The organism is Paraburkholderia fungorum (assembly GCF_003610895.1).
Taxonomy (GTDB): domain Bacteria; phylum Pseudomonadota; class Gammaproteobacteria; order Burkholderiales; family Burkholderiaceae; genus Paraburkholderia; species Paraburkholderia fungorum_B.
Window position 1 is genome coordinate 57,422 of sequence record NZ_MCAS01000026.1, and the last position, 41,467, is coordinate 98,888.

Consider the following 41,467-nt stretch of genomic DNA (forward strand, 5'->3'; position numbering starts at 1 on the left):
ATTCCTGGTTTGGCACCCGCCTGCGCCTCGTCAGCAGCGCAGCCGCTCTCACGCTGGCTGCGTTCGTCACCGTGCCGTCGACGGCCCATGCTGCGTCGATCACGCTGTACAACGCGCAGCACGAACAGGTTGTCAATCTGCTCGCCAAAGACTTCGAAAAGCAGTCCGGTATTTCGGTGAAGATCCGCAATGGCGAAGGCCCGGCGATGGCGGCGCAAATCGTCGCGGAAGGCGCAGCGACACCCGCCGACGTGTACTTCACGGAAAACTCGCCTGAACTGATGCTGCTCGAAGAGAAAGGCCTGCTGAACAAGGTGGATGGCCCGACGCTCGCGACCGTGCCGGCCCGCTTCAGTTCGCCGACCGGTGCCTGGGTGGGCGTGACCGCGCGCGAAAACGTGCTGGCCTACAACACGACCAAGCTGCAACCGTCGCAACTGCCGCAGTCGCTGTTCGATCTGGCCAAGCCGGAATGGAAAGGCAAGGTCGGCATTGCACCGAGCGACGGCGATTTCCTGCCGCTCGTGAGCGCCGTGCTCGCGCTGAAGGGTGAAGCGCAAACCGTGCAATGGCTGAAGGGCCTGAAAGCCAACGCGCAGATTTTCGACGACGACGAAGGCGTGGTGGCGGCCGTCAATCGCGGCGGCGTTGCAACCGGTCTGATCAACAACTACTACTGGGCGCGTCTGCACGCTGAAATCGGCGACGCCAAAACCCGCAGCGCGATCTATCACTTCGGCAACGGTGATGCCGGCGCGACGGTGAACGTGTCGGGCGCAGCGGTGCTGAAGTCGGCCCACAATGCGGACGGCGCGCAGAAGTTTCTTGCCTATCTGGTTAGCGAGCGCGCGCAACAGCTGATGGCGAACAGCCACGTCATGTTCGAGTATCCGCTGCGCGCAGGCGTGGCATCGGACCCGATCCTCAAGCCCTTCACTGAACTGAACCCGCCGGCGCTGACCATCCAGCAACTCGGCGACGACAGCCAGGCCGGCAAGCTGCTGCGTCAGGCAGGTTTGCTGTAAATGAGCGATGCAGTGTCAGCCGGCCCTCCGGCTGTAACCCATACCCCGGTGCGCGCCCGTTTGCGCGCGCCGCGCGGTTTGTTCGCGGCAGCAGCACTCAGCGCTTTGCTGGTGTTGCTGCCGATTGCGTTTACCTTCTGGCGCGCGGCGAGCTTCGGTCTCGGCGAGGCGGTCGATCTGATCTTCCGCCCGCTCGTCGGCGAACTGCTGATCAACACGCTGCTGATCACCGTATCGGCCACCCTCGTCTGCGTTGTCGTCGGCACGGCGGCCGCGTGGTTTGTCGAGCGTACGCATTTGCCGGGGCGCCGCGTCTGGGCTGTGCTCACCGCCGCGCCGCTCGCCATGCCGGCCTTCATCTCGAGCTACGCGTGGGTGTCGCTGAGTCAGGATCTGCAGGACTTCAACGGCGCGCTACTGGTGCTGAGCTCCGCGTATTTCCCGCTCGTTTATCTGCCCGTGGCCGCCGCGTTGCGCAGCATGGATCCCGCGCTCGAAGAAAGTGCGCGCGCACTCGGCTGCAACCGCTGGACCACGTTCCTGCGCGTCGTGCTGCCGCAACTGCGTCCGGCGCTGCTCGGCGGCATGCTGCTGGTCGCGTTGGGTGTACTGTCTGAATTCGGCGCGTTTACGCTGCTGCGCTTTCATACCTTCACCACGCAAATCTACGCGGAATTTCGCACCAGTTTCGACGGCGGCGGCGCCTCGCTGCTCGCGTGCCTGCTCATCGTGATCTGCCTGATCGTGCTGGCGTTCGAGTTTCGGGTACGCGGCGCGGCGCGTTATGAACGCGTCGATCGCGGCACACGTCGCGCGGTGTTGCGCTACGACCTCGGCGCATGGCGCTGGATTGTCGTGGCCGGCTTCGCTGCGCTCGCGATCACCACGCTCGGCGTGCCGCTCGGCATGATCGGCTACTGGCTCACGCAACCGGGCGCGGCTGCCGTCACACCGGCCGATGTGTCGCCCGAACTGCTGTTCAACGCGACGATCTCGTCGCTCGGTTTCGGGCTCGCCGCCGCGCTGCTGACCACGCTGCTGGTCGTGCCGCTCGCGTTCCTGCTGGTGCGCTATCCGACCCGTTTCGCGACGCTGTTCGAACGTACCGTGTTTCTGGCGCAAGGCATACCGGGGCTGGTGATCGCGCTGGCGATCGTGTCGCTCGCGGTGCATGCGCTGCAACCGCTTTATCAAAGCGCGACGTTGCTGGTGATCGCCTACGCGATGCTGTTCATGCCGGTGGCGCTGGTGAGTGTGCGCGCCGCCTTCATGCAGGCGCAGCCGCGCCTTGAAGAGACGGCTCGCGCGCTCGGCCTGAGCTGGTCGCAGACGCTGTTCCGGGTGGTGTTGCCGCTGGCGGGTCCGGGGCTCGGCGCGGCCGGGGCGATGGTGTTCATCTCGGTCGTCACCGAATTGAACGCCACCCTGCTGCTCTCCCCGATCGATACGCAAACACTCGCGACCCAGGTCTGGGCCGACACCTCGACAATGGCGTTTGCCGCCGCAGCGCCCTATGCAGCACTGCTTACCGGTATTTCGCTGTTCGCCTCCGGCCTCCTGTTCGCGTTGCTCGGCAAATCGGCATTACTCGGCGAGCGCAGCTGAACGCCACGTACTATCGCGCACAATCGCCCGCTTTTTCCATCGGATTTTCATGAGCGAACTTCGTATCCGCGGACTGCAAAAATCGTTCGACGGCCATCCGGTGCTGCACGGCATCGATCTCTCCGTCGAGCGCGGCACGCTGCTCGCGCTGCTCGGACCGTCCGGCAGCGGCAAGACCACCTTGCTGCGCCTCTTGTGCGGCTTCGAACGCGCGGATGGCGGCAGTGTCGAAATCGACGGCCGCCGCGTGGCCGGCGACAACCTGCACGTGCCTTCCGAGCAGCGCCGCATCGGCTATGTGCCGCAGGAAGGTGCGCTGTTCCCGCATCTTTCGGTGGCGGACAACATCGTGTTCGGCTTGCCGCGCACGCAGCGCCGCGCGCGTCATCGTGTGGCCGAATTGCTGGAACTGGTCGGCTTGCCGGCGAATTTCGCCGAGCGCGCGCCGCAGCAGCTGTCGGGCGGCCAGCAGCAGCGTGTCGCGCTCGCTCGCGCGCTCGCACCGTCGCCGACCCTGGTGATGCTCGATGAACCCTTCTCGTCGCTCGACGCGGCCTTGCGGCTCGAAACGCGCCAGGCGGTAGCCAGTGCTCTCGCCGCGGCTGGCGCGACCGCGGTGCTCGTCACGCACGATCAATCGGAAGCGCTGTCGCTCGGCCATGAGGTCGCGGTGCTATGGAACGGCCGGCTGATCCAGACCGCGACACCGGAGACGCTATACCGCAGGCCGGTCACGCGTGAGCTTGCATCGTTCGTCGGTGAAGCGGTGTTGTTGCCAGGCACGGTCAGGCAGGATCGCGTCGACTGCGAGCTCGGCGATTTACCGCTGTGCGCGCCGATGGGCAACGGCGCGGTCGACGTCATGGTGCGGCCCGAGCAGATCCGTCTGTTGCGCGCGGACGAAACCTTGCCGAATGGCGCTGCGTCTTATGACGCCATAGTGCAGGAAGTGGTCTTTCAGGGACAGGACGCGGGCGTCGCGCTGCAATTGCAGTCCGGCGCGCGCACGGTGGTGCGCGCGCGTGTGCCGGGGTATCTGTCGCCGCGGCCGGGCGAAAACGTGCGGCTTGCCGTGGATGGCGAAGTGACGGCCTATCCGCGGGCTTGAGCGCCGCGCGCGAGTCAGTCGCGCGGTTGAGCCACGCAGACAGTAAGTTGCACGCGTGGGTGCCCCGCGTAAACAACGCCCTTAAGTTGCGCGCCCCAGCGCCGCCGCTCGACAACGCCTTTTAACCTGCGTCCAGCGCAGCATCATCACGCATTCGCCGCGCCGCGCGTTGGCGGGCGCAGCGACAAATCCTGCACCATCTGCGCGGCGAGATAATCGCAGGTCGGCCGGTCCGATTTGGCGCTGCGCGCCACTACGATTTCCAGCGGCGCGATGTTCGGCAAGCCTTGCGCTTCACCGAGTATGGCGAGGCGCGGCGGCACGCTGCAACGCGTGAGCGCGATCACCGAAAGACCGGCATCCACGGTCGCTACCAACCCCATCAGACTTGCGCTGCTGAACGCCGCCCGATAGCGTATCCGCGCGCCATCCAGCGCCGCCAGCGTATGCTGGCGCGCAATACAACCCGGCTCATAGAGCCCGACCGGCAATGGCGACGCCGCCAGCACCGGCGTATCCACCGACGCCCCCACCCACACCATCGGCTCGCTGCGCACGAATTCGCCGCGCAGTTTGCGGTCGCGCGTGACGAAGGCGAGATCGATCTTGTTGTCGGCCAGCATCGGCGCGAGCGAGGTGCTCTGCGCGCAGACGATCTCGATCTCGACGTGCGGATACAGGTTCGAGAAGCGCCGCAGCACCGGCGAGAGCAGCGACGATACGTAATCGTCCGGTGCGCCCAGCACCACACGCCCGGTCACCTCGGGCCGCACGATCGCCGACCACGCTTCCTCGTGCAATGCCAGCACACGCCGCGCGTATTCGAGCAGCGTATTGCCGGGCCGCGTGAGTGAGAGGTTGCGCGTGTTGCGGGCGAACAGCGTGGTGCCGAGCATGGTTTCGAGCCGCTTGATCTGCATGCTGACCGCCGCCTGCGAGCGGTGCACGGTCGTCGAAGCCTTCGTGAAACTGCCCGTTTCCACCACCGCGACGAAGGTCCGCAGTAAATCGACGTCGAATTCGGGGTGCATGATTTATCAATCCAGCTTATGGAATTTCTCAATTTAATTCGTTTGTCGACATGTGACAAGCCACGCAATACTGCTGACTCCACCTGAGATGACCCACTTCCGGAGCGGCTTCGCATGTCCCTCACCCAACGTCAACAAGGCGCCATTACGCTGGCCAGCGGCGGGCTTCTGATGGGCACGCTCGGCATCTTCGTCGAGGAAGCGCGGCTCGGCGCACTGACGCTGGTGTTCTTTCGCTGCCTGTTCGGTTTCCTCTCGCTCGCCGCGTATTGCGCGTGGAAGGGCTTCTTTACGCGCGCGAATTTCACACGGCGCACAGTTGCGCTCGCGCTGATCTCCGGCGTTCTGATGGTCACGCAATGGGTCGGTTTCTTCGACGCGATTCATCGCACCAGCATTGCGGTTGCGACCGTGGTATTTCATGTGCAGCCGTTCTGGGTCGTGCTGATGGGCGCGGCGCTGTTCAACGAGCGCCTTGGCGTGGACCGGCTCGGCTGGATCGCAACCGCGTTCGTCGGGCTTGTTCTGGCCTCGGGCGTGGCGGCTACCGAGAATCTGCAGGGGCATACGAGCTATCTGATCGGCATCGGGGAGGCACTGGCGGGATCGGTGCTGTACGCAAGCGTCACGTTGATCGCCAAAGGGCTCGGCAATTTACGGCCGCATCTGCTGACGCTCGCACAGTGCGCGGTCGGCGTGGTGTGCCTGCCGTTCATTGCGCCGCTTACTGCCGTGCATATCGGACCGATGCAGTGGTTCTGGCTGATCGGTATGGGCGTGCTGCATACGGGGCTCTCGTATGTGCTGATCTACGGCGCACTGCCGAAGCTGACCACGCCCATCATCGCCGTGCTGCTGTTCGTCTATCCGCTCACGGCGATCGTGGTCGATGCCGTGGTGTACGGGAGGGCGCTCTCGCTGCCGCAACTCGCCGGCATGGCCCTGATCGTGATCGCCAGCCTCGGGGTGAATCTCGGCTGGCCGCTGCTGTCGATGTTGCGTCCCGGCGGACACGCGCGGCATCACGCTGACTGACGATTGGGCGGCCGGAGCCAGGTGACAGACACCTTCGGCCTCCGCTCGCTGCTCGCCGCCCCTTGGCGCACGTCACTGCACGGCGTCAGCTTTCATTTCATCGAAAATAACCCTGCAAAATCCCCGCATTTTCCATTCATTTCGCACAATCGAGAATAGTTCTCGTTTATAATTTCCGAATATTACAAGCCGGACATTGATCCGGCTTCTGCTGCACCTCCCGTTCCCACATCGACATGCCATTCCGAGGCAGCCGATGTCACGTCTGCGCATCCCGCGCACTGACGCACGGCGCCCCGGCCGTTTCAATTTCCGGATTCATTGGACAGCAACAGGGGAACTCATCACTTCGTCTCGCCTGACCGACCACACGACTTCTGTCACGTCGTGCGCACCAGCTTGCGCCTTCTTTGTGCCCGCCTGGCGCTTTTGCATGACCGCTTTTGCTGCACCCCAAAACCAATAACACCCATCGATCCACACTCAAAGAACGTTGCCATGAACGTCAAAAAGAATACTTACCGCGCCTTGCTGCTCGCTACTTCTCTCGCCAGCGCCAAACCTTTGCTGGCGCAGCAGGCTACGCCCGCCGCCGGCGCGGCCGACAACACGCTGCCCGCCATCGCGGTCCAGGCCGCGGCCGACCGCTCTTACGACTCCAGCACTTCGAACACCGCGACGAAGATGAACATGTCGCTGATGGACGTGCCGCAAACGGTCAATGTCGTGCCACGCGCGTTGCTGGAGGAACAGAACGCGAGCTCGCTGCAGGATGCATTGCGCAATGTGCCGGGCATCGGTTTTTCGGTCGGCGACGGTCAGCGCGACCAGATCACCTTGCGCGGCTTCAACAACATCACCGATCAGTACGTCGACGGCATTCGCGACGACGCGCTCTACTATCGCGATCTGTCGAACGTCGAACGGGTCGACGTCCTGAAGGGGCCTGCAGCCGTGCTCTATGGACGCGGCTCGGCCGGTGGCCTGATCAACCGCGTGCTGAAGAAGCCGACGGCGAATCCACAGCAGGCCGTGGGCGTGACGCTCGGCACCGAAGGCGAACGGCGCGGCGAATTCGATCTCGGCTGGAATGCGAACGACGCCGCGCGTTTTCGCATTACGGGCGCCGCCGAAAACTCGAACAGCTTTCGCGACCAGTTCCAGCTGAATCGCCAGGCCGTGGCGCCATCCGCGCAGTTCCGCATCGATAAGGACACCATCCTGAATATCGAAGCCGATTATCTGCACGACCGCCGCACCTCGGATCAGGGCCTGCCCGCCTATCTCGGCCGCCCGGTCAACGTGCCGATCAACACGTATTACGGTTCGGCCAACGCCGCGAGCACCTCCTATAACGACGTGGATGCGAAAAGCGCGACCGTGTCGCTCGATCACCGCTTCAACGATTCGCTGTCGTTGCACACGGCCGTACGCGCGTACGATTTCTCGCTCGAACGCAAAAACTACGTCACGTATGAGCCGATCAAGACAGCGCTGAACCCGGTCGTCACACTCGATCAAAGCACCCGCTTTCGCCAGGATCATGGCGTGGACGGTCTCTTCGAGTTGACGCAGAAGACCACGCTGTTCGGTATGAAGCACGAACTGCTGTACGGCGTCGAACTCTCGCAGCAGCAGAAATTCGACACCATCTACTCGACCAACAAGGTCGCCACCTACAACCTGTACGATCCGCAGCTCATCAATTTGCCGGGTGTGAAGCCGGGCACGGCGGCCAAAACGAATGCGTCGACCGTGCTGGGACTTGCCGGCGTCTACACGCAGGACCTGATCTCGCTCACCGAGCACTGGAAGATCCTGGCAGGCCTGCGCTTCGACTATCTGACGCAAACCCGCAACGACTACACCTCGGCGCACGTGAATCTGGATCGCACGGATCGCGCGTGGAGTCCGCGTGTCGGTCTGATTTACGAACCGCTCGACTGGGTGTCGCTGTACGCCTCATATAGCCAGTCGTTCTCGCCGCTCGCCGATACGCTGATCAGCAGCGGCGCGTTTGCGAACGGTTCGGCGCTGGCGCCGCAAAAGACCACGAGCTTCGAAGTCGGCTCGAAGTTCGACCTGGGCCGCGCAAGCGCGAGCATCGCGCTGTTCGACATGAAGCAGACCAACCAGCAGATCGCCGATCCGTCCAACCCGACTTATGCGCTGCCGATCGGCACGCAACACGTGCGCGGACTGGAACTGTCCACGACGGGTGAGATCGCGCCAAAGTGGTCGGTGTACGCGGGCTATGCTTATCTGAACGGGAACGTCGACGGCTCGCCGCAAGCGAGTTCAGCCGGGCTGGTGCTGCACAACAATACGCCGGGCCTGATGCCGCGTCATAGCGCAAGCGTGTGGATCAAGCGCGACCTGAAGTACGGCTTCTACGCGGCCGGCGGCGCGCAGTTCCAGTCGGCGCGCTATACATCGGCGAGCGATGCGGTGACGCTGCCCTCTTTCGTCACGTTCGATCTCGGCGCGGGGTATCACGGCAAGAACGTGGATGTGGCGTTGACGCTGGACAATCTGTTCGACCGCAAGTACTTCATCGCGGCGCACGGTAACGCGGATATGTACAACATGCCAGGCGCGCCGCGCACGCTAACGGTGTCGGCAAGGTGGCATATGTGATTGATATGGAGCGTGGCGCGCGTTGCATACTTTGATGCGCTAAACAAAAAAACCGGGCAACATGCCCGGTTTTTTGCTTTAGTCGTCGTAGTGGAAACGGCAAGCGATCACATAGATCTTTCCGTCTCTCGGCAGATAGACCAATCGATCGGTGTGAGTGATACGTCGTGACCAGAAACCGCTTAAGCTGCCCACCAGCGCCTCTGGTTTTCCGGTACCGCGATAGGGATCGCGCCGACACTCCTCCAGCAACACATTGATCTTGCGCAAGACCTTTCGATCGGCATCTTGCCAGTACAGATAATCGCCCCACGCCTCGTCCGTGAACATAAAAATGCTGTCAGCCTTTGCGGCCTCCTCGTTGCGGCTTTTCTGTTTGTTCATCGGTCAGCAGGTCGCGCGAAGTCGCCCCACCGGCATTCAACTGGGCGATGGACCTGGCAAGCCGCTGGGCGTTCTTCGATGAACTCAACAGATACAAGGTTTCTTGCATCGCATTGAAATCCTCGAGCGAAACCATGACCACATTTTCTCCGCTCTGCCGGGTTATCAGCATAGGCGTGTGATCGCGGCAGACGTCGTCCATCGCTTGCTTAAAGCCGGCGCGTGCCTCGCTGTAAGTAAGGACGTTCATTCGTTTTCTCGATCTGAGAGGTTTCCCTCCAGTCGCTCCTGTCAAAAAGTTAGAGACGCTTCCACCGCAAAACGGAATATTCGTATCCTGAGGGCCGCCCAATACGGTGGCGGTTCAGAGCAACAAAGCCAAACTGAACCACCACAATCATTGTACAGAGCGCTGTACATATCAGCAAACCGAAACTGCGTAGGAAAACGTCGTCTAACCAATAGGAAGCATGCCCGTCAGCACCCCTGCCCGCCACTCAGCCAATCGGCCAATCTCACTGCGGCAACACCTCGCCTTTCGTCTCCGGCGCAAACGGAATCACAAACAAGCCGGCAATAAACGCCAGCGCAGTGAGCGCCACCGGCACGCCGAGCGTATGCATATGCAGCACGGCCGCACCGAGCAGGAAGTTGACGCCCGCCCCGACAAACCGTCCGAATGACGTGCAGAACGCGAAAGCGGTGGCCCGTACGCGGGTCTCGAACTGTTCCGGCAGCCACAAGCTGAACAGCGCAAAATTGCCGCCGAAGAAACCCAGCACGAAGAGCCAGGCTATAAACGGCGCGAGCCCATTCGGCAGATAGAACGCCCAGCCGAAACTGCCGGCAATCGCCACGGCCATGCCGATGAAGTAAACCGCCAGGGTCTTCTTGCGCCCAATCCGCTCGGCCAGCGGCGGCAACGCGAGACAGCCGAGAATCGTCGCGATCGACAGCAGGCCGGTTGCCAGCGACGCCGTCCGGATCGCATCGTTCTTCGTCATGCCGGCTTTCGTCGCCAGTTGAATCACTGCCGATGGTTCGTACACCGCACCCGCCCACAACCCGACAATTGCAATGGTCAGCAGAATGCATGCAACCCATGTGCGGCGCCGATACGCTGGTCCGAGGATTTCGCGCAGCGGTTTGGCGCGCTCGGTGCGCTCCTCCGCCTTTTGCCACTTCTCCGACTCCTTCACGCGCAGCAGCACCAGAATCGCGACCACAACCGGCACCGCGCCGGTCAGGAACATCGCGCGCCAGCCGAAATGCACGCCGATCGTGTAGTTGAGCGCGGCCGCCAGAAAGAACCCGGCGTAGTAGCCCGTTTGCAGATACCCCGCGCCCATCTTGCGGCGATCTTCCGGCCATGCCTCAGCCACATACGTCCCCGCCAGCGCCCACTCGCCGCCAATGCCCACTCCGGCAATGAAACGATAGATGGCGAGTTCCCAGACGTTGTGCGAAGTCGCGGCCAGTCCGGTGAAAATGGCAAACGTGAAAATGGTGCCCGCCAGCACCTTGGTGCGGCCAAAGCGGTCCGCCAACGGCCCCCAGATGAACGACAGCCCCCAGCCGACCAGAAACAGCGCGAACAGAATCGAACCGGCGAGGCCGACATTCGCCGGCGTCGCGGCATACCCCGAGCGCGGCAACAGTTCGGTCAATGCCGGCGTCAGCACGAGCGCGTAGATGAACGAGTCCATCCCGTCGAGCGTCCAGCCGGCCCATGCTCCCCAAAACCCTGCGATCTGCGAACGATTGAGCGGCGTGCGGCGCCGCGCGACCGACGTACGGTCGGTTAGTGAACTCATCTTGCTCCTCCGGCCCTGCGGTTGACGTGCGTGTCTGAGATAAGGGGAACGACGGGTTGGCGCCTGTTAGTCACTCGATGCACTTCGTATAACGTTGAGAGATACAACGCCCGGCGGGCATCGCATGCCGCCGGTGGTCAAAAACTTTCCGGGTTTGCCCGTCTGTAAGTGGCGCATTTTCATATATAATATTTGATATCATGAACGACGCAATAGATGGTTTTCCCCTGGACGCCCCGGCGCGCAGCCCGCTTCTACCCGTGGCGGCACCACGCGAGAGCATGTCCCACGTGATCGCGGAGGCGCTGCGCGCGGCAATTGTCGACGGCACCCTGGCGCCTGGTGCGCCGCTGCGGCAGGATGCGATCGCCCGGCATTTCTCGGTGAGCGCAATTCCCGTGCGCGAGGCCTTGCGCCTGCTCGAAACCGAGGGCTGGGCGAGAGCAGCCGTGCACAAAGGCGCGACCGTGGCGCCCTTGTCGGCGGATGAAGCGCGTGAAATCTACGAGATCCGCTCCGCGCTGGAAAGCCTCGCCATCGGCCTCGCAATTCCCAATCACACCGCCGCCACGCTGCGCGAATCCGCCAGTCTGTGCCGCGCCGCCGAGCGCGAACCGGACCCGTCGCTGTACGTCGCGCGCAATGTGGCCTTCCATATGAGCCTGTACGCACCCGCCGCCCGGCCGCAACTCGAGGACATGATCGGCGCGCTGCACCGGCGCGGCGAACGGTATCTGCGCCTGAAGTTCGGCTTGCCGTCGTACAAGGGCGAGTCGGACAATGAACACGCTGCCTTGCTCGACGCGGTGCAACGCCGTGATATTCCTGCCGCGCAGTCTCTCGTTGTCGCGCATCTGCTCGGCACCGGCGACCTGCTCCACCGTTTCCTGACCGAACGCGCGCAGGCGGAAGCCGCGCTTGCGAACCAACCCAAGCCGCGCGTGAGACGCACGCGCACCACCACCGGGAGTTGAATCCGCCGATGAACCGCCCCGCCGAAGCCGCTGAAGCGTCCGCCACCGTGCATTCCTGGACCACCCGCCGCGACGAAAAGAACCGTCGCCTCGCGGCCATTGCACCGTGGCTGAAAGACGGCATCCTGCCGACCAACCGCATCATCGATGCACTCGAAACCCTGATTCAACCGGGCGACCGCGTCGCACTCGAAGGCGACAACCAGAAACAGGCCGACTTCCTGTCCCGTTCGCTGGCCAAGGTCGATCCGCAAAAGATCCACGACGTGCATCTGCTGATTTCGAGCATCAGTCGTCCTGAACATCTGACACTGTTCGAGCGCGGCATCGCGCACAAGGTCGATTTCTCGTTTGCCGGGCCGCAGAGTTTGCGGGTCGCGCAGTTGCTCGAAGACGGTCAGCTGGAAATCGGTGCGATCTACACGTACGTCGAGTTGTACGCACGGATGTTCGTCGATCTCACGCCGCATGTCGCGCTGCTGTGCGCGGACAAGGCGGACCGTCACGGCAATCTGTACACCGGCCCGAATACCGAAGACACGCCAACTATTGCCGAAGCTGCCGCATTCCGGCATGGCATCGTGATCGTGCAGGTCAATGAGATCGTCGATGAATTGCCGCGTGTCGACATCCCGGGTTCGTGGGTCGACGTGGTCGTTCAAGCCGATAGGCCCTTCGCCGTCGAGCCGCTGTTCACGCGCGATCCACGCCATATCGGCGATTTGCAGGTGCTCACCGCGATGATGGTGATTCGCGGCATCTACGAGCCGTACGGCGTGAGCTCGCTGAATCACGGCATCGGCTTCGACACCGCGGCGATCGAATTGCTGCTGCCCACCTATGGCGAATCGCTCGGTCTGAAAGGCAAAATCTGCCGCAACTGGACGCTTAATCCGCACCCCACCATGATCCCCGCTATCGAATCGGGCTGGGTCGACAGCATCCATTGCTTCGGCAGTGAAGTGGGCATGGAGGCGTATATCGAAGCACGCCCTGACGTATTTTTCACGGGCAACGACGGCAGCCTGCGCTCGAACCGTGTGCTGTGCCAACTGGCCGGTCAATACGGCGTCGATCTCTTTATCGGTTCGACCTTGCAGATCGACGCGGACGCGAATTCGTCGACGGTCACGCGCGGGCGTCTTGCCGGTTTCGGCGGAGCGCCGAACATGGGCCACGATCCGCGCGGCCGGCGTCATTCGAGCGAAGCCTGGCTCAAGCTGCTGAAGAACCAGGGGCCCGTCTCGCGTGGGCAAAAGCTGGTCGTGCAGATGGCCGAGACGTACAAGAAAGGCGGCGAGCCCACCTTCGTCGATGAACTTGACGCGGTCGCCGTCGGCGCGAAAAACGGCATGCCGGTTGCACCGGTCATGATCTATGGCGACGACGTAAGCCACGTCGTCACGGAAGAAGGCATCGCGCATCTGCACAAGGCCGAAGGAATCGACGAGCGGCGTGCGGCCTTGGCAGCGGTAGCCGGCGTGACGCCGATCGGACTGCGCGCGAGGCCGGAGAAAACAGCCGAGTTGCGCCGGCGCGGCATCGTCGCGTATCCCGAGGACCTCGGCATTCGTCGCGGCGAGGCAAAACGCTCGCTGCTGGCGGCACGCAGCATCGACGATCTGGTGACGTGGTCGGGCGGCCTGTACGCGCCGCCGGCCCGCTTCAGGAGCTGGTAACAATGGCGCCCGCTGCTTTGCTCGAACGCGAGGCCGACGCCATGCCCGCGGTGCAGGCCGAACTCATGCGCCGCACTGCCGTTTCGCCTGCGCGCGAGGCGAACACGCTCAGGGTATGCACTGCGCTATCCGATGCTCAACTTGCACACCATGCCGTCACCGCGCTGATCGAAGAAGCGCAACTGACGCCGAAACCCGCGCTGGTCGACCGGCGCGGCAGCGGCGCGCATCGCGACCTCGATCTCGCCACCATGCTGCGCTCGGCACGCACGCTCGAGCCGACCTTCGCGGCGCTGGCACGCGCAGCGCGCCACCGTCGTGAACCCTCCGCGCTTTTGCGCGCCGAACTCGCGCAAATCGGCCGCGCCGGCGAGCAGGACATGCTGCATGCCACTGGCGGCAGCAACGCGCATCGCGGCGCGATCTGGATCGTCGGCTTGCTGGTGGCCGGCGCTTCGATGACCGGCAACACCACGCGTTTGAACGCGGCGCACGTCTCTACGCTCGCCGCGCGGATTGCCTGCTTTCCGGATCGCTTCGCCGCGCCTTCCGATAGTCACGGCGAACGCGCCCGGCAACGCTATCAGGTGGGCGGCGCACGCCGTGAGGCACAAGACGGTTTCCCACACGTCGTCGATATCGGTTTGCCCGCGTTGCGCGCGGCGCGAACCAACGGCGTCGACGAAAACGCCGCGCGTATCGACGCCCTGCTCTCGATCATGGCTTCACTCGACGACACCTGTCTGCTGCATCGCGCGGGTTTGCCTGGTTTGCACGCAGCACAACACGGCGCGCGCCGTGTGCTAAAGGCGGGCGGGAGTTCAACGCCGGGCGGTCAAACCGCCCTCGCCGCACTCGAACACGCGCTGCTCTCGCTCAACGCATCGCCTGGCGGCGCAGCGGATCTGCTCGCCGCCACCCTCTTTCTCGACATGCTGGCGCATCATGACGCCGATGGGAGCTCAGCCTCATGGAACATCTGACCTTCGACTATCCGGCGCAACGCGCCGTCACGACTCGCGCGCATGTGGGCGTAGTCGGTTCGGGCGATCTGGAAGTACTGCTGTCGCCTGCTGAAACCAGCGCGGCCCTGAGCGCGCACGTGGTCGTGCGCACCAGCGTCGACGGTTACGGCCACATCTGGAAGAGCGTGCTCGATCGCTTTTTCAGCCGTTACGACGGCGCCGCGCAGATCGAAATCAACGACTTCGGCGCGACTCCCGGCGTCGTGGCGTTGCGGCTCGCGGAAGCCATCGAAGCAGCCGAACAGGGAGACGACGCATGAGCACGCTCGCCTCCACCCGTCCCGCGCCCATGCTGCGTGACAGCTTTATCGAACTGCCCGCGCGCGAACGCGCCCGCGCGCTGCTCGACGCGGGCACGTTCCGCGAACTGCTCGGACCGTTCGACAAGATCGAATCGCCGTGGCTGCCGCTGCAAGGTGTCGTCTGCCAGGCGGATGACGGCTGCGTGATCGCACGCGGCACTATCGACGGCGAACCGGCCGTGGTCGCCGCGATCGAGTCCGCGTTCCAGGGAGGCAGCATCGGCGAGGTCTCGGGCAGCAAGATCGCCGCCGCGCTCGACATGGCCTTACGCGACTGCGAACGCGGCAAGATCGTCCGGCCGGTCGTGCTGTTCGAAACCGGCGGCGTGCGGCTCCAGGAAGCCAACCTCGGCCTCGCGGTGATCGCCGAAATTCAGGCCGCGATCGTCGCATTGCGCCGGCATGTGCCGGTAGTCGGCGTGATTGCGGGCATGGTCGGCTGCTTTGGCGGCATGTCGCTGGCCGCGGCCTTGTGCTCTTACCTGATCGTGACGAAGCAGGGGCGGCTCGGCATGAACGGCCCTGAAGTGATCGAACAGGAAGCCGGTATCGAAGAACTCGACTCGAGCGACCGGCGCCGCGTGTGGCAATTGATCGGCGGCGAACAACGGGCGCAGACCGCGCTCGCCGACCAACTGGTCGACGACGATACGGATGCGGTGCACGCCGCCGTGCGTTCAGCATTCATTCAAGGACTGCCAACTGCACATCGCAGCGAACAGGTCGACACGTTCCTCACGCGCCTCGCGCAGATCGACCCGGCCAGCGTGACGCCTGAAACGATGCGTGATGTGTATAACCCACATGCGCAAAACAACGCGCGCAAGGAGCACGCATGAGCGATACCACCCTCAGCCGCGGCGCGCGCTGGTTCCATGCGCTAGCCGGCGAACTGTCCGGCGAGGCGCCCGTATGGAGCGGCGATGCGTCGCTCGGCGGCGAGACCGCGCGCTTCATTGCGGTGGTTCCCGATCCCGACAACCGCTTTCCCCGCGCGACCGACAACGTCGTCGGTCTCGAGCAAGGCTGGCAACTCGCGCGCGCGGTACGCGAGGCCATCACGCAGGACGAGGCGAGCGCCACGCGCCGCCCGATCGTCGCGATCGTCGACGTCAAAAGCCAGGCATATGGCTACCGCGAAGAGATGCTCGGCATTCACCTCGCCTGCGCAGCCGCCGTCGATGCTTATGCATCGGCGCGCGACGCCGGGCATCCGGTGATCGCGCTGATCGTCGGACCCGCCATGTCGGGCGCATTCCTCGCGCACGGCTATCAGGCCAACCGGATCGTCGCACTCGACGCGCCCGGCACGATGGTTCACGCCATGGGCAAGGAAGCAGCCGCCCGGGTCACGCGGCGTACCGTGGAAGCACTCGACGCGCTCGGCGAGACCATTGTGCCGATGTCGTACTCGATGACGTCGTTTGCCAAACTCGGCCTGCTCGATCAGTTGATCGGCGACGTCGACGCCGATGCGCCGGATGCCGAGCAAATCGAGCGCGTGCGTCAGGTGCTGATCGAACAGATTCGCAGCGCGCGCGCCGGCAGCCGCGATCTATCGCATCGTCTCGAATCGGCCGCGGCACAAAAGAATCGCGCAGCCTCGATTGAAGTACGGCGGCGTCTCGCCGAACAATGGGACGCCGTGTAATGCAGGTCTGCGCAACGCCGCCTTTCGCCAGCACTCATGCGTTGTCGTGCGATGAGCGTTGGCGGCCGCACGATCTGCTGCGCCTGAACCGTTTGCGGCAGTTTGACGGTGAACCGCCATGGGTTCGCGAATCTTTCGAGCGCGCGCCGTATGCGGTCGTACGACGCGCGCTGGCCGCTGACGGTTTCGTGGCGATCGGCTTACGCGGCGCGGAGCGGTCGCAGCGCTACGGCACGTGGGCGCATCTGGACGATATCGAAAGCGCCGTGCCGCCAGAAGCATTGGCGCTGCGCAGCCCTCGTGCGGGGCGCAATGCGTTGCCTGCTTTCATGGCCCTTGCCACGTTACAGCGCGACATGGCCTGCGCATTGACTGGATTCGTCTGGGGACCGACAGGCAGCGCAGGCTTCGAACTGGCCGCTCAGGCGCCCACCGTCACGCTCTCGAGCGATCTCGATCTGCTGATCCGCGTGCCGGAAAAACTCTCGCAGCATGCGGCCATTCAGCTGCTGAATCATTTGCAAGCCATCGCACAACACGCCTGCATTCGCGTGGACGCGCAACTGGAAACGCCCGCGGGCGGCATTGCGCTCGCCGAATGGGCGGCAAACAAAGCACGCGTGATGGCACGCCATGCGCGCGGTCCGCAACTCGTTACCGATCCGTGGGCGCCCGCTCGCGCCGATGCCTGATGCTCGCCCTTCTGTTTCCCGGCCAGGGTGCGCAATCGGACGGATTCCTGCACCGTTTGCCGCAACATCACGCTGTCGCCGGCACACTCGACGAAGCGTCCCAAGTGCTTGGCATCGACGTACTCACACTCGACACGCCAGACGCGCTGCGCTCGACCGTCGCCGTGCAGATCGGCTTGACCGTCGCCGGTGTGGCGATCACGCGCGCACTGGCCGACGAACAGCTCACGCCGGAGATCAGCGCGGGTTTGTCAGTGGGTGCCTATACCGCAGCGGTGAGTTGCGGCGCGATTCGTTTTGACGACGCGTTACGGATGGTGCGAAAGCGCGCCGAATTGATGGAGACGGCGTACCCGTCGGGCTACGGTCTCGCAGCCGTGTCGGGTCTGACGGAACACCAACTGGAAACACTCGCCGCACAGCACGCGGATGCGGGCCATGAGCGGGTCTATGTCGGCAATGTCAACGCGCCGCGTCAGATCGTCATGGCTGGAGCGAACAACGCGCTGGACGCGTTCATCGAACGCGCTCTGGCCGCAGGCGCGCGCAAAGCCGTCCGTCTTGCAGTGAGCGTACCGTCACATTGCGAACTGCTCGCGCATGCCACGGACGAGCTGCTTGCATACGCACAGCACGTCCCTTTCCACACGCCGCACAGCACCTATGTCGGCAATCGCGGCGGCCGCCCGCTGTACACGGCCGAGGCCATTCGCGACGATCTCGCGACCAATATGCGCCACACCGTACGCTGGTTCGATGCGCTCACCGTCATCCAGGAAATGGGCGCCCGTGTGCTGATCGAAGCGCCGCCGGGCCAAGTGTTGACCGACATCACACGCGAAAATTTTCCGGATACCACCGCGCTTGCCGCGAGCAGCTTTTCGTTCGACAAACTGGTCGCGACCGCGCGCCGGCGCCTCACGCAGTGACGGGCGTCAGGACGCAGCCTCGAAAGCGCACTGGAATTTCATTTGCTGAGGCAGAACACGCCCCTGCATCGCTGCACATCACCGCCTCTCGATCAACTGCCGCCCCATTGCCTTCGCGTACTGATCACACGCACTGCGCGCGACACGTGAGGCCGCCAGCACGCCGACGTCGGCAGCGTCACGGCAATACATGGCAACATCGATTGGCGGTGGCAGCGGACGCACCTGCAATTGCCCCAGTTCGCCGCTGCTGAGAAACGGCTCGACAAACAAGGCCGGCACAGCGGCGATCCCATAGCCATCGCGCAGCAATTTCACGATCACCGCCACCGACGGCATGCAGGTCACCTGAGTATCCGCAAACGGCACCCCGGCACGCTTCGCGAGCCTCTCGACAATCGCCTCCACGGCGATTTGCGGCGCTGTGCCACGGCCAAATGTCAGCACGGGTTTCTGCAACAGCGTCTGCATATGCTTCGCACGGTTCGCCGGAATCAGATCGCTGCGTGCGATCCAGCGCACGGGATAACTGGCCAGCAAAGTCGAAACAATCGACGCTTCCTGCTCGCCGGTTTCCTCCACCTGAATGACCAGATCCAGGTCACCCGAGCGCAAGCGCGGCCCGAGCACCGCACTTGTGTCCACGGTCAGGTCTACGACGATGCGGTTGTACTCGACGTTCAGCATCCGGATGTAATCCGGCAGCCAGCTATGCACCACCGTTTCGACTACGCCGAGCCGCAGGCGCTTCGTCACCTGGGTTTCGTCCTGCGCAGCCAGTTGCAGCGAGCGCGTGGCCTGCACCACCGAGCGCGCATGCGCGAGCAGGCGCTCGCCGTTCGCCGTGAGTTGAAACTCCGCGGCATCGCGTTCGATCAGTTCGACGCCCAACTCGGCTTCAAGCGTTTTGATCCGCAGCGAAATCGCGGCGGGCGTCGCATGCATTGCAGCGGCCGTCGCGCGAAAACTGCCCAGACGGGCGAGCGTCAAAAACGTTTCGACAAAGCGCGTATTCATTGCATTGGCTCCCGAACAGCATTCAGATGCACACGATCATCGCTGCATAAGCTCGTCTGCGCTGTTAAGTTTAATTTAACAAAAAGCAAGAATAACTCGCTGGATGGATATTTTTGGCGTTACTAATCTGGGTTCCATGAATCACCCGGATCCAGCTGGAGTCAAGCCGTTCATGTCCTATACGCCTTCCGAGTTTCGTCAACAGATTCGCACTCGCCGCCTCTTTGGGCCGACTGCGGGCTACTGTGGCGACTATGCGCAAGCCAATCTCGCCATCCTGCCCAGGCAATACGCCGACGATTTCCTGCGCTTCTGCACGCTCAATCCGAAGGCCTGCCCGTTGCTCGGCATCGGCGAACCGGGCGAATGGCGCGTGCCGTCGCTTGGCGCCGATCTCGACATACGCAATGACGTCCCCGCGTTTTACGTGTACCGCCACGGCGAGCGTACCGAGGAAGTGCGTAGCCTCGACGCACTGTGGCGCGACGACCTGGTGGTGTTCGCGATCGGCTGCTCGTTTTCGTTCGAGGAAATGTTGCGACGCGAAGGCATTCCGCTGCGTCATATCGAACAGCAGGTCAACGTGCCGATGTATCGAACGCGCGAGCGCAACGTGGCAGCAGGCGTATTCGGTGGTAACCGCGTGGTCTCGATGCGGCCGATGAAAGCCGCCGACGCGATCCGCGCCATTCAGATCACCAGCCGTTTTCCCGCGGTGCATGGCGCGCCGGTTCATCTCGGCGATCCGTCGCTGATCGGCATTCGTGACATCACGCGCCCCGATTTCGGCGATGCAGTCGAAGTGCGCAGCGACGAAATACCCGTGTTCTGGGCCTGTGGCGTCACCCCGCAAGCCGCAATAGAAAGCGCGCGCTTGCCGTTTGCGATCGCACACAAACCGGGACACATGCTCGTCACCGACATTCCCAACACCACGCTGGCGGTCCTTTAGCCGCAGCCTCACTTGTCCCAACCACGAGCTGCGCGGCAAGACGCGGCCATTGACCACGACCGGAGCCCTTGCATGAAAACCGAAGTGCAATTGACCTCAAACGCCGAGTGCTATGACGCGCCCGGCACAGGGAAAGGACCGTTCGCATGGTATCGGCAGATTTCCATCAGCGAAAAGCGTGCGTTCTGGAGCTGCAAGGTCGGCTACGTGCTCGACGCCATGGACACGCAATTCCTGAGCTTCGTGATTCCGACGCTGATTGCAACATGGGGCATCACGCGCGGCGACGCCGGCCTCATCGGAACGGTTACGCTGCTGAGTTCGGCAGTCGGCGGCTGGGCGGCCGGCGTGCTGTCCGATCGCATTGGCCGGGTGAAAACGCTGCAGATCACGATTCTCTGGTTCGCGGTGTTCACGCTGGCTTGCGCACTGGCGCAGAACTTCTCGCAGTTGCTGTGGGCACGCGGCTTGATGGGGCTCGGCTTCGGCGGCGAATGGACGGCGGGCGCCGTGCTGATCGGCGAGGTGATCCGTCCGCGTGACCGCGGTAAGGCGGTCGGTCTGGTGCAGGCAGGCTGGGCGATCGGTTGGGGCCTGTCGACGCTGCTATTCATGGCCCTGTTTTCGTGGGTGTCGGCCGATTACGCGTGGCGTGTGCTGTTCGCGATCGGTATTGCACCGGCGCCGTTCGTGATCTGGATCCGCCGTTTCGTCGACGAGCCGGAGGTGCATCGGCAACAGAAAGAAGCGCAAGCCGCGGCACAAACACGCCCGTCGTTGATCGACATCTTCCGTGGCGATATCGTCTGGACGACGCTGCGCGCCTCCGTTCTGGCGACCGGCGTGCAAGGCGGCTACTACGCGGTGACCACGTGGCTGCCGACCTATCTGAAGACCGAACGGCATCTGAGCGTAATCGGCACCGGCAGCTATCTGGGCGTGGTTATCGTGGGCTCGTACTGCGGCTATCTGACGGGTGCTTACGTCAGCGACAAAATCGGCCGCAAGCGTGCGTTCATTGCGTTCGCGCTGGCCTCGTGCGCGATCGCGCTGATCTATACGCAACTGCCGCTCGATAACCTCACCATGCTCGTGCTCGGCTTCCCGCTCGGCTTCTGCGCGTCGGGTATTTTCTCGGGAATGGGCGCGTTTCTCACTGAACTCTTCCCCACGCGCATTCGCGGTTCCGGTCAGGGCTTCTGCTACAACTTCGGGCGAGCGGTCGGCGCAACGTTTCCCTTTCTGATCGGTTACGTCTCGCAGAGCATGCCGCTCGGCCATGCGATCGGCGTCTTCGCCGCCGCGGCATACGGTATCGTGATTCTCGCCGCGCTGACGTTGCCGGAGACCAAGGGCCGTGAGCTCAACGCCTAAGCCGCGCGACTTCGCATTGCCGCTATAGCGCCTGTTCCGGCGCGCGTCCGATCACATGCGAATCGGGCGCCGCCGCTGCGCCGCCCTGCCCCCGCCCGCGGCCCGGCGTCACGACCGCACCCGTGCCACCAGGGCGTCGCGCCGACTTTGCATGCCGCTCGATCAGCCGTTGCAACAGACAGAACGCGCACAGCAAGGCGCCGATCACAATGCGAGTCCACCAGGAACTGAGCGTGCCGTCGAAAGTAATCAGCGTCTGGATCGTGCCTAGAATGCCGACGCCGAACAGCGAGCCGATCACATAACCGACCCCGCCCGTCAACAAGGTGCCGCCGATCACCGTCGCCGCAATCGCATCGAGTTCCATGCCCTGCCCTTGCAGCCCGTACCCCGACAGCACATAGAACGTGAACACCGCGCCGCCGAGCGCCGAGCAGAACCCGCTCAGCGCATATACCCCGATCCGTGTACGCGCGAGCGGCAAGCCCATCAGCAGCGCCGAGCGCGGATTGCCGCCAACCGCGTAGACGTTGCGGCCAAACCGCGTGAAATGCGCGACATAGATCGCCGCGGCCAGCGCGACGAGCGCGATCAACACATTGGCTGAAACCGAACCGACACCGATGTTGAGGCGAAACGCGGAAATCTTCTGGAACGTCGGATCGTTGATCGTGATCGACTGCGTCGTGATCAGAAAGCACAAGCCGCGCGCGAAGAACATGCCGGCCAGCGTGACAATGAACGCCTGCAAGCGAAAGAAGTGAATCAGCGCGCCTTGCACCGCGCCGAACACCGTGCCCATCAGCAGCACGATCGGCACAATCAGCCAGACCGGCCAATGCATGTGTTCGGACAGCACCGCTTCGACAATCGTGGTCAGCGCCACGACCGAACCCACCGACAGATCGATTCCGCCTGACACGATCACAAATGTCATACCGATGGCGACGATCAGCAGGAAGGCATTGTCGACCAGCAGATCGAGCAGCACTTGCCACGAGAAAAAACCCGTGTACATTACCGAGCCGAAGCCGAACAGCGCGCAAAACAACAGGATGGTGACGGCGATCGGCAGCGTGCGCGGATCGACGATATGGGCCCAGACTTCGCCGAGTCGTCTCATCGCGCCACCCCGCGCTGCGTGAAGAGCGACATGGCGAGCGCGCGCGCCGAGGGCGACTGGATCACACTCACCGCGAGCACCACGGCTGCCTTGACGACGAGCGTCGCTTCCGGCGGCACGCCGATCGAATAGGTCGTATAGGTGAGCGTCTGGATAATCAGTGCGCCCAGCACGGTGCCCGTCAAACTGAAGCGGCCGCCAAGCAGCGAGGTGCCGCCGAGCGTTACCGCCAGAATCGCGTCGAGTTCCAGCAGCAGACCGGCGTTATTGCCGTCGGCACTGCGCACGTTCGAGCTGATGAGGATGCCCGCCATCGCGGCGGTCAATCCCGAGAAGCCATACACCGCGAATACCAGCGCTTTCGAGCGCAGACCGACGAGGCGCGTTGCCACCGGATTGACGCCGATCGCACGGATAAAAAGGCCGAGCGCCGTGCCTTCAACGAGCACTGCGGTAGCCAGCACGGCCACGCTCGCGATCCACACCGAGCACGGCACGCCAAGCAAATAGCCGCCGCCGACGAACAAGTAGCCAGGTGCGCCGATCGGTATGATCTGCCCGGCTGTCAGCAATTGAGCGATGCCGCGGCCCGCGACCATCAGAATCAGCGTCGCGATGATCGGTTGCATGCCGACGAACGACACCAGCAAGCCGTTCCACATGCCACTCAACACGCCGACGATCAACGCCGCGACCAGAGCCTGCGCGATCAATCCGGCATCCGGCACGGGTTGCGTCGCGAGTATCGTCGCGGCTGCGGCGCCGGCAATCGCCACGACCGCGCCAACCGAAATATCGATGCCACGTGTGGCGATCACGAGCGTCATGCCGGTAGCGACCAGCACCAGCGGCGCGGCGCGATTCAGGACGTCGACCGGCGCGCCGAACAGGTGGCCGTCGAGCATCCGCAGCGACAGAAAATGCGGATTCACCCACAGGTTCAGGACGCATAACAGCACCAGCGTGACGCAAGGCCAGATCAACGGACGCTCCGCGCCATCGCGCGCGAACCAGTTCGATAGCTTCATTCGCCGCTCCCCGCGATGAGTCGATAGATGTTGTCTTCGTTCGACGCCTTGCCGGCCACTTCCGCGATCTTGCGACGGTCGCGCAGGACCGCTACGCGATGGCTCACGCGCAGCACCTCACTGATTTCCGATGAGATGAACAGGATGCTCAGACCGTTCGCGCACAGCGCCAGCAGGCGGTCCATGATGTCGAACTTCGCGGCGACGTCGATGCCGCGGGTGGGCTCGTCGAGGATCAGCAGCTTGGGATCAGTGGCCAGCCAACGCGCGAGCAGCGCTTTCTGCTGGTTGCCGCCGGAGAGCAGCCCGATCGGCTGTTCGGCATCCGTCGCCTTGATGCCGAGCCGCTCGATCCACATGTCCGCGATTTCATGGGCACGCTGCCGTTTGATCTTGCGCCACCAGCCGCGTCGCGCCTGCAACGCGAGCAGAATGTTCTCGCGAATCGACAGTTCGGCGACGATGCCCTCTTTCTTGCGATCCTCCGCGCAGTAGCCGATGCCGTGACGCACGGCGTCGTGCGGCGAACGCAATCGCACGGGTCGGCCTTCGATCAGGATGGTGCCGCTATCGGCACGGTCGGCCCCGAACAACAGTCGCGCGGTCTCCGTGCGGCCCGACCCGAGCAGACCGGCCAGCCCCAGGATCTGGCCCGGCTGCACGTCGAGGTCGAGCGGCTGCAGGGTGCCGCGCCGTCCGACGCCGCGCAGTTCGACGAACGGCTGAACCGCCGCCTTGCCCTGCGGCCCTTCATGGGCAGCGTGTCCAACCTGCGCTGCTTCGCGCAGGCGCGCGCTCATGCGCTCGTGACCGACCATCTTCGCCACCAGCTGATCGGCCGGCAGATCGCGTGCAAGGTATTCGCCTTCGCGCTCACCGTTGCGCATCACCGTGATGCGATCGGAGATGGCATAGGTCTGTTCGATAAAATGCGTGACGAACAGAATGGCGATTCCCGATTGCTTAAGATGTCGAAGTATTTTGAAGAGCTGCGTGACTTCGCCGTCGTCGAGGCTGGAGGTCGGCTCGTCGAGGATCAGCACGCGTGCGTCGACTGATAGCGCTCTCGCGATCGCCACCATCTGCTGCACGGCGATCGGATAGGCGTCGAGCGAGCGGGTGACGTCGAGCGTCACGTCGAGACGCTGCAGCGCGGCCTGCGCACGGCGCTTGATGTCGGGCCAATCGATCGCGCCGAACCGCTTCGGCTGCCGGCCCGCAAATATGTTCTCCGCCACCGAGAGGTTCGGGCACAGGTTCACCTCCTGATACAGCGTGCGCACGCCCGCCGCTTCGGCTTCCTGCGGCGAAGCAAACGCCACGATCTCGCCACCCAGGCGGATCGTGCCGCCGTCAGGCGCGACTACGCCGGTCAACACGTTGATCAGGGTGGACTTGCCGGCGCCGTTCTGCCCCATCAACGTGTGGATCTCGCCGGGAAACAGGCGAAAATCGACTCGCTGCAGCGCTTTCACGCCCGGGAAAGTCTTGCTGACACCGGCAGTGGCCAGAATGGGTTCGCGCGCTTGCGCGGCAAGGCCTGTGGTGGCCTGCGTGGCCGGCGGCTTGGGTTTCGATGCGGGATGCGTCATAGACCTCGCTCGATGGGCGTTACGTTGGTCGGGCGGACTCAGGCAGGCCAGCTCGCGCAGCCTGATTCGGCGGAAAAGAGACCGTCCGCTGCCAAAGCAGCCGGACGGTCAGGCACCGCTGGAGAAACCCTTACGATCTGCCCGTGTCTCGTTGGTATTCTTTTTCAATCATATGGATAGCTAATCAGTTAGCCGCCATACTCTGCCCTATACCGTTCGCCTCAGTACTTGCGGGTCGGCAACGTCTGCGCCGCAACGCTCATCGGGAAGACCGTCTCCTGCGTCAGGATGCGCTTGGGCAGCGGCTTGCCGGCCACCACGTCCTTCACCGCCGACATCAGTTGCGGTCCAAGCAGCGGGCTGCACTCCACGTCGACGTTCATCTTGCCCGCGGCCATCGCCTGGAAGCCGCCCTTGGTCGCGTCGAACGAAACGACCGTGACGTCCTTGCCCGGATGCATGCCGGCCTCTTCCATCGCCTGGATGGCGCCGAGCGCCATATCGTCGTTATGCGCATAAACTACATTTATTTTATTCCCATAAGTTTTTACAAATGCTTCCATGACCTGCTTGCCGCCGGCAAGCGTGAAGTCGCCGCTTTGCGATGCAATGATCTTAAATTTGGGATCGCTCTTGATCACTTCGATCAAGCCGGCATGCCGGTCGTTGGCAGGCGCTGAGCCAACCGTCCCCTGCAACTCGGCGATATTGATGGGGCCGGGATCATTCTTGTAATGTTCTTCGAGCCAACGGCCACCGCGCCGGCCTTCTTCCATGAAGTCCGAGCCGATCATCGTCACGTACAGCGAGGTGTCTTTGACGTCGATGTTGCGGTCAGTCAGGATCACCGGAATGTTTGCCGCTTTAGCTTCGCGCAGCACCGGTTCCCAGCCCGATTCGACGACTGGCGAAAACGCGATCACGTCGACTTTCTGGGCAATGTAAGAGCGGATCGCCTTGATCTGGTTTTCCTGCTTTTGCTGAGCGTCGGAGAATTTGAGCTTGATCTTTGCGTCCGCCGCCGCGGACTTGACGGACTCGGTGTTGGCGGTTCGCCATGCGCTTTCGGCGCCCACCTGCGCGAAACCGAGCGTGATCTGTTTGTCCTGCGCGTAAGCGCCCGGCGTTGCCAGCGCCAGCGCGCCGATGCTCGAGCAAAGCGCGAGCGCGCCCAACGCACGACATGCGGCGCGTCGTGTATTCGCCATGACCGTCTCCTGTTCGTTGTTGTGTAAGCGATCCCCAGCCCGGCGTTTGCGGCCCTCAGGGTGGATGGATCGTGATGTAGCGTAGTGCCTGGGGCATTACCCGTCCAATCATATGATTCGCGTCGGCGATACCAATTTCGGTATCGCGCGCGGGATTGACGGGGGATTGAACGATCCGCTAGCCAGCTAGCCAGCTAGCCGGCGCAGGCTAGCGTGTTGCCGCGCGCGGGGTCACCCAGCGAAAAGTCAGATTGATTCGCTCGCCGGCCACGCGCGGCTCCTTCGGCACACGATGCCGCCAGTCGGCCTGAGTGTTGCCTTTCATCACCAGCAAGCTGCCGCCTTTCAGCGAAAACGACTGCACGACGCCGGTCTTGTTGTGCCGCAGGTCGAACGTGCGCGCAACGCCCAGGCTGATGGACGCAATCACAGGCTGCGGACCGAGTTCCGGCTCGCGGTCCGCATGCCATCCCATGCTGTCGGCGCCACTGCGATAACGGTTGATCAGCACACTGTTAAAGCGCGCCCGGCAGATTGCCTCGGCGGCGCTCCGCAGTTCGGCGACGGCCGGAGTCCACGGTTGCGGTACGTTGCGAATGCCGGAGTAGACGTAAACCGCGTCCGGCTCGCCCTGCCAGGCAGTCAGCCGCGGCAACGGCACACGGCCGGCAGGCGTGCCCATCATGTCCTGACGCCACGCCACTTCGTCGATAAGTTGGGTTAAAGCGCGCGCCGCGGCCTCGGGCGTGAGCCACTCGGGAAACCAGTCCACGTCGGGCACCGGAAGGTCATCGAAAAGGTCCGCCATAAGATTGCCTGAATACGATTGCGCGCGGTTCGCGCGCGAGTGAGAACCCTGGCTATTATGGCGGGGACGACAAAGACACTCACGCCTGCGGCTTGCGCTCTCATTCACTTGAGCCATTCACCGCGGTTAGCCGCTTTCCTCACTCTGCTACTTCAACGGACTTCCACCATGACTCTTTCCGACCAGGCTCTCGATCAGCTCTTTCGCGAAGCACGCACGCATAACGGCTGGCAGGCGAAGCCAATCGACGACGCTGTGCTCAAACAGCTCACCGAACTCACGTTGCTCGGACCGACCTCGGCCAATTCAAGTCCCGCCCGCTTTGTCTACGTGAAAACGCCCGAAGGCAAGGAGAAGCTGCGTCCGGCCTTGGCGCCGGCCAATCTCGAGAAAACGATGGCGGCGCCGGTCACGGTGATCGTCGGGATGGACATGGCGTTTTACGAGCATCTGCCGAAGCTGTTTCCGCATACCGACGCACGCAGCTGGTTCGCAGGCAACGATAAGGCGATCGCGGATACGGCTTTTCGCAATTCGACGCTGCAAGGCGGGTATCTGATTCTCGCCGCCCGCGCGCTCGGTTTGGACACGGGTCCGATGTCAGGCTTCGACGCCGCCAGGGTTGACGAGGCCTTCTTCGCCGGCACGACCGTGAAGTCGAACTTCCTGATCAATCTGGGTTACGGCGACCCGTCGAAGCTGTTCGCGCGCAGCCCGCGCTTCTCCTTCGACGAAGCCGCCCGGATCGTCTGACGGCCCTTCGGCCGCCGATGCATTGCCGGAGCGCTTACCCGAACAGCGCGATGTAGAACACCACTGCGCCGATCACCGCGCCGACAAAGCAGAAGCCTTCACCGGCGTCGTCGCTACTGGAACGCAACCATGCGCCGACGGCGCCGAACAGGCCTGCGATGCCAAGGGCAACGCACACCATCACCACGTCGAATAAAGCGCTTTTGCCCAACTCGGAGAAATCGATGCCGCGCACGCCGAAGTACAAGGCGAGCGCCATCAAGGATATGCCCACCAGCGGCAGCATGACGTGGCTGCCCTCTCGTCCAACGTGATGCCCATGAAGTACGTGGCGTACGTGACTACCTGATCCAAGCAGTTTCATGATGCGCCTCCTGCCTCGCCCTCAACCGACCACCAAACGAACCGCCCCGTGGCCGCGATGGCCCTGAAGCAAGTCCCTTCTATTTGAGAATAGTCCACCCAGCACGCAATTCAAAGCCCATTTAATTAGCGTGTTACAGCGGTTCAGGCGGCAAGCATCCGGCAACGGCAATTGCTGCAATGCGGTACCCGGTTGCTGCGTCCAACGCGGACAGGCTCGACTGCTCGCGGAAACCAATCTGGCGCCGTCGGCAAGGGGATGCACATCTCGGTAGAATGATCGGGCTCGTCTGCCGTTTCATGATTGCACCTGGCGAGCCGCCGCCGTTGCTCCGCGTCTGCCGGCCCCTTCCCGCCTCTACCCTTTCTATGCGCCGCTCATCGTTTCTTGTTCGCATCATCCTGATTGGCATTCTGCTGCATATCTACGTCGGCTTTCGTCTGATTCCGGACATGCCAGTGAGTGCTGCCGGCCGATGGCTGTGCGCGCTGTGGCTGGTGCTGTCGATCTTTCTGATACCGCTCGGCATGCTGGCGCGCACCATCAAACAACAGCCGCTCAGCGACCGCCTCGCGTGGGTCGGTCTGCTGGCGATGGGCTTCTTTTCGTCGCTGCTGGTTCTGACGTTCGTGCGCGACCTTGCGCTCGCCTCGCTGCTCACCGTCGATGCAATCTGGCCGAACACGATTGCAATCGCGCACTGGCGTATCGGTTCGGCGGCCGCGGTGCCGATGCTTGCGCTGCTTTCGACACTCGTCGGCCTGTTCAACGCGCGGCGCCGCGCGAAAGTTGTGACGATCGAGGTGCCGATCGACGATTTGCCGGCCGCACTCGACGGTTTCACGATCGTGCAGATCAGCGATATCCACGTCGGCCCGACCATCAAAGGCCGCTATGTGGACGCAATCGTCGACGCGGTGAACCGCCTGAATCCGGACCTGATTGCCGTCACTGGCGACGTGGTAGACGGCAGCGTGCCGCAACTGACGAAACACACGCAGCCGCTGTCGCGCCTCAGTGCGCGTCATGGCGCGTTTCTCGTGACCGGCAACCACGAGTATTACGCCGGTGCAAACGCCTGGATCGACGAATTCCGCCGCCTTGGGCTAAACGTTCTGCTTAACGAGCATGTGATCGTGGAACACGACGGCGCGCGCGCCGTGATCGCCGGGGTGACTGACTACTCAGCGGGTCATCATGACCCGCTGCATCGCAGCGACCCGGTTGCGGCCATTGCCGGCGCCCCTGGCGACGTGCTGATCAAAGTACTGCTCGCACATCAGCCGCGCTCCGCTGAAGCAGCCGCCGCAGCCGGTTTTACGCTGCAGTTGTCCGGCCACACGCACGGCGGCCAGTTCTTCCCGTGGAATTTCTTTGTGCGTTTTCAGCAGCCCTTCACGGCCGGCCTCGCACGGCTGAATGGTCTGTGGGTCTACACGAGCCGTGGCACCGGCTATTGGGGGCCGCCGAAGCGTCTGGGGGCACCCTCGGAGATCACGCGATTGCGCCTTGTGCCCGGCGAGCCCGACTGAAGATCGAATCACGCGTCTAACATCACTGCGCTGAAGCCACGCCGGATAGTGGGGCGAAAAAAAAGCGGACGTCCGCAAAGAACGTCCGCGCTCCAGCGCTAACGCGCCGCTTCGGCTGATTTGAATTACTGCGCGGGCGCCACGGCCACGCTAACCTGCGGCGCGTACGCCACCAATACTTGCATGCCCGGCGTCACGCCAGCGAGCTTTGCCGGCTCACGACCCTGAATATGAAACACGGCGCCATTCGGGGCCTTCAGCGCCATGATGCCGGAAGCGTGGTCGATGGCCTGAACCTCGGCATTCACGTTCTGGGCAGTGTTCTGCTGCGCCGGTTGAGCGGCTGTACCGTGGCCGCCGGCATCGCGCGTAACGCTGACCGTGGCGTTGCGCATCATCCTGATGTGGACCTTGCCGCCCTGCTTGATCTGCCCCAGGTTGCTCACGTCAGTGACGGTGAACGACGCTTCGCCGCCTTGTGCGTCGAGCACGGTCACCGAGTGTCCAGCCTGGTCGACCGACTTCACGACACCATCTGCCTGCAGCGTGCTGCTGCCTTCAAACGGCGCGGGCAGACCGGCAGCAAACGACACGAGCGGAGCAGCAGCAATCAATGCACCGGCAACGATGCCAAGAGCTTTATCTTTCATACATTCCTCAATTGGGTAAACAGCGGACAAGAGACGATGTTGCGCGGATCGGATGCACCTCGCATGGCGCAAGGAAACCCGGAAATTTTCTGGCCGAAATCTGGAGAAGTGAAACGCGGATTGAGCACCAGAACCGCACGACATGTTTCGAAGTGTGCAAACAGTGTGTTTTCCGGGATGGATACCGTCAATATTCGGAGTCCGTATTTACGTAAGGAAAATTCTGAGCTTGCCGTGGAAAATTCAGCGCACGCCTGACGACCTATCCCGCCGCGCCGTGTCATCACAGCTTGACTTAACTTTGCGGAACTGCCTAAAATTCGCCCAGTTCATTTAACCGGAATCACGATCTTGGACAGTAGCAGTAGTACCAGTCGAGCTTCGATTCGCCCGATCGCCTGATCGGCAAGATTTCCGCGCCAGCCTTTATCTGCCGCCGTCTTGCCTTCGGGCCCGACGGTGCACGTCGTATATACCCTCGCACTGCCAGTGAAGCGCCGCATGGCTCAATGCCCGGCTGACGCTGTATGGCTTTTCTCGCGCGCCCGCACCGGCTCGCTTGCGTCGTCACGTCTGACCGTGGCCGCGCATTCACGTGCGGTTGTCACGCGTAAGATTCACACTGTGCGAACAACGCACCTCAACCTTTCTTATCGATGACAATTGAATTCGTCTTGCGGCTCCTTGCCGCCTTCAGCTGCGGCGTCGCGATCGGCCTCGAGCGGCAGATGCGCCAGCGCAATGCCGGCCTGCGCACCATCACGCTGGTTGCCAGCGGTGCCTGCCTGTTCGTCACGCTCGGCGTGCTGACCGGTAACGGCACGGCCGGCATCACGCAGATTGCCGCGTATGTCGTATCGGGCGTCGGCTTTCTCGGCGGCGGTGTGATCATGCGAGACAAGGGCTCCATCCAGGGGATCAACACCGCCGCCACCTTGTGGTGTTCGGCGGCAGTCGGCGTATTGTGCGGTGCGGGACATTACGGCCCGGCGCTCGCCGGCACGGCAGTCGTGCTGCTGACCAATACGGTGCTGCGTGAAGTGAGCCGTGCCATCAACGCGGCGCCCGTCTCGGACGCCGACCTCGTGCGCGAGTATGTGCTGACAATCGTTTGCCAGGAGGCCGATGAGATTCACATTCGCACCGCGGTATCCAACTCAATGTATTCGACACCGCTATCGTTCCAGAGTCTGACAAGCGAAGACGTTGAAGACGGTACGGGACGCATTCGCGTTACCGCGACATTGAAGCTGCATCCGAAAGATCAGCCGAAGCTTGAACAGATGGCAAGCCGCGTCAGCATGGAAAAGAGCGTATCGAGCGTCAGCTGGACAGCCAAAGAAGCGGAGCCGACGCCGGAGTGAGTCGCCACGCGTAAGCTCCCCATATTCGCGCGCATCGTCTACACTTAGTTTGCAATAGATTTAGACAATGTTAATTCCGCGTCCTGAATATGGACTGTCCCATAACCTTCGACTAAGCTCTGTCACCGTGAATTTTTCACACTCAACCATGGAGTCTCGATTATGGAACACGGCATCATTGCATGGCTCATCATCGGCGCAATCGCCGGCTGGCTGGCTGGCGTGCTCGTCAAGGGCGGCGGCTTCGGCCTGATCGTCGACATCATCGTCGGGATTGTCGGCGCATTCATCGGCGGCTGGCTGGCCGGCGTGCTGCACATCTCGCTGGGCGGCGGCTGGATCGGTTCGATCATTACCGCTGTGATCGGCGCGGTCATTCTGCTGTTTCTTATCCGGCTTGTCCGGCGCGGCACCTGAGCGTAGCAGCTGATGTCTTACGGCGTCAGGGGTGAATGCCACCTGACGCCGACTTTGCCTTGAATTTAGAGCAGTGCCTCCACTGCCGGCAACATCGAGCCGGTGTCTCGCAGCCGCGTATGCCAGGCGAAAGCCTGATCCAATTGATGCGGCGTTTGCCCACCCCATTGCAAGGCGTCCCGATAGTAGTCGCGAAGCAGATCGCGATAAAGCGGATGCGCGCAGTTCTCAATGATCAGCGTAGCGCGTTCCCGCGGCGCCAGTCCACGCAGATCGGCCAGGCCCTGCTCCGTCACGACCACGTCCACATCGTGTTCGTTGTGATCGCAGTGCGGCACCATCGGCACGACACTCGAAATACGCCCACCCTTTGCCATCGACTTCGTCGCGAAGATCGCGCACGACGCATTGCGCGCGAAATCGCCCGAGCCGCCAATGCCGTTCATCATGTGCGTGCCGCCCACGTGCGTGGAATTCACATTGCCGTATAGGTCGAACTCCAATGCGGTATTCAACGCAATCAGACCGAGCCGGCGAATCACTTCAGGATGATTGCTGACCTCCTGCGGACGCAGCACCAGGCGATCGCGATAGCGCTCGAGTTCACCGAACACTTGTGCCTGACGCGCGGCCGACAGCGTGATCGACGCACCCGATGCGAACGTCACCTTGCCGGCATCCATCAGGTCGAAGGTCGAATCCTGCAGGACTTCCGAATAAATTTCGAAGGCGTCGAAGGGTGAATCGGCAAAGCCGGCCAGCACTGCGTTGGCAATCGTGCCGATACCCGCCTGCAAAGGCGGCAACTGCCGGGGCATGCGCCCGCGCGACACTTCGTGCCGGAAAAACTCAATCAGATGAGCGGCGATCAATTTCGTTTCCGCATCGGCGGGCAGCACCGTGGACGGGCTGTCCACCTTGTCGGTGATCACGATCGCCGCGATTTTATCCGGCGGGATCTCGATGGCCTGCGTGCCGACGCGGTCTTGCGGATGCACAATCGGCAGCGGTTCGCGATTCGGCCTGCGGCCCGGAATCCAGATGTCGTGCAGCCCCTCGAGCGCAAGCGGCTGGGCAAGATTGATTTCGACGATGACCTTGTCGGCGAGGATCGCGAAGCTGGCCGAGTTGCCGACTGAAGTAGTCGGCACAATGCCGCCGGTTTCGGTAATCGCGGCGGCTTCGATAATGGCGACGTCGAGTTTGCCGAGCTGATTTGCGCGCAGCATTTCGACAGTCTCAGACAGATGCTGATCGACGAACATCACTTCACCGCGATTGATCGCGTCGCGCAGGGTCTTGTCGACCTGAAACGGCAAGCGGCGCGCCAACACATGCGCCTCGGTGAGCATGCGATCCACGTCATGACCGAGCGATGCGCCGGTCATCAACGTAATTTGCAGTGGCTTGCCTTCCTGACGGACCCGCTCGGCGAGCGCGACAGGAACCGCTTTGGCGTCGCCCGCGCGCGTAAAACCGCTGGCGCCGACACGCATGCCGTCCTGAATCAGAAGCGCCGCCTCGGCGGCCGACGTAATTTTTCCGCGCAGTGCGGAGCAACGAATCCGGTCTTGATACATGAAACTGGGTCTCTCCATAATCAACCGTCCAGTCTACCGGTGCGCACGTCTGCGGTGTGCTTCGCTCAGTAGTCCGATTGTCGCACCGGCCGCGGCGTCTCGATGGGACGGCGTCGCGACCAGGCGCTTCGTCGCGTACGGAATCTCCGCGACAGGTACAGCAGGTACAGCAGGTACAGCAGGTACAGCAGGTACAGCAGATATTGCGAGTGTTGCTCGTGGCGCTGCCTAGCTGCCGAAGTAGATATTGCAGAAGCTCACGGGCCCGACGCACTCTTCCGGTTTGGCCGCCGGTGCAACGACGCGGTTTTGCGTGGCGACGCTATTGGCACGCGGAGTATTCGCTTGTGCGACCTGTTGTTCCGGTGCGGCCGGCACCGTTTGCGCATGAGCGACGACAGCGGACAAAGAACAGGCAATCAGGGCAATCTTCAACACGTTCATTTCGTTCTCCAGTACTTACGGTTACCACCAGAAGGCACTCCCTTTGGGGACCGTGTGGCAGTGGTGAAACTATATGACTGCCACCTACGTGGATAAACGGGGCTGGGCGGAAGTGATCTTTCCATCTGGCAGAAGGATCGAGGCGCGCCCGACCCGACGTGCATGGATCAACGCGCATTGAAAGGTGCGTCTTTATCGAGCAACGCTGTGCGGATAAAGTGCAGGCAGCTCAGGATGCGCTGCAGGTCATGCCGTTTGTCGCGGTCGGCATGAACGGTTTCCAGTACGTCCTGCGCGATCCACGTAGCCGTGCGCACGGACACGAGCGATTGCGCAAGAGCACGCGCTTCAGGCCGCGAAAAAAGCCGCGCAAGATCATCGCAAATTCGCTCGAGGCTTGCGCTCCAGCGTGGATGAAGTCCTTGCACATAACCGGCGCGCGCCGCTTCATTGCGCAAATCGATCACGGCGTGGCCCACTTCGAGCGTAACGAGCATCCAGCGCAAGGCATCACGGCGGCGTCGGGAGCGGCGTGTCAGCAGCATGCGTAACTGCGAGGTCAGATCGTGTGTGCTCGACTGAAAACGCTGATTGAGTCCAGGCAGATCGTCCTTGCACGCAGACACCACCTGCGCGCGAAGATCCCCTTTGATTCTGGCAGTGAGCCACGGCATGTCCGCGGGAAACACCACCGCGAAAACGACCGCTGCAAGCAGTAGCGACGCCGAGATCGCTATACCATTGTTGATCAGCAGATCGGGAGCATACGTGACGACATTGTCCGGCCCGGCGAGCAGGCAAAAGAACACTGAGAAGCCGATGCCGTACCCTGCCGCGAGCTTACGCGACGCGACGAAGGCACCGAGCGCAAGCACCGGCGCGAGCGTCACACAAAGCAACGGAAAACCGTCGATGCCGGGATACACATAGCATGTGAAAAGGTAGCCTGTCATGGTTGCCAGCACGGCTCCAACGGCCATCTGCACGGCCATTTTCGATGCGTTTGGCGAAGTCGACGTCAGCGCACAAACCAGTGCCGCACCGATCACAGCAAGGCCGCCGCTCGGCCAGTCGGTCGCGATCCAGAACCAGCCGGCGATCGCCATGACCACTGCCGATCTGGCAAAGGTAAACGCAACCACAAAGCCGTTTGTCTGGCTCACGTAGCGGCTCGCGGTGTGCTGCCCGGCGCCCGGCTTGCGCATCGCCAGAGACGCGTAAGTCTCGGAGTAACGAATCCATTCGTCGACGAATCGATATAGCAATTCCGCGGCCGTATCGAAGTCCGCCAACGATTCAGCTGGGGTTGCTTCCAGCGGCCGTCTTGTTTCGCGCACGCGCCTTGGCAAGCTCGCCTGAAAGAGCCTCATCCGGGCCGCGATGCGTGATGCGTCGAAGTCCGCTTCCCGGGTGGCTGCGAGCAGTGCCGACAGCTCGTGGAAGTATGGCGTGATGGCCACGACTATCCGGCTCGGGCCGCCAACGCGCAGACGTTTGAGCAACTGGTGCAATGCATGCAAGCGCGCGCATGCATCCATGAACTCGCCGTTCAGACGGCCGAGATGCTGACTACGTGATCGCATGGCCGGATCTTCGAAGGCGGCAAAGGTTCGCGTCGCTTCAAAGCCGACGATCTCGTCCACGAGGTCCGCAAACCGCCGTTCAAACTGGCCACGCTCGATTCCGCGGCCCAGCACGTCAGCAGCGAACGCAGTAAAATTTGTGTATCGAACGTAGAGTACGTGCCGCAATGCAAGGCTGGAGCGCTGCGGCACGATCAGTGCGCTCACCGCGCTCGAACACACGATGCCGACCGCCACCTCGGCCGCGCGCGTAAGCGCCGCCAGAAAAAGGGCGTGAGGCGCGGTGACATTCGGAATGCCGATCAGAGCGGCCGTATAACCTGCCAGCACAAAGCCGTACCATCTGAAATGCCGATACCGGACCGCCGCCGCGATACAGGCGCTCACCCAGCCGATCATGCCGAGCATGTACAGTTCAGGCTGCTGGACGAACAGCGCACCGAGCACCAGCGCGGCGATCGTACCCACAGCGGTGCCGAGAATCCGATAGAAACTCTTGGCGAGCACCATGCCGCTAAACGGCTGCATCAGCACGAACACCGTGGTCATCGCGATTCGCGGCTGCTGGAGATCCAGCAGCATGGCAACACCCAGCGCCAGCAGACCCGCAGTGACCGTTTTCAGCAGATGCAGCCAGATCAGACCGTCGCTATTCGTCCAGTCGCGAATGGCAGGTCCGAATCTCGACAACATGACGCTCCGCTGCCAACGGGAATCCGCCGTCGGTTTGATCGCATGTTGACGTTTCATCGGAAAGCACTGCATCCCGGTTTGTTGCTGAAAGAAGCACCGGTGAACGCTGTGCACACCGGCAGGCAAGGTGCCGATTGTAGGAGCATGCGCTACACGCATTAATAGGACTGGCGCGGAACGTCCCTTCCAGAACGAACAACAATAGACTCTCGGGACAGGCGGACAATACGGCTTCTGCCGTGAAATAGAAGGACTGATGGATACGTTACAAAATATGCGAGTGTTCGTGCGCGTGGTCGAAGCCGGAAGTTTTACCGCCGCCGCGCAGTCACTCAATTCGACGACCGGCGCAATGTCCCGCGCCGTCTCGGAACTCGAAGCTCATCTGCGTACGCGCTTGCTGAACCGGTCGACGCGACGGCTCGCGCTCACCACGGCGGGCGAGCGTTACCTGAAGCGATCTCAGCAAATCCTTGCCGATGTCGATACGGCGGAAGAAGAAGCAAGTTGCGCGCACGAACGCCCGAGTGGCGCGTTGCGCATGCACAGCTTTGCCAGCATCGGCCAGCACTACGTACTGCCGGCCATCTCGCGCTATCGCGCGCTCTATCCCGAAGTGACTGTCGAGCTAACGTTGTCGCAACGCATGCCCGACCTGTTCGAAGGCCGTGCCGACGTCGCTGTAGTCGGCGCCTCGACTCTGCCGAACTCCGATCTCGTGTCCCTCCCGCTGGGTACAACTTTCAGCATCCTGTGCGCATCGCCTGCCTACGTGCGCGCTCATGGCGCGCCGCAACAGCCGAGCGACCTGGCCCATCACGAGTGCCTCATCTTGCACACGCCAGCCTTCCCGCCCCACGAATGGGTGCTGGACGGTCCCAACGGCAGCGAGACGATGGAAGTAAACGGACCCGTGCAGGTGAATATCGCGGAATCGCTGATCGTCGCGATTCACGAGGGAATGGGCATTGGTATGGTGCCGCTTTATGCGGCGATCACCGGTTTACGTGACGGGACGTTGGTCCGCGTGTTACCTGACTATACGCTGCAGAAGATGAACGTTTATGCGCTGTATCCGTCGCGTAAGTTCATCGATGCGAAGACGCGCACGTGGGTTGAATTCTTACGCACGCATCTGCCGAAGGTGATTGCACGAGACGAGGCATTACTTGCGGAAGTCGGTCAGATGGATGCAGCTGATGGTGTGGCGCCTGTAAGAGCAACCAGCATTGGGGACGGAGATGTCGCTGCGCACTAAGGCAGTCTTTTAGCTAAGGAGCAAAGCGCAGCTGCGCAAGGCAGTAACGCGGACAACGAAATGGCGGGCCATTGGTGATGACATCCATGGCCGGTCGGATTGCGGCAGTGTTTTCGTAACGCGCCTCTCTGAATGCGGAGGTGCTTTGTCGCGCGAGGTTTGGAACGAGAGTCGAGAGTCCTGTGCGATCGCACGATGGCAAAGTCCTGTGCTGTTTCTGGCCCGTAAACGCAGAAACCCCACCTTTTCGGGGTGGGGTTTCTGATGCTGCTGGGGAGCCTGACGATTACCTACTTTCACACGGGAATCCGCACTATCATCGGCGTGGAGTCGTTTCACGGTCCTGTTCGGGATGGGAAGGGGTGGGACCGACTCGCTATGGTCATCAGGCATGACTTGTTGTCGTGGTGTCTTTGGGGGACAGCACAACCAATCTGGAAGAAGTAGTTTCTGGTGATGCTCACCAGAGGGAGATTCGGGGGTTGTGTTGTTTCTGGCACAACACTGATCTCTCAACCGTGNTCTGGTGATGCTCACCAGAGGGAGATTCGGGGGTTGTGTTGTTTCTGGCACAACACTGATCTCTCAACCGTGCGTCATGTCTTGCCCCCTTCGGGGGTGGGGTCCTGGTAAATGCTGAAGCATTAACCATGACCGACACGAAACACACCTGTTATAGGATCAAGCCTTACGGGCAATTAGTATCAGTTAGCTTAACGCATTACTGCGCTTCCACACCTGACCTATCAACGTCCTGGTCTTGAACGACCCTTCAAGGGGCTCGAAGCCCCGGGGATATCTCATCTTAAGGCGAGTTTCCCGCTTAGATGCTTTCAGCGGTTATCTCTTCCGAACATAGCTACCCGGCGATGCCACTGGCGTGACAACCGGTACACCAGAGGTTCGTCCACTCCGGTCCTCTCGTACTAGGAGCAGCCCCCTTCAAATATCCAGCGCCCACGGCAGATAGGGACCAAACTGTCTCACGACGTTTTAAACCCAGCTCACGTACCTCTTTAAATGGCGAACAGCCATACCCTTGGGACCGGCTACAGCCCCAGGATGAGATGAGCCGACATCGAGGTGCCAAACACCGCCGTCGATATGAACTCTTGGGCGGTATCAGCCTGTTATCCCCAGAGTACCTTTTATCCGTTGAGCGATGGCCCTTCCATACAGAACCACCGGATCACTATGACCTGCTTTCGCACCTGCTCGACTTGTCGGTCTCGCAGTTAAGCACGCTTATGCCATTGCACTATCAGCACGATTTCCGACCGTACCTAGCGTACCTTCGTACTCCTCCGTTACACTTTGGGAGGAGACCGCCCCAGTCAAACTGCCTACCATGCACTGTCCCCGATCCGGATTACGGACCAAGGTTAGAACCTCAAACAAACCAGGGTGGTATTTCAAGGACGGCTCCACGCAGACTGGCGTCCACGCTTCATAGCCTCCCACCTATCCTACACAGATCGGTTCAAAGTCCAATGCAAAGCTACAGTAAAGGTTCATGGGGTCTTTCCGTCTAGCCGCGGGGAGATTGCATCATCACAAACACTTCAACTTCGCTGAGTCTCGGGAGGAGACAGTGTGGCCATCGTTACGCCATTCGTGCAGGTCGGAACTTACCCGACAAGGAATTTCGCTACCTTAGGACCGTTATAGTTACGGCCGCCGTTTACCGGGACTTCAATCAAGAGCTTGCACCCCATCATTTAATCTTCCGGCACCGGGCAGGCGTCACACCCTATACGTCCACTTTCGTGTTTGCAGAGTGCTGTGTTTTTATTAAACAGTCGCAGCCACCAGTTTATTGCAACCCCTTCACCCTTCTGGCGCAGGCCAGTCAAGCTACAGGGGCGTACCTTATCCCGAAGTTACGGTACCAATTTGCCGAGTTCCTTCTCCCGAGTTCTCTCAAGCGCCTTAGAATACTCATCTCGCCCACCTGTGTCGGTTTGCGGTACGGTCTTGTTAAACTGAAGCTTAGAGGCTTTTCTTGGAACCACTTCCAGTTGCTTCTTCACCTAGGTGAATGGCCTCACACCCTTGAATTCCGCGCCCGGATTTGCCTAAGCGCCTTCTCCAATGCAAGGACCGGGACTTCCAACACCCGGACAACCTTCCGCGATCCGTCCCCCCATCGCATTTAACAATGGTGCAGGAATATTAACCTGCTTCCCATCAGCTACGCATTTCTGCCTCGCCTTAGGGGCCGACTCACCCTACGCCGATGAACGTTGCGTAGGAAACCTTGGGCTTACGGCGAGGGGGCCTTTCACCCCCTTTATCGCTACTCATGTCAGCATTCGCACTTCCGATACCTCCAGCGCACTTTTCAATGCACCTTCGCAGGCTTACGGAACGCTCTCCTACCATGCACATAAATGTGCATCCGCAGCTTCGGTATATTGCTTAGCCCCGTTACATCTTCCGCGCAGGACGACTCGATCAGTGAGCTATTACGCTTTCTTTAAAGGATGGCTGCTTCTAAGCCAACCTCCTGACTGTTTTAGCCTTCCCACTTCGTTTCCCACTTAGCAATATTTGGGGACCTTAGCTGGCGGTCTGGGTTGTTTCCCTCTTGACACCGGACGTTAGCACCCGATGTCTGTCTCCCGTGATTGCACTCTTCGGTATTCGGAGTTTGCTATGGCGTAGTAATCCGCAATGGACCCCACAACCATGACAGTGCTCTACCCCCGAAGGTGATACACGAGGCACTACCTAAATAGTTTTCGGAGAGAACCAGCTATTTCCAGGTTTGTTTAGCCTTTCACCCCTATCCACAGCTCATCCCCTAACTTTTCAACGTTAGTGGGTTCGGACCTCCAGTACGTGTTACCGCACCTTCATCCTGGCCATGGATAGATCACCTGGTTTCGGGTCTACACCCAGCGACTGAATCGCCCTGTTCGGACTCGCTTTCGCTACGCCTGCCCTAATCGGTTAAGCTTGCCACTGAATGTAAGTCGCTGACCCATTATACAAAAGGTACGCCGTCACCCCTTGCGAGGCTCCGACTGTTTGTATGCATGCGGTTTCAGGATCTATTTCACTCCCCTCCCGGGGTTCTTTTCGCCTTTCCCTCACGGTACTGGTTCACTATCGGTCGATCACGAGTATTTAGCCTTGGAGGATGGTCCCCCCATCTTCAGACAGGATTTCACGTGTCCCGCCCTACTTGTCGTACACCTAGTTCTTCCTCGCTGTTTTCGTCTACAGGGCTATCACCTGCTATGGCGGCACTTTCCAGAGCCTTCGACTAACAATGAAGATAAAGAGTACAGGCTGGTCCCATTTCGCTCGCCACTACTCTGGGAATCTCGGTTGATTTCTTTTCCTGCGGTTACTTAGATGTTTCAGTTCACCGCGTTCGCTTCACGTAGCCTATGTATTCAGCTACGGATGACCCATACGGGCCGGGTTTCCCCATTCGGATATCGGAGGATCAAAGCTCGTTTGCCAGCTCCCCTCCGCTTTTCGCAGGCTACCGCGTCCTTCATCGCCTGTGATCGCCAAGGCATCCACCACATGCACTTGTTCGCTTGACCCTATAACGGGTGTGTCTCCTGTGTCATTCACTCGGAATGCCACGCTCGCCACAATCGCTACAGGTTGAGTATTCGTGTTGCGCCGTATTCCAAAGCAATCTTTCGATCACCTTTTCATACATTGATACAATCACAACCCTGATTCACCTACTCGCACACCCATCTCTAAGTATGCTTTCGTGAATCTCTTTACTACTTCTTCCTGATTGTTAAAGAACGACAGCCGATATCGCGGTTGCTATAACCACGTATCACTCTGACTGGCTCAATCGCCAATGC

35 protein-coding genes and 2 rRNA genes (1 of these 37 only partly in view) are annotated in these 41,467 nt (G+C 61.7%); 20 read left to right on the forward strand and 17 right to left on the reverse strand.

Translation table 11 applies throughout. The features are described from left to right. The 3 genes in view from BCY88_RS23660 to BCY88_RS23670 are tightly spaced (at most 49 nt apart) and all read left to right on the forward strand, a layout consistent with a single transcriptional unit that may run on beyond the window. Positions 1–1,025, forward strand: partial view of an iron ABC transporter substrate-binding protein gene (locus BCY88_RS23660; RefSeq protein ID WP_120346594.1) — the 3' portion only. It extends 7 nt beyond the left edge of the window; the window shows 1,025 of its 1,032 coding nt (coding positions 8–1,032); its start codon lies beyond the left edge, outside the window; its stop codon occupies positions 1,023–1,025. Next, positions 1,026–2,630 carry an ABC transporter permease gene (locus BCY88_RS23665; RefSeq protein ID WP_120346595.1) on the forward strand — a complete coding sequence of 535 codons (1,605 nt, stop codon included), beginning with the start codon at positions 1,026–1,028 and terminating at the stop codon, positions 2,628–2,630. Between the two features lie 49 nt (positions 2,631–2,679). Then, a complete protein-coding gene (locus BCY88_RS23670) occupies positions 2,680–3,738 on the forward strand; it encodes an ABC transporter ATP-binding protein (RefSeq protein WP_120346596.1) in 1,059 nt (352 codons plus the stop codon). 146 nt (positions 3,739–3,884) lie between these two features. Here BCY88_RS23670 and BCY88_RS23675 read toward each other — a convergent pair whose 3' ends face one another. Then, entirely contained in the window at positions 3,885–4,769 is an 885-nt protein-coding gene (locus BCY88_RS23675; RefSeq protein WP_120346597.1) for a LysR substrate-binding domain-containing protein, read from the reverse strand. 114 nt (positions 4,770–4,883) lie between these two features. On the opposite strand from BCY88_RS23675, the gene BCY88_RS23680 reads away from it, so the two are divergent. Continuing rightward, on the forward strand, positions 4,884–5,804 hold the full coding sequence (locus BCY88_RS23680) for a DMT family transporter (RefSeq protein ID WP_120346598.1): 921 nt from the start codon (positions 4,884–4,886) through the stop codon (positions 5,802–5,804). Positions 5,805–6,302: 498 nt separating this feature from the next. Further along, complete coding sequence (locus BCY88_RS23685; protein ID WP_120346599.1) at positions 6,303–8,441, forward strand: TonB-dependent receptor; 2,139 nt, start codon at positions 6,303–6,305, stop codon at positions 8,439–8,441. Between the two features lie 78 nt (positions 8,442–8,519). Here the strand turns inward: BCY88_RS23685 and BCY88_RS23690 are convergent, their stop codons facing one another. The 3 genes from BCY88_RS23690 to BCY88_RS23700 form a co-directional block, all read right to left on the reverse strand. Next, a complete protein-coding gene (locus tag BCY88_RS23690; protein ID WP_120346600.1) occupies positions 8,520–8,771 on the reverse strand; it encodes a Txe/YoeB family addiction module toxin in 252 nt (83 codons plus the stop codon). A 10-nt stretch (positions 8,772–8,781) separates the two neighbouring features. Next, the gene (locus BCY88_RS23695) at positions 8,782–9,075 is read right to left on the reverse strand and encodes a type II toxin-antitoxin system Phd/YefM family antitoxin (RefSeq protein WP_120346601.1); all 294 of its coding nucleotides are present in this window, start codon (positions 9,073–9,075) and stop codon (positions 8,782–8,784) included. Between the two features lie 265 nt (positions 9,076–9,340). Then, on the reverse strand, positions 9,341–10,639 hold the full coding sequence (locus BCY88_RS23700) for an MFS transporter (RefSeq protein WP_120346602.1): 1,299 nt from the start codon (positions 10,637–10,639) through the stop codon (positions 9,341–9,343). Between the two features lie 200 nt (positions 10,640–10,839). Here BCY88_RS23700 and BCY88_RS23705 point away from each other — a divergent pair, with 200 nt between their 5' ends. From BCY88_RS23705 to mdcH, 8 genes are all read left to right on the forward strand, one after another. After that, positions 10,840–11,613 (forward strand): GntR family transcriptional regulator, encoded by a 774-nt coding sequence (locus BCY88_RS23705; RefSeq protein WP_120346603.1) that lies wholly within the window; start codon positions 10,840–10,842, stop codon positions 11,611–11,613. An 8-nt stretch (positions 11,614–11,621) separates the two neighbouring features. Beyond that, on the forward strand, positions 11,622–13,292 hold the full coding sequence (mdcA, locus tag BCY88_RS23710; RefSeq protein WP_120346604.1) for a malonate decarboxylase subunit alpha: 1,671 nt from the start codon (positions 11,622–11,624) through the stop codon (positions 13,290–13,292). A gap of 65 nt (positions 13,293–13,357) precedes the next feature. Next, positions 13,358–14,275: a triphosphoribosyl-dephospho-CoA synthase gene (locus tag BCY88_RS23715; RefSeq protein ID WP_259461496.1), complete on the forward strand. Its 918-nt coding sequence runs from the start codon at positions 13,358–13,360 to the stop codon at positions 14,273–14,275. Next, positions 14,263–14,577, forward strand: a complete 315-nt coding sequence (locus BCY88_RS23720; protein WP_120346606.1) for a malonate decarboxylase subunit delta — start codon at positions 14,263–14,265, stop codon at positions 14,575–14,577. The genes BCY88_RS23715 and BCY88_RS23720 overlap by 13 nt, the downstream gene beginning before the upstream one ends. Then, positions 14,574–15,458 (forward strand): biotin-independent malonate decarboxylase subunit beta, encoded by an 885-nt coding sequence (locus BCY88_RS23725; RefSeq protein ID WP_120346607.1) that lies wholly within the window; start codon positions 14,574–14,576, stop codon positions 15,456–15,458. The genes BCY88_RS23720 and BCY88_RS23725 overlap by 4 nt, the downstream gene beginning before the upstream one ends. Continuing rightward, the gene (gene mdcE, locus BCY88_RS23730; protein ID WP_120346608.1) at positions 15,455–16,270 is read left to right on the forward strand and encodes a biotin-independent malonate decarboxylase subunit gamma; all 816 of its coding nucleotides are present in this window, start codon (positions 15,455–15,457) and stop codon (positions 16,268–16,270) included. The genes BCY88_RS23725 and mdcE overlap by 4 nt, the downstream gene beginning before the upstream one ends. Then, on the forward strand, positions 16,270–16,962 hold the full coding sequence (locus BCY88_RS23735; RefSeq protein WP_120346609.1) for a malonate decarboxylase holo-ACP synthase: 693 nt from the start codon (positions 16,270–16,272) through the stop codon (positions 16,960–16,962). Before mdcE ends, BCY88_RS23735 begins: the two co-directional genes overlap by 1 nt. Continuing rightward, complete coding sequence (gene mdcH, locus BCY88_RS23740) at positions 16,962–17,891, forward strand: malonate decarboxylase subunit epsilon (RefSeq protein ID WP_120346610.1); 930 nt, start codon at positions 16,962–16,964, stop codon at positions 17,889–17,891. The genes BCY88_RS23735 and mdcH overlap by 1 nt, the downstream gene beginning before the upstream one ends. 78 nt (positions 17,892–17,969) lie before the next feature. Here the strand turns inward: mdcH and BCY88_RS23745 are convergent, their stop codons facing one another. Then, entirely contained in the window at positions 17,970–18,908 is a 939-nt protein-coding gene (locus BCY88_RS23745; RefSeq protein ID WP_120346611.1) for a LysR family transcriptional regulator, read from the reverse strand. Positions 18,909–19,080: 172 nt separating this feature from the next. On the opposite strand from BCY88_RS23745, the gene BCY88_RS23750 reads away from it, so the two are divergent. Both BCY88_RS23750 and BCY88_RS23755 read left to right on the forward strand, forming a co-directional pair. After that, complete coding sequence (locus BCY88_RS23750; protein WP_120346612.1) at positions 19,081–19,860, forward strand: putative hydro-lyase; 780 nt, start codon at positions 19,081–19,083, stop codon at positions 19,858–19,860. Between the two features lie 72 nt (positions 19,861–19,932). Next, positions 19,933–21,234, forward strand: a complete 1,302-nt coding sequence (locus tag BCY88_RS23755; protein WP_183081436.1) for an MFS transporter — start codon at positions 19,933–19,935, stop codon at positions 21,232–21,234. 22 nt (positions 21,235–21,256) lie between these two features. Here the strand turns inward: BCY88_RS23755 and yjfF are convergent, their stop codons facing one another. The 5 genes from yjfF to BCY88_RS23780 all read right to left on the reverse strand — a co-directional run bounded on the left by yjfF (position 21,257) and on the right by BCY88_RS23780 (position 26,993). Beyond that, the gene (gene yjfF, locus BCY88_RS23760; protein WP_120346613.1) at positions 21,257–22,357 is read right to left on the reverse strand and encodes a galactofuranose ABC transporter, permease protein YjfF; all 1,101 of its coding nucleotides are present in this window, start codon (positions 22,355–22,357) and stop codon (positions 21,257–21,259) included. Continuing rightward, the gene (locus BCY88_RS23765; RefSeq protein WP_120346614.1) at positions 22,354–23,385 is read right to left on the reverse strand and encodes an ABC transporter permease; all 1,032 of its coding nucleotides are present in this window, start codon (positions 23,383–23,385) and stop codon (positions 22,354–22,356) included. Before BCY88_RS23765 ends, yjfF begins: the two co-directional genes overlap by 4 nt. Further along, on the reverse strand, positions 23,382–24,977 hold the full coding sequence (locus BCY88_RS23770) for a sugar ABC transporter ATP-binding protein (protein ID WP_120346615.1): 1,596 nt from the start codon (positions 24,975–24,977) through the stop codon (positions 23,382–23,384). Before BCY88_RS23770 ends, BCY88_RS23765 begins: the two co-directional genes overlap by 4 nt. Positions 24,978–25,198: 221 nt before the next feature. Then, positions 25,199–26,185 carry an ABC transporter substrate-binding protein gene (locus BCY88_RS23775; protein WP_120346616.1) on the reverse strand — a complete coding sequence of 329 codons (987 nt, stop codon included), beginning with the start codon at positions 26,183–26,185 and terminating at the stop codon, positions 25,199–25,201. Between the two features lie 208 nt (positions 26,186–26,393). Next, positions 26,394–26,993: an alpha-ketoglutarate-dependent dioxygenase AlkB family protein gene (locus BCY88_RS23780; protein ID WP_120346617.1), complete on the reverse strand. Its 600-nt coding sequence runs from the start codon at positions 26,991–26,993 to the stop codon at positions 26,394–26,396. Positions 26,994–27,161: 168 nt separating this feature from the next. On the opposite strand from BCY88_RS23780, the gene BCY88_RS23785 reads away from it, so the two are divergent. Beyond that, a complete protein-coding gene (locus BCY88_RS23785; protein WP_120346618.1) occupies positions 27,162–27,746 on the forward strand; it encodes a malonic semialdehyde reductase in 585 nt (194 codons plus the stop codon). A 34-nt stretch (positions 27,747–27,780) separates the two neighbouring features. Here the strand turns inward: BCY88_RS23785 and BCY88_RS23790 are convergent, their stop codons facing one another. Then, positions 27,781–28,110, reverse strand: coding sequence for a hypothetical protein (locus BCY88_RS23790; RefSeq protein WP_120346619.1), 330 nt, complete (start codon positions 28,108–28,110; stop codon positions 27,781–27,783). Positions 28,111–28,478: 368 nt separating this feature from the next. Here BCY88_RS23790 and BCY88_RS23795 point away from each other — a divergent pair, with 368 nt between their 5' ends. Further along, a complete protein-coding gene (locus BCY88_RS23795; RefSeq protein WP_120346620.1) occupies positions 28,479–29,642 on the forward strand; it encodes a metallophosphoesterase in 1,164 nt (387 codons plus the stop codon). 125 nt (positions 29,643–29,767) lie between these two features. Here the strand turns inward: BCY88_RS23795 and BCY88_RS23800 are convergent, their stop codons facing one another. After that, positions 29,768–30,292 carry a hypothetical protein gene (locus BCY88_RS23800; RefSeq protein WP_120346621.1) on the reverse strand — a complete coding sequence of 175 codons (525 nt, stop codon included), beginning with the start codon at positions 30,290–30,292 and terminating at the stop codon, positions 29,768–29,770. 656 nt (positions 30,293–30,948) lie between these two features. Here BCY88_RS23800 and BCY88_RS23805 point away from each other — a divergent pair. Both BCY88_RS23805 and BCY88_RS23810 read left to right on the forward strand, forming a co-directional pair. Then, the gene (locus BCY88_RS23805; RefSeq protein WP_120346622.1) at positions 30,949–31,656 is read left to right on the forward strand and encodes an MgtC/SapB family protein; all 708 of its coding nucleotides are present in this window, start codon (positions 30,949–30,951) and stop codon (positions 31,654–31,656) included. Positions 31,657–31,818: 162 nt separating this feature from the next. Next, on the forward strand, positions 31,819–32,073 hold the full coding sequence (locus BCY88_RS23810) for a GlsB/YeaQ/YmgE family stress response membrane protein (RefSeq protein ID WP_028197420.1): 255 nt from the start codon (positions 31,819–31,821) through the stop codon (positions 32,071–32,073). Between the two features lie 65 nt (positions 32,074–32,138). Here BCY88_RS23810 and BCY88_RS23815 read toward each other — a convergent pair whose 3' ends face one another. The 3 genes from BCY88_RS23815 to BCY88_RS23825 all read right to left on the reverse strand — a co-directional run bounded on the left by BCY88_RS23815 (position 32,139) and on the right by BCY88_RS23825 (position 36,430). Continuing rightward, entirely contained in the window at positions 32,139–33,653 is a 1,515-nt protein-coding gene (locus BCY88_RS23815) for an acetyl-CoA hydrolase/transferase family protein (protein ID WP_120346623.1), read from the reverse strand. Positions 33,654–33,881: 228 nt separating this feature from the next. After that, complete coding sequence (locus BCY88_RS23820; RefSeq protein ID WP_120346624.1) at positions 33,882–34,097, reverse strand: hypothetical protein; 216 nt, start codon at positions 34,095–34,097, stop codon at positions 33,882–33,884. Between the two features lie 167 nt (positions 34,098–34,264). Beyond that, positions 34,265–36,430, reverse strand: a complete 2,166-nt coding sequence (locus BCY88_RS23825) for an FUSC family protein (RefSeq protein ID WP_120346631.1) — start codon at positions 36,428–36,430, stop codon at positions 34,265–34,267. 199 nt (positions 36,431–36,629) lie between these two features. On the opposite strand from BCY88_RS23825, the gene BCY88_RS23830 reads away from it, so the two are divergent. Further along, positions 36,630–37,631 (forward strand): LysR family transcriptional regulator, encoded by a 1,002-nt coding sequence (locus tag BCY88_RS23830; RefSeq protein WP_120346625.1) that lies wholly within the window; start codon positions 36,630–36,632, stop codon positions 37,629–37,631. A gap of 277 nt (positions 37,632–37,908) precedes the next feature. On the opposite strand, the gene rrf is transcribed toward BCY88_RS23830, so the two are convergent. Together rrf and BCY88_RS23840 are read right to left on the reverse strand one after the other, a co-directional pair. Next, positions 37,909–38,021, reverse strand: a 5S ribosomal RNA gene (gene rrf, locus BCY88_RS23835). 287 nt (positions 38,022–38,308) lie between these two features. Further along, a 23S ribosomal RNA gene (locus BCY88_RS23840) occupies positions 38,309–41,188 on the reverse strand. Positions 41,189–41,467: the final 279 nt, after the last annotated feature.

Coding starts and splice junctions, on each gene's coding strand:
- BCY88_RS23665 (WP_120346595.1), top strand. CDS start 1,026: ATGAGCGATGCAGTGTCAGCCGGCCCTCCGGCTGTAACCCATACCCCG.
- BCY88_RS23670 (WP_120346596.1), top strand. CDS start 2,680: ATGAGCGAACTTCGTATCCGCGGACTGCAAAAATCGTTCGACGGCCAT.
- BCY88_RS23675 (WP_120346597.1), bottom strand. CDS start 4,769: ATGCACCCCGAATTCGACGTCGATTTACTGCGGACCTTCGTCGCGGTG.
- BCY88_RS23680 (WP_120346598.1), top strand. CDS start 4,884: ATGTCCCTCACCCAACGTCAACAAGGCGCCATTACGCTGGCCAGCGGC.
- BCY88_RS23685 (WP_120346599.1), top strand. CDS start 6,303: ATGAACGTCAAAAAGAATACTTACCGCGCCTTGCTGCTCGCTACTTCT.
- BCY88_RS23690 (WP_120346600.1), bottom strand. CDS start 8,771: ATGTTCACGGACGAGGCGTGGGGCGATTATCTGTACTGGCAAGATGCC.
- BCY88_RS23695 (WP_120346601.1), bottom strand. CDS start 9,075: ATGAACGTCCTTACTTACAGCGAGGCACGCGCCGGCTTTAAGCAAGCG.
- BCY88_RS23700 (WP_120346602.1), bottom strand. CDS start 10,639: ATGAGTTCACTAACCGACCGTACGTCGGTCGCGCGGCGCCGCACGCCG.
- BCY88_RS23705 (WP_120346603.1), top strand. CDS start 10,840: ATGAACGACGCAATAGATGGTTTTCCCCTGGACGCCCCGGCGCGCAGC.
- mdcA (WP_120346604.1), top strand. CDS start 11,622: ATGAACCGCCCCGCCGAAGCCGCTGAAGCGTCCGCCACCGTGCATTCC.
- BCY88_RS23715 (WP_259461496.1), top strand. CDS start 13,358: ATGCGCCGCACTGCCGTTTCGCCTGCGCGCGAGGCGAACACGCTCAGG.
- BCY88_RS23720 (WP_120346606.1), top strand. CDS start 14,263: ATGGAACATCTGACCTTCGACTATCCGGCGCAACGCGCCGTCACGACT.
- BCY88_RS23725 (WP_120346607.1), top strand. CDS start 14,574: ATGAGCACGCTCGCCTCCACCCGTCCCGCGCCCATGCTGCGTGACAGC.
- mdcE (WP_120346608.1), top strand. CDS start 15,455: ATGAGCGATACCACCCTCAGCCGCGGCGCGCGCTGGTTCCATGCGCTA.
- BCY88_RS23735 (WP_120346609.1), top strand. CDS start 16,270: ATGCAGGTCTGCGCAACGCCGCCTTTCGCCAGCACTCATGCGTTGTCG.
- mdcH (WP_120346610.1), top strand. CDS start 16,962: ATGCTCGCCCTTCTGTTTCCCGGCCAGGGTGCGCAATCGGACGGATTC.
- BCY88_RS23745 (WP_120346611.1), bottom strand. CDS start 18,908: ATGAATACGCGCTTTGTCGAAACGTTTTTGACGCTCGCCCGTCTGGGC.
- BCY88_RS23750 (WP_120346612.1), top strand. CDS start 19,081: ATGTCCTATACGCCTTCCGAGTTTCGTCAACAGATTCGCACTCGCCGC.
- BCY88_RS23755 (WP_183081436.1), top strand. CDS start 19,933: ATGAAAACCGAAGTGCAATTGACCTCAAACGCCGAGTGCTATGACGCG.
- yjfF (WP_120346613.1), bottom strand. CDS start 22,357: ATGAGACGACTCGGCGAAGTCTGGGCCCATATCGTCGATCCGCGCACG.
- BCY88_RS23765 (WP_120346614.1), bottom strand. CDS start 23,385: ATGAAGCTATCGAACTGGTTCGCGCGCGATGGCGCGGAGCGTCCGTTG.
- BCY88_RS23770 (WP_120346615.1), bottom strand. CDS start 24,977: ATGACGCATCCCGCATCGAAACCCAAGCCGCCGGCCACGCAGGCCACC.
- BCY88_RS23775 (WP_120346616.1), bottom strand. CDS start 26,185: ATGGCGAATACACGACGCGCCGCATGTCGTGCGTTGGGCGCGCTCGCG.
- BCY88_RS23780 (WP_120346617.1), bottom strand. CDS start 26,993: ATGGCGGACCTTTTCGATGACCTTCCGGTGCCCGACGTGGACTGGTTT.
- BCY88_RS23785 (WP_120346618.1), top strand. CDS start 27,162: ATGACTCTTTCCGACCAGGCTCTCGATCAGCTCTTTCGCGAAGCACGC.
- BCY88_RS23790 (WP_120346619.1), bottom strand. CDS start 28,110: ATGAAACTGCTTGGATCAGGTAGTCACGTACGCCACGTACTTCATGGG.
- BCY88_RS23795 (WP_120346620.1), top strand. CDS start 28,479: ATGCGCCGCTCATCGTTTCTTGTTCGCATCATCCTGATTGGCATTCTG.
- BCY88_RS23800 (WP_120346621.1), bottom strand. CDS start 30,292: ATGAAAGATAAAGCTCTTGGCATCGTTGCCGGTGCATTGATTGCTGCT.
- BCY88_RS23805 (WP_120346622.1), top strand. CDS start 30,949: ATGACAATTGAATTCGTCTTGCGGCTCCTTGCCGCCTTCAGCTGCGGC.
- BCY88_RS23810 (WP_028197420.1), top strand. CDS start 31,819: ATGGAACACGGCATCATTGCATGGCTCATCATCGGCGCAATCGCCGGC.
- BCY88_RS23815 (WP_120346623.1), bottom strand. CDS start 33,653: ATGTATCAAGACCGGATTCGTTGCTCCGCACTGCGCGGAAAAATTACG.
- BCY88_RS23820 (WP_120346624.1), bottom strand. CDS start 34,097: ATGAACGTGTTGAAGATTGCCCTGATTGCCTGTTCTTTGTCCGCTGTC.
- BCY88_RS23825 (WP_120346631.1), bottom strand. CDS start 36,430: ATGAAACGTCAACATGCGATCAAACCGACGGCGGATTCCCGTTGGCAG.
- BCY88_RS23830 (WP_120346625.1), top strand. CDS start 36,630: ATGGATACGTTACAAAATATGCGAGTGTTCGTGCGCGTGGTCGAAGCC.